General features: G+C 69.5%; 56 protein-coding genes (2 of these 56 only partly in view). 10 read left to right on the top strand and 46 right to left on the bottom strand.

From position 1 onward, the window contains the following. The 5 genes in view from DC434_RS01910 to DC434_RS01890 are tightly spaced (at most 52 nt apart) and all read right to left on the bottom strand, a layout consistent with a single transcriptional unit that may run on beyond the window. Positions 1 to 67, bottom strand: partial view of a dipeptide/oligopeptide/nickel ABC transporter permease/ATP-binding protein gene (locus DC434_RS01910; protein ID WP_116633573.1) — the 5' portion only. 1715 nt of this gene lie to the left of the window's left edge; only the first 67 of its 1782 coding nucleotides appear in the window; the start codon lies at positions 65 to 67; its stop codon lies off the left edge, out of view. 5 nt (positions 68 to 72) lie between these two features. Then, entirely contained in the window at positions 73 to 1116 is a 1044-nt protein-coding gene (locus tag DC434_RS01905; protein ID WP_116633572.1) for an ABC transporter permease, read from the bottom strand. A 4-nt stretch (positions 1117 to 1120) separates the two neighbouring features. Beyond that, positions 1121 to 2701, bottom strand: a complete 1581-nt coding sequence (locus DC434_RS01900) for an ABC transporter substrate-binding protein (RefSeq protein WP_116633571.1) — start codon at positions 2699 to 2701, stop codon at positions 1121 to 1123. Between the two features lie 52 nt (positions 2702 to 2753). After that, positions 2754 to 4328: a hydantoinase/oxoprolinase family protein gene (locus tag DC434_RS01895; RefSeq protein WP_116633570.1), complete on the bottom strand. Its 1575-nt coding sequence runs from the start codon at positions 4326 to 4328 to the stop codon at positions 2754 to 2756. Beyond that, on the bottom strand, positions 4325 to 5428 hold the full coding sequence (locus tag DC434_RS01890; RefSeq protein ID WP_116633569.1) for a DUF917 domain-containing protein: 1104 nt from the start codon (positions 5426 to 5428) through the stop codon (positions 4325 to 4327). The genes DC434_RS01895 and DC434_RS01890 overlap by 4 nt, the downstream gene beginning before the upstream one ends. 73 nt (positions 5429 to 5501) lie before the next feature. Here DC434_RS01890 and DC434_RS01885 point away from each other — a divergent pair, with 73 nt between their 5' ends. Next, positions 5502 to 6980 carry a PucR family transcriptional regulator gene (locus DC434_RS01885; protein WP_165807968.1) on the top strand — a complete coding sequence of 493 codons (1479 nt, stop codon included), beginning with the start codon at positions 5502 to 5504 and terminating at the stop codon, positions 6978 to 6980. A 97-nt stretch (positions 6981 to 7077) separates the two neighbouring features. Here DC434_RS01885 and DC434_RS01880 read toward each other — a convergent pair whose 3' ends face one another. From DC434_RS01880 to DC434_RS01845, 8 genes are read right to left on the bottom strand one after another with little or no spacing between them, the layout of a single operon-like run. Continuing rightward, positions 7078 to 8652 carry an amidohydrolase family protein gene (locus tag DC434_RS01880; RefSeq protein WP_116633568.1) on the bottom strand — a complete coding sequence of 525 codons (1575 nt, stop codon included), beginning with the start codon at positions 8650 to 8652 and terminating at the stop codon, positions 7078 to 7080. 7 nt (positions 8653 to 8659) lie between these two features. Next, on the bottom strand, positions 8660 to 10129 hold the full coding sequence (locus DC434_RS01875; RefSeq protein WP_116633567.1) for an amidohydrolase family protein: 1470 nt from the start codon (positions 10127 to 10129) through the stop codon (positions 8660 to 8662). Between the two features lie 34 nt (positions 10130 to 10163). Then, on the bottom strand, positions 10164 to 11192 hold the full coding sequence (locus DC434_RS01870; protein WP_116633566.1) for an ornithine cyclodeaminase: 1029 nt from the start codon (positions 11190 to 11192) through the stop codon (positions 10164 to 10166). After that, the gene (locus tag DC434_RS01865; RefSeq protein ID WP_116633565.1) at positions 11189 to 11827 is read right to left on the bottom strand and encodes an FMN-binding negative transcriptional regulator; all 639 of its coding nucleotides are present in this window, start codon (positions 11825 to 11827) and stop codon (positions 11189 to 11191) included. The genes DC434_RS01870 and DC434_RS01865 overlap by 4 nt, the downstream gene beginning before the upstream one ends. Continuing rightward, entirely contained in the window at positions 11824 to 12651 is an 828-nt protein-coding gene (locus DC434_RS01860; RefSeq protein ID WP_116633564.1) for a MaoC family dehydratase N-terminal domain-containing protein, read from the bottom strand. The genes DC434_RS01865 and DC434_RS01860 overlap by 4 nt, the downstream gene beginning before the upstream one ends. After that, positions 12648 to 13877, bottom strand: coding sequence for a CoA transferase (locus DC434_RS01855; RefSeq protein ID WP_116633563.1), 1230 nt, complete (start codon positions 13875 to 13877; stop codon positions 12648 to 12650). The genes DC434_RS01860 and DC434_RS01855 overlap by 4 nt, the downstream gene beginning before the upstream one ends. Continuing rightward, positions 13874 to 14881: a hydroxymethylglutaryl-CoA lyase gene (locus DC434_RS01850; RefSeq protein ID WP_116633562.1), complete on the bottom strand. Its 1008-nt coding sequence runs from the start codon at positions 14879 to 14881 to the stop codon at positions 13874 to 13876. The genes DC434_RS01855 and DC434_RS01850 overlap by 4 nt, the downstream gene beginning before the upstream one ends. After that, on the bottom strand, positions 14878 to 16158 hold the full coding sequence (locus tag DC434_RS01845) for a hydroxymethylglutaryl-CoA reductase, degradative (protein WP_116633561.1): 1281 nt from the start codon (positions 16156 to 16158) through the stop codon (positions 14878 to 14880). The genes DC434_RS01850 and DC434_RS01845 overlap by 4 nt, the downstream gene beginning before the upstream one ends. A gap of 211 nt (positions 16159 to 16369) precedes the next feature. Between DC434_RS01845 and DC434_RS01840 the strand changes: the two genes are divergently transcribed. Next, positions 16370 to 17218, top strand: coding sequence for an alpha/beta hydrolase (locus tag DC434_RS01840; RefSeq protein ID WP_116633560.1), 849 nt, complete (start codon positions 16370 to 16372; stop codon positions 17216 to 17218). Positions 17219 to 17250: 32 nt separating this feature from the next. Then, the gene (locus tag DC434_RS01835) at positions 17251 to 19161 is read left to right on the top strand and encodes a GAF domain-containing protein (protein WP_116633997.1); all 1911 of its coding nucleotides are present in this window, start codon (positions 17251 to 17253) and stop codon (positions 19159 to 19161) included. Positions 19162 to 19219: 58 nt separating this feature from the next. Here the strand turns inward: DC434_RS01835 and DC434_RS01830 are convergent, their stop codons facing one another. From DC434_RS01830 to DC434_RS01790, 9 genes are all read right to left on the bottom strand, one after another. Next, positions 19220 to 19645 carry a cupin domain-containing protein gene (locus DC434_RS01830; protein WP_116633559.1) on the bottom strand — a complete coding sequence of 142 codons (426 nt, stop codon included), beginning with the start codon at positions 19643 to 19645 and terminating at the stop codon, positions 19220 to 19222. Between the two features lie 2 nt (positions 19646 to 19647). Continuing rightward, a complete protein-coding gene (locus tag DC434_RS20300; protein WP_116633558.1) occupies positions 19648 to 20421 on the bottom strand; it encodes an ATP-binding cassette domain-containing protein in 774 nt (257 codons plus the stop codon). Continuing rightward, entirely contained in the window at positions 20418 to 21287 is an 870-nt protein-coding gene (locus tag DC434_RS20295) for an ABC transporter ATP-binding protein (protein WP_116633557.1), read from the bottom strand. Before DC434_RS20295 ends, DC434_RS20300 begins: the two co-directional genes overlap by 4 nt. A gap of 88 nt (positions 21288 to 21375) precedes the next feature. Beyond that, complete coding sequence (locus tag DC434_RS01815; protein ID WP_116633556.1) at positions 21376 to 22953, bottom strand: ABC transporter substrate-binding protein; 1578 nt, start codon at positions 22951 to 22953, stop codon at positions 21376 to 21378. Beyond that, the gene (locus DC434_RS01810; protein WP_116633555.1) at positions 22950 to 23936 is read right to left on the bottom strand and encodes an ABC transporter permease; all 987 of its coding nucleotides are present in this window, start codon (positions 23934 to 23936) and stop codon (positions 22950 to 22952) included. Before DC434_RS01810 ends, DC434_RS01815 begins: the two co-directional genes overlap by 4 nt. Then, on the bottom strand, positions 23933 to 24883 hold the full coding sequence (locus DC434_RS01805) for an ABC transporter permease (protein ID WP_165807967.1): 951 nt from the start codon (positions 24881 to 24883) through the stop codon (positions 23933 to 23935). The genes DC434_RS01810 and DC434_RS01805 overlap by 4 nt, the downstream gene beginning before the upstream one ends. A gap of 7 nt (positions 24884 to 24890) precedes the next feature. Next, positions 24891 to 26060, bottom strand: a complete 1170-nt coding sequence (gene solA, locus DC434_RS01800; protein ID WP_116633553.1) for an N-methyl-L-tryptophan oxidase — start codon at positions 26058 to 26060, stop codon at positions 24891 to 24893. 182 nt (positions 26061 to 26242) lie between these two features. Continuing rightward, positions 26243 to 26821 carry an isochorismatase family protein gene (locus DC434_RS01795; RefSeq protein WP_116633552.1) on the bottom strand — a complete coding sequence of 193 codons (579 nt, stop codon included), beginning with the start codon at positions 26819 to 26821 and terminating at the stop codon, positions 26243 to 26245. Positions 26822 to 26902: 81 nt separating this feature from the next. Beyond that, positions 26903 to 27334 carry a MarR family transcriptional regulator gene (locus DC434_RS01790; protein WP_116633551.1) on the bottom strand — a complete coding sequence of 144 codons (432 nt, stop codon included), beginning with the start codon at positions 27332 to 27334 and terminating at the stop codon, positions 26903 to 26905. Positions 27335 to 27404: 70 nt separating this feature from the next. Here DC434_RS01790 and DC434_RS01785 point away from each other — a divergent pair, with 70 nt between their 5' ends. Then, a complete protein-coding gene (locus DC434_RS01785; protein ID WP_116633550.1) occupies positions 27405 to 27800 on the top strand; it encodes a hypothetical protein in 396 nt (131 codons plus the stop codon). On the opposite strand, the gene corA is transcribed toward DC434_RS01785, so the two are convergent. Both corA and DC434_RS01775 read right to left on the bottom strand, forming a co-directional pair. Then, positions 27797 to 28813 (bottom strand): magnesium/cobalt transporter CorA, encoded by a 1017-nt coding sequence (gene corA / locus DC434_RS01780; RefSeq protein ID WP_116633549.1) that lies wholly within the window; start codon positions 28811 to 28813, stop codon positions 27797 to 27799. The two genes, DC434_RS01785 and corA, sit on opposite strands and share 4 nt — an antisense overlap. Before the next feature lie 40 nt (positions 28814 to 28853). Beyond that, positions 28854 to 30137, bottom strand: coding sequence for a serine hydrolase domain-containing protein (locus DC434_RS01775; protein WP_116633548.1), 1284 nt, complete (start codon positions 30135 to 30137; stop codon positions 28854 to 28856). Positions 30138 to 30233: 96 nt separating this feature from the next. On the opposite strand from DC434_RS01775, the gene DC434_RS20290 reads away from it, so the two are divergent. Further along, positions 30234 to 30548: a DUF2470 domain-containing protein gene (locus DC434_RS20290; RefSeq protein ID WP_116633547.1), complete on the top strand. Its 315-nt coding sequence runs from the start codon at positions 30234 to 30236 to the stop codon at positions 30546 to 30548. A 51-nt stretch (positions 30549 to 30599) separates the two neighbouring features. Further along, a complete protein-coding gene (locus DC434_RS01765; protein ID WP_116633546.1) occupies positions 30600 to 31247 on the top strand; it encodes a biliverdin-producing heme oxygenase in 648 nt (215 codons plus the stop codon). Positions 31248 to 31291: 44 nt separating this feature from the next. Here the strand turns inward: DC434_RS01765 and DC434_RS01760 are convergent, their stop codons facing one another. Beyond that, a complete protein-coding gene (locus tag DC434_RS01760; protein WP_165807987.1) occupies positions 31292 to 32713 on the bottom strand; it encodes an AAA family ATPase in 1422 nt (473 codons plus the stop codon). 115 nt (positions 32714 to 32828) lie between these two features. Between DC434_RS01760 and DC434_RS01755 the strand changes: the two genes are divergently transcribed. Continuing rightward, positions 32829 to 33899, top strand: a complete 1071-nt coding sequence (locus DC434_RS01755) for a hypothetical protein (RefSeq protein WP_116633544.1) — start codon at positions 32829 to 32831, stop codon at positions 33897 to 33899. A gap of 6 nt (positions 33900 to 33905) precedes the next feature. Here the strand turns inward: DC434_RS01755 and DC434_RS01750 are convergent, their stop codons facing one another. From DC434_RS01750 to DC434_RS01740, 3 genes are all read right to left on the bottom strand, one after another. After that, a complete protein-coding gene (locus DC434_RS01750; RefSeq protein ID WP_116633543.1) occupies positions 33906 to 35918 on the bottom strand; it encodes a cytochrome c oxidase assembly protein in 2013 nt (670 codons plus the stop codon). A 103-nt stretch (positions 35919 to 36021) separates the two neighbouring features. Continuing rightward, complete coding sequence (locus DC434_RS01745) at positions 36022 to 36309, bottom strand: HU family DNA-binding protein (RefSeq protein ID WP_017203554.1); 288 nt, start codon at positions 36307 to 36309, stop codon at positions 36022 to 36024. Positions 36310 to 36491: 182 nt separating this feature from the next. Next, positions 36492 to 37073: a TetR/AcrR family transcriptional regulator gene (locus tag DC434_RS01740; protein ID WP_116633542.1), complete on the bottom strand. Its 582-nt coding sequence runs from the start codon at positions 37071 to 37073 to the stop codon at positions 36492 to 36494. 162 nt (positions 37074 to 37235) lie between these two features. Between DC434_RS01740 and DC434_RS01735 the strand changes: the two genes are divergently transcribed. After that, complete coding sequence (locus tag DC434_RS01735; RefSeq protein WP_116633541.1) at positions 37236 to 38063, top strand: alpha/beta fold hydrolase; 828 nt, start codon at positions 37236 to 37238, stop codon at positions 38061 to 38063. Positions 38064 to 38198: 135 nt separating this feature from the next. On the opposite strand, the gene DC434_RS01730 is transcribed toward DC434_RS01735, so the two are convergent. From DC434_RS01730 to DC434_RS01690, 9 genes are all read right to left on the bottom strand, one after another. Continuing rightward, entirely contained in the window at positions 38199 to 38915 is a 717-nt protein-coding gene (locus DC434_RS01730) for a DUF559 domain-containing protein (RefSeq protein ID WP_243408756.1), read from the bottom strand. A gap of 425 nt (positions 38916 to 39340) precedes the next feature. After that, positions 39341 to 39646, bottom strand: a complete 306-nt coding sequence (gene rpsN, locus DC434_RS01725) for a 30S ribosomal protein S14 (protein WP_017829734.1) — start codon at positions 39644 to 39646, stop codon at positions 39341 to 39343. A gap of 3 nt (positions 39647 to 39649) precedes the next feature. Continuing rightward, positions 39650 to 39820 carry a 50S ribosomal protein L33 gene (gene rpmG, locus DC434_RS01720; RefSeq protein ID WP_046014935.1) on the bottom strand — a complete coding sequence of 57 codons (171 nt, stop codon included), beginning with the start codon at positions 39818 to 39820 and terminating at the stop codon, positions 39650 to 39652. After that, positions 39820 to 40056, bottom strand: a complete 237-nt coding sequence (rpmB, locus tag DC434_RS01715; RefSeq protein ID WP_017203559.1) for a 50S ribosomal protein L28 — start codon at positions 40054 to 40056, stop codon at positions 39820 to 39822. The genes rpmG and rpmB overlap by 1 nt, the downstream gene beginning before the upstream one ends. Before the next feature lie 154 nt (positions 40057 to 40210). Continuing rightward, a complete protein-coding gene (locus tag DC434_RS01710; RefSeq protein ID WP_116633539.1) occupies positions 40211 to 40924 on the bottom strand; it encodes a DNA-3-methyladenine glycosylase in 714 nt (237 codons plus the stop codon). Positions 40925 to 40944: 20 nt separating this feature from the next. Then, positions 40945 to 42822 (bottom strand): Ig-like domain-containing protein, encoded by a 1878-nt coding sequence (locus DC434_RS01705; RefSeq protein WP_243408755.1) that lies wholly within the window; start codon positions 42820 to 42822, stop codon positions 40945 to 40947. Next, entirely contained in the window at positions 42812 to 43630 is an 819-nt protein-coding gene (locus DC434_RS01700) for a TIGR03943 family protein (RefSeq protein WP_116633538.1), read from the bottom strand. The genes DC434_RS01705 and DC434_RS01700 overlap by 11 nt, the downstream gene beginning before the upstream one ends. Beyond that, positions 43623 to 44669: a permease gene (locus tag DC434_RS01695; protein ID WP_116633537.1), complete on the bottom strand. Its 1047-nt coding sequence runs from the start codon at positions 44667 to 44669 to the stop codon at positions 43623 to 43625. The genes DC434_RS01700 and DC434_RS01695 overlap by 8 nt, the downstream gene beginning before the upstream one ends. After that, the gene (locus tag DC434_RS01690) at positions 44666 to 45082 is read right to left on the bottom strand and encodes a transcriptional repressor (protein WP_116633536.1); all 417 of its coding nucleotides are present in this window, start codon (positions 45080 to 45082) and stop codon (positions 44666 to 44668) included. The genes DC434_RS01695 and DC434_RS01690 overlap by 4 nt, the downstream gene beginning before the upstream one ends. Positions 45083 to 45200: 118 nt before the next feature. Between DC434_RS01690 and DC434_RS01685 the strand changes: the two genes are divergently transcribed. Next, complete coding sequence (locus tag DC434_RS01685; RefSeq protein ID WP_116633535.1) at positions 45201 to 46502, top strand: GNAT family N-acetyltransferase; 1302 nt, start codon at positions 45201 to 45203, stop codon at positions 46500 to 46502. A gap of 35 nt (positions 46503 to 46537) precedes the next feature. Here DC434_RS01685 and DC434_RS01680 read toward each other — a convergent pair whose 3' ends face one another. From DC434_RS01680 to DC434_RS01640, 9 genes are all read right to left on the bottom strand, one after another. Next, positions 46538 to 46900: a DUF5615 family PIN-like protein gene (locus tag DC434_RS01680; protein WP_116633534.1), complete on the bottom strand. Its 363-nt coding sequence runs from the start codon at positions 46898 to 46900 to the stop codon at positions 46538 to 46540. Continuing rightward, entirely contained in the window at positions 46887 to 47309 is a 423-nt protein-coding gene (locus DC434_RS01675; RefSeq protein WP_133192762.1) for a hypothetical protein, read from the bottom strand. Before DC434_RS01675 ends, DC434_RS01680 begins: the two co-directional genes overlap by 14 nt. Before the next feature lie 65 nt (positions 47310 to 47374). Further along, positions 47375 to 48223, bottom strand: coding sequence for a metal ABC transporter permease (locus DC434_RS01670; protein ID WP_116633995.1), 849 nt, complete (start codon positions 48221 to 48223; stop codon positions 47375 to 47377). Between the two features lie 23 nt (positions 48224 to 48246). After that, on the bottom strand, positions 48247 to 49101 hold the full coding sequence (locus DC434_RS01665; RefSeq protein WP_116633532.1) for a metal ABC transporter ATP-binding protein: 855 nt from the start codon (positions 49099 to 49101) through the stop codon (positions 48247 to 48249). Beyond that, positions 49098 to 50081, bottom strand: coding sequence for a zinc ABC transporter substrate-binding protein (locus DC434_RS01660; protein ID WP_116633531.1), 984 nt, complete (start codon positions 50079 to 50081; stop codon positions 49098 to 49100). The genes DC434_RS01665 and DC434_RS01660 overlap by 4 nt, the downstream gene beginning before the upstream one ends. Positions 50082 to 50248: 167 nt before the next feature. Continuing rightward, a complete protein-coding gene (locus tag DC434_RS01655) occupies positions 50249 to 51931 on the bottom strand; it encodes a glycoside hydrolase family 13 protein (protein ID WP_116633530.1) in 1683 nt (560 codons plus the stop codon). Between the two features lie 68 nt (positions 51932 to 51999). Further along, positions 52000 to 52875, bottom strand: coding sequence for a carbohydrate ABC transporter permease (locus DC434_RS01650; RefSeq protein WP_116633529.1), 876 nt, complete (start codon positions 52873 to 52875; stop codon positions 52000 to 52002). After that, positions 52875 to 53846 carry a sugar ABC transporter permease gene (locus DC434_RS01645; RefSeq protein ID WP_243408754.1) on the bottom strand — a complete coding sequence of 324 codons (972 nt, stop codon included), beginning with the start codon at positions 53844 to 53846 and terminating at the stop codon, positions 52875 to 52877. The genes DC434_RS01650 and DC434_RS01645 overlap by 1 nt, the downstream gene beginning before the upstream one ends. Continuing rightward, positions 53843 to 55186 carry an ABC transporter substrate-binding protein gene (locus DC434_RS01640; RefSeq protein WP_243408753.1) on the bottom strand — a complete coding sequence of 448 codons (1344 nt, stop codon included), beginning with the start codon at positions 55184 to 55186 and terminating at the stop codon, positions 53843 to 53845. The genes DC434_RS01645 and DC434_RS01640 overlap by 4 nt, the downstream gene beginning before the upstream one ends. A 103-nt stretch (positions 55187 to 55289) precedes the next feature. Between DC434_RS01640 and DC434_RS01635 the strand changes: the two genes are divergently transcribed. Then, a protein-coding gene (locus DC434_RS01635; protein ID WP_116633527.1) for an ROK family protein crosses the window boundary here: on the top strand, positions 55290 to 56294 show its 5' portion. The gene runs 216 nt beyond the window's last position; only the first 1005 of its 1221 coding nucleotides appear in the window; the start codon lies at positions 55290 to 55292; its stop codon lies beyond the right edge, outside the window.

Raw genomic sequence — 56294 nt, 5'->3', positions numbered from 1 at the left:
ACAGCAGCGCGCTGCCGACGATCGCCGAGATCGCGTTCGGGTGGAGGAGTCTCTTGCGCAGGGACATCAGGGTCAGCCCTCCGTGATCGACGAGCGCGGATCGATGGTGGCCAGGATGACGTCGACCACGAGGTTCACGCCCAGGACGATGAGCGCGTAGACGATGACGACGCCCTGCACCATGGGGTAGTCCTTCGCGCCGACCGATGACACCATGATCGATCCGAGACCGGGGATGGCGAACACGGCTTCGATGAGCACGGTCGCCGCGGTGAGCCCGGCGAGGATCATGCCGCCGACGGTCAGTGTCGCGGTGACGATGTTGGGCAGGGCATGCCGCAGATGGATCAGGCGGCGCGGCAATCGCTTGGCTCGCGCCGTGGTCATGTACGTGGTGTCGAGCACCGCCAACATCTCGACCTGCACGATGCGTACGAGGTAGGCCATCGGCCCGATCGCGAGCGCGATGACGGGCAGCACGACCTCCGCCGGCGCACCCCAACCGGCAGCGGGAAGCCAGCCGAGCCGCACCGCGAAGAGCGAGATCAATCCGACCGCGAGAAGGAAGCTGGGCACCGCGATCAGGATGCCGAGCACGGCCGACACGGCCATCGACAGGCCACGGCGGCGTCCCGAGCGCGCCAGCGCAGCTGCGCCGATGCCGGCCGGGAGCGCGCCGACGACGGCGATCACGAAAGCGAGGACGGCGAGCAGCAGCGTGGTCGGGAACCGCTGGGCGATCACGTCGACGACCGGCCGCTGCAGGCGCACGGATGTTCCGAGATCGCCGGTGAAGAGACCTCCGATGAAGCGGAGGAACTGCTCGGGCATCGACCTGTCGAGTCCCAGCTGGATACGCGTCGCCTCGACGAGCTCTGGTGTCGCGCTCTGGCCCAGAGCCGCGCGCACCGGATCACCGGGCACCAGATACATCAGGAGGAACGATGCCGTGATGACCACGGCCAGGGAGACGACCAGTCGCCCGAGCCGACGGAGCAGGAAGGCGGTGCGCGGGGTGAGACCCCGGCGCAGGCGGCGCCCCTCCGCCCGCGCCGCCAGAGCGGCCGTGGTCGTGTCGACCACGTCGGTGGTCGCGAGCGGAGGAGTCGTCGTCATGATGTCAGCCGAGCATCCGGATCGAGGTGGGCTGGATGAAGTTCGGCAGATCGAACGTCGCCCCCGACTGGTAGGTCGGCAGGATGTTGTCGATCACCGGGAAGACGTCGAATCGCTCGATGAGCTCATCCTCGGCCGCGTTCCAGATGCCGCAGGCGTCTTCCGGTGTCGCGCTGGAAGCCTCGGCCACGAGCGCGGAGTACTCCGGATTGTCGACCCACATGAAGTTCAGGCCGCCCGCATCCGGCGTCGCGCCGTCGAAGAAGACCGACAGCAGCACGGGGCCGCCGGGAGCGATCTGCACCCAACCGGTGTCCCAGTCGAAGGTCGTGTAGAGCTGCTCGGACCAGGCTGCCGCGTCGTTGCCCGAGAGCTCGGTGGTCACCCCGAGGCCGTCCCACGTCTCCTTCACGAGCTCCGCGGCCGCGGCATGCGTCGAGGTGGGGGCGTTGTAGACGAACTTGATCGTGAGAGGCTCGCCGGCCTTGTAGCGCAGGCCGTCGGACTCGAGCAGCCAGCCGGCCTCGTCGAGCAGCTCCGCCGACCGGTCGAGGTCGGTGTCGGGCAGCGTCCACGTCGGCTCGTCCGCCACGCACAGCAGCGGGTTCTTGGTGACGAGCGAGGTGGCCTCCAGACCTTCGCCGTCGGCGATCACCGTTCCGACCTCGTCCCGGTCGATCGCGATCGACAGCGCCTCCCGCACGAGCGGGTCGGAGAACGGACGACCCTCCTTCTCGTTGAACAGCATCATGCCGACCGGATTGCGTACGCCGACGAAGGTGAGACCGGCCGCATCCAGGCGGGCGCGATCGGCACCGGAGATGGTCGCCGCGTTGATCTCGCCGGACACCAGCAGGTTCGCCGCCGTGCTCTCGTCGGAGATGACGCGCGCCTCGATCGTGTCGGGAAGGCCGTCGGTCTCGCTCGTGACGTCGTCGGGGCCCCAGGTGTAGTCGTCGCGCTTGGTGAAGGTGTAGGTGTCCCCCGGCTTGATGTCGCTCAGCGCGAAGAGGCCGGTGCCGTCGGTCGCGTCCGACATCGTGGTCGGGTCGGCCAGGCCGGCGTCGCACACCAGCTGGATGGTGCCGATGTTGACCGCGAGGAACGGGTTGTTCTCTGTGCTCGTCACGGTGACGGTGTTGCCGTCGGCGGTCGCGGAGATCTTCTCGTCGATGACCGAGCCGTACGAGAACGTGGCGTTCTCGGGATCGGCGTTGTAGTTCAGGTTGTCCGCGACGGTCTGACCGGTGAACTCGGACCCGTCGGAGCAGGTGATGCCGTCCTTGAGGGTGAAGACGACCTCGGTGCCGGTCTCTTCCCAGCTCTCGGCGAGCCAGGGCTCGAGATCGCCCTCGGAGGTCACGGCGATCAGCGACTCGTACGCGAGGCTGAGCACCGAGAAGGTGTCGGGCGAGACCGCCTTGAGCGGGTTGAGGTCGCCCGGATCGTCGCCGACGGCGGTGACGAAGGTGCCTCCCGAGACGACCTCGCCTTCAGATGGTCCGGTCGAACCCGCACAGGACGTCAGTGTCAGCGCGAGCGCAGAGAGAACGGCGGCCACGGGTACTGCGGTACTGCGTTTCATTGCGATCTCCTCTTATCGGGTATGGAAGTGCGGGGTACAGAGGTGGTGCGGATCAGCGGACCGGAGTCTCGGCGGAGAGCCGGGCGAGGGGTCCTGCGGCTTTGACGGTCACGTTGACGGTGGGCTGGGCGGTGTACGGCACGTGCGTCTCGAGCACCTCGACGACGGACACCTGGAGCGGGTCGGCGCCCGCTTGGATCGCCCTGGCCACCGCCGCCTCGGATGCCTGTTCGATCGCGGCATCCCGGTCGCCCATCGGGGCCATCTGATCGGCACGCCCGCCGGCGAGCGAGATGGCCGCGCCGACCGCGTTGGCAACCCCGCCGTGGTCCGGACGCAGGATGCGCCCGGCGCTCGCGAGCCGGTCGGGAACGAGGAACCCGCCGCCGCCGACGACCACCAGCGGGATGTCGAGGCGCCCCAGCGAGAGGCGTTCCACGGCCTCGTCCAAGCGGTCGGCCACCATGGCCAGGGCCGCTTCCAAGGCCTCGGAGACGGTCGAGGAGAGCGGCGGCAGCGTGCGCCCGCTGACCGGACTGCCGGCAAGCGCCGCGGCATCCGTCAGCGTCGGAGTGGAACCGCCGAACAGCAGTCCCTCCGGGTCGATGCGGTAGCCGACCGAGTCGGGGCCCACGCGTCCGGAGGCGACATCGACCACGGTCCCCCCGCCGATGCCGACGCTGAGGATGTCCGGCATCCGGAAGTTCGTCCGCACTCCGCCGATCTCGCGGGGCAGCGTGGACTCGCGCGGGAAGCCGCCGACGACGACGCCGAGGTCGGAGGTCGTGCCTCCCACATCGATGACGATCGCGTCGTCGTGGCCCGAGAGGTAGGCGGCACCGCGGATGGAGTTCGCCGGTCCCGATCCGATCGTCAGCACGGGGTACTGCGCGGCGTAGTCCAGTGACATGAGCGTGCCGTCGTTCTGCGCGAAGAAGGTGGTGGCGTCGAGCCCCTCCTCGGCGACGACGGTGACGAGCGCCTCCGTGACCGAGCGCGCGACGCTGTACAGAGCGGCGTTGAGCAGCGTCGCGTTCTCGCGCTCCAGCAGGCCGGTCGGGCCGATGTCCTGGCTGAGGAAGACCCGGGTGTCCTGACCCAGGTGGCCGCGGAGCAACTCGGCGACCTCGAGCTCCTGCTCGGGAGAGGACGGGCTGAAGATTCCGGCGACGGCGATCGCGTCGAAGTCGTCGAGTCCGTCGACGAAGCGCAGGATGCCGTCGCGATCGAGCGGCGAGATCGGCGTGCCGTCGACCATGTGGCCGCCGCCGAGCATCGCGGAGCCGGCGAGCACCATGCGCACCAGGTCGTCCGGCCAGCCCGTGAGGGGCGGATACTCGGTGGCGGCGGGCGCCCCCAGGCGGATCATCGCGACCCGGTCGAGCTGACGACGCTGCACGATCGCGTTCGTCGCATGCGTGGTGCCGAGCATGACGCGCGAGACACGGGAGCGGTCGTCTCCGATCGCAGCGAGCACGTCGCGGATGCCGGCGCGGATGCCGCCCGTGATGTCATCGGTCGTCGCCCGCTTGGTCCAGGCCCGCACGCGGCCGTCGCCGTCGAGCACGACGGCATCGGTGTTCGTCCCGCCGACGTCGACGCCGATGGCCAGGTCGCGCGCGATCATCGGGTTGCTCCTTCGAACGGGACGTACGGCAGGTCGTAGCCGAACGCGCGAGGACCGGCGAGTTCCAGACCGCGCGGCGTCCGCCAGATCGGATCGCACGCCCAGGCCAGCACCGACACACGCTGGCCGAAGCGCAGCATCTCGGTGGTGATCGCATGCCCGGTCTCCGCGTCGATGATCGTGATCAGATCGGGGACGCTGACCAGCACCTCGCCGTCTTCGAGGACGAGCAGGTTCTCGTTCTGCAGCTCAAGGCGCTGGAGGCGGCCGCGGTCCGCACCGGTACCGGAGATCGTCACAGAGCCGCGCACGAAGCCACCGGCCGTGCGGCGGTCGAGGTCGGTGATCTTGCCGGTCATCAGCACACGGGCTTCCAGCTCCTCCGCTACCGCGGCCACGGGATCGGGCGACGACATGAGGGCGTGGCCCACGCGGATCGAGGCGCTCACGGTTCCCTCGATCACGGCGCCGCGCACCTGATCGGCAGTCATCGGGTAGTGCGCGCCGATGCAGATCGAACCGCTCGCGACGGTGAGCGCGCGTGCGTGACGCTCGAGCCAGTGCAGGTCGATGGTCTTCATGACGGAGATGTTGCCGACCACGTCGCTCTGCACAGCCCATTCGCACGGGACTCCGGCGACGTTCATGGCGACCATCGCGGCGTCCGGGAAAGCCCGCCCCATCCCGTCGGCGTCGAGCACCTGGAGTCCGAGGCGAGAGGCCCAGCCGATCGGCTGGACGCCGTTTCCGCCGCCGATCTCTGCCGCCATGAGCGTGGTGACCTTGCGTCCGAGGAGGCGCTCGGCCTCGGCGAGCAGCGCGTGGATCTGCCCCGTCGCCGAGAGCATCTCGATACCCACCGTCGGAGCACCGATGCCGGACATCAGGATGACGACGTCTTCAGGTCCGAGGTCATCGACGGCGACGAGCGGCACCGGGCCGTTGTCGCGCAGTGCGTTCTCGACCATGATCTGGCTGGTGTACACGGCTCCGCCGCCACCGGTGCCGAAGATCGCGGTGCCGATGCCCAGAGCGGCGACGTCGTCGACCGTGATCTCGGTGAGGCGCTCGGTGCGCGCGATCGGGGATGTCTGTGCCATGTGTTCACGCTACGGTCGGGCCGAAGGGGGGACAATGTCTCCACGATCCAGTGTTTCGAGGCATACTGTGCGGATGGCACAGTACACGCTTGAAGACCTGCGAGGAGATGCGAGCCGTCTCGGGTTGCTCCACATCGCCGGACCGGTCGACTCCCGCGTGGTGGCCCGAGTCGACCTCGCCTCGGTGGATCGCCTCGATGCGGTTCCTGCCGGGACGCTCGTCATCATCCCCGGCGACGAGCAGCCGCCGCCGTATCGCATCGATGTCGCGCTGCGGCAGGCCAGTGCCCGCGGACTCGCCGGCATCGTGTTCACCACCGCGCTCGCACTTGCCGAGACCGCCACGGTGCTCGCGACCCGCGGCGGCGTTCCCGTGTTCTCCGCCGCCGGCACGGGCGCCGCTGATCTGGCGAAGACCATCGACCGTGCGATCTCCGGCGGCGCTTCCGAGGCCATGATGCGCGGCGCGCACGCGGTGTCCGCGGCCACCGAGGCGGCCGCGGCATCGGAGAGCACGCCGGAGAGCATTCTCGCCGCCGCAAGCGGCGCATTGGGTATCGAGCTCTCGATGATCGCCGACCCGACCGTGACCTGGGCGTCGTCCGACGCGGTCTGCATCGGCGAGGTGCCGGTCGGACGCCTGGTGGCGGCGAGCACTGACGGCGCCACGGCCGTGTCGGTGCCGGTGATCGCCTCCCTGCTCTCGCGCGTCGTGCAGCGGCAGAGCCGCGACAGGTACGCGCCGACGCAGTCCCGTGCGGATCTGCTGGTCGAGTTGGTGCTCGCCGAGTCGTCGCGCGTGGAGGGCTTCGTGGGCCAGGCCGCACGGCTCGGGCTGCCTCTCCCCCAGTCTCACGTGGTCGCATGGCTCGCACCGACGCACACCGCCGACCCCGAAGCCCGGGCACCCCGCAGCGTGCAGCCGGCGCTCGAGCTGTTCGTGCTGCAGCTCGTCGAGTCGCGGGAGGAGATGTGGCACGCCGCGTTCCTGCAGGACGACCTGATGCTGGTGTGCACCGAGGAGCACGGCGCCGGAGACCACCAGCGCAGAGTGCGCGAGGTGGCGCGACTGATCCAGCAGCAGGCCCGCGAACTCGCCGGTGCCGAGTGGGCGTACACGCTGGGGCTGGGCACACCCAAACTCGGCGCCCTGGGACTGCGGCAGTCGGCCGCCGAGGCCCGGATCGCCGCGGAGTCCGCGATCGCCGCCGGGCGCCTGGGCGGGGTCGAGCTCACCGACGTGACAGGGCTCCGGCGCGTGCTGCTCGACGTTTACGCCTCTCCGATCAGCCGCGACCTGCTGCACGATGTGCTGCGTCCGCTCGACGACCTCGGTCCGGAGCGCGCGCTCAGCGCTGTGCGCACGCTGCTCGTGTACCTCGCGCACGGGCGCTCGCTCGTGCACGCGGGCAGGGAGCTGATGCTGCACCCGAACGGCGTCGGCTACCGCATGCGCCGCATCCGCGAGCGACTCGACATCGACCTCGACGACCCGGACGTGCGCTTCGCGGTCGAACTCGCGTGCCGGGTGCGGCTGCTCGGGGCGGGGTAGTCTCACACCACTCCCCGTCGGGCTGACTTCGCACTGTGGGGAGGAGCATGCCGCGCCGAAGCTCCTCCCCACGGCGCGAAGTCCGCCCATCAGCGCGTCACCGCACGAACACCCGCTCGCCGCGGATCCAGGTCTCTGCGACCCGCACGGCGGCGATCTCGTCGTCGGGCACGGTGAACACGTCGCGGTCGAGCACGGCGAAGCTGCCGTCGTACCCCGGCGCAAGCGTGCCGACACCGGTCAACGGCGACAGCGACTCCGCGCGCGACGTGTAGAGCAGCAGAGCCTGGGCGACCGTGATCGCGGCTTCGGCCCCGAACTCGATGCCGTTGTAGGTGCGCCGACGCACCGCCGCCTCGACCGACAGCATCACGTCGTCCGCACCGCTCCATGCCGTCGCCGGGCGGTCCGACGACAGCGCGAGAGGGCCGAGCCCCGCGTACAGGCGGGCGATCGGGTAGGCATCGGGCACCTGCTCGACGCGCAGCGCCTTCTCGTAGCCGTCGTACTCGGCGAAGAAGAACACCGTGTGCGTGGCGATGCCGAACGACATCCGAGCCGCGGTCAGGCGCGCGAGGTAGGCGTCGCTCACGATCGTCGCGTGCTCGATGCGCACCGAGGGAATGCCGTCGAGCCACGGCTCCGCGTCTTCGAACAGCTCGACGACGCGGTCGAGCGCACGGTCGCCCATGGCGTGCACGGCGAGCTGCACCCCGTTGCGGCGCGCCCACTCGCCCGCAGCGAGCACATCGGCGTCGTCCACCAGCCGCAGGCCGTGGTCGCAGGAGCCGGGGTACGCCTCGTGCACCCAGGCCGTGCGGTTGGAGTACGCGCCGTCGAGGACGACCTTCACCCCGGCCACGCGGATCTGCCCCTCGCGATCCCCGGCCTTCAGGTCGGCGAGCGGCGCGGCCGGATCCCAGCCCGGGTACAGCGCGACCTGAGTGCGCAGCCCCCATTCGACCGCCGCCCGGAAGGTCGCGAGCGGCTGATCGATGCGCGACGACAGCAGGTCGCACACGGCGACGATGCCCCGGGAGGCCAGCTCCTCGCCGATCGACACGATCGCCGCGAGCTGGTCGTCGCGCGTCGGCGCCGGGATGAACCGCGCCACAGCATCGACGGCGGCGATCTCGGTCAGCACGCCGTTCGGCGTGCCGTCGGCGTCGCGCTCGAACCGCGCTCCCTCGGGGTCGACCGAGTCGGCGGTGATGCCCGCGACCTCGAGCGCCTTCGAGTTGCAGACGGCGGAGTGCGCATCGCAGCGCCACACGAGGACCGGTCGTTCCGTGCTCACACGATCGAGATCCGCCGCCGTCGGCATCCGCCGGTCGGGGAACTTCGTGTCGTCGAAGCCGCGGCCGAGCACCCAGGCATCGGATGCGAGCCGGGAAGCGTGCTCCCGCAGCACGGCGACGAGCTCGTCGGGCGAGCCCACGGACGGCGGGAAGCACTCGGCGGCCGCCGCCGTGCCGGCCAGCAGCGCCGGATGCGTGTGGCTGTCGAGCAACCCGGGCAGCACGGTGCGCCCACCCAGGTCGACGGCATCCGGGTCGCTGACCTCGGCAGACTCGCCGACCCAGTCGACGACCCCGTCGGTGATGCGGAACGCCGAGACGAATGCCGTCTCGGATGCGCCGGTGAACACCCGTCCGTTGGTGAAAGTCGTCATGTCGTCCTCACATCGTTCGCCAGGTGAATCGGCCGCCGAGCAGCGTGGCGGCTACGGGCATCTCTCGCAGCTGATCGCGGTCGCTCGCATACGGGTCGCGGTCGGTGATCACGAGGTCGGCCGGCTGCCCGACGGCGAGCGAGGTGCGGACGGATGCCGCGAGCGCGACGTCCAGCGGCAGACGCTGCTCCGGATGCCAGGCGTCGCGGTTCCCCCTGCTGCGAGCGGTCGCCGCGCTCAGCGACACCCACGGGTCGAGCGGAGCCACCGGCGCATCCGACCCGAGCCGCAGCGCAGCGCCGGAGCGGTGCAGCGACCCGAACGCGAACGCCCGCCCGGTGCGACCGGCCCAGTGGTGGTCGGCGACATCGCGGTCGTCCATCGCGTGCTCCGGCTGCACACTCGCGATGAGCCCGAGCTCGGCGAACCGGTCGAAGTCCTCGTCCCGCACGAGTTGCGCGTGCTCGATGATGCCCTTCATGTCGAGCGCCTCGAACGTGTCGAGCACCGCGGTGTTGGCGCGGTCGCCGATCGCGTGCACGGCCGCTTCGATCCCGGCGCCCCGCGCGCGCTCCAGCAGACGTCTCAGCTCGGGGATCGGCACGCTCTCCAGACCGCAGGCATGTGGATGTCCGGGATCCATCCCGGGATACGGATCCCAGCACCACGCGGTACGGGTGTTCAGCGACCCGTCGACGACGACCTTGAGGCGACCGAAGGTGATGAGTCCCTGCTCGTCGACCACGTCGCCCGTGGGGCGACCTGCGGCGATGACCGAATCCAGCAGGTCGGGCCACACCGCGATGTCGGCTCGAAGGCTCGTGAGTCCGCTCGCCGTGCGCTCCGACCACTCCGACACGTTGTCGGTGTTCTCGTACTCGACGATGCCGACCACACCTCGCGCCGCCGCGGCTTCGGCGGCCTCACGGTAGGTGTCGGATGACAGGTCGGACGCCGCGTCGAACGAGTGCAGCAGCGCAATCCACGGCCCCTCGCGCAGCAGCCCGGAGGCGTCGAGCTCGATGCCGAAGCGCGAGGCAGCGGCGCGGTTCATCCACCCGCAGTGCAGGTCGCCGCTCACGAGCACGACCGGGACGTCGGAGACGGTCTCCTCGAGCGCGTCCAGCGACGACGGCACCGGCCAGAGTCCGTCGCGGAAGCCGTAGCCCATCAGCATCCCGTTCGTCAGCGGCGCATCCGCCGCCCGGGCCCACCGCACGATGTCGAGCACGTCGGCCGCGCTCCGCGTCTCGGTCAGGTCGAGCCGGCGGCGCCGGTTCACGTACTGCGTGAAGTGCACGTGGGCGTCCCAGAGACCCGGTCCCACCCAACGCCCCGCGGCCTCGACGACCTCGCCCTCCCGCGCCGCCGCGCCGGCGGGCGCGATCGAGGCGATCGCGCCGTCGCGCAGCACGAGGTCGACGGGCTCGCCGCCGTCGTAGGGCCGTACGCCGGCGAGGGTCACGGACTCGGTCATGGTGCTCCGATCGGAAGGAGGCGCGAAGACGCGTTCAGCGAGCCGGAACGGGCGCGTGCGCGAAGCCGAAGAGGTCCTTCGGGTCCTCGGGCGCGGCGACGAGGTCAATCTCGGTCTCGAACCCGGCGCCGGCGAGGTCGGCGCGCAGGTGCCGCAGCGCCGAGAAGTCCTCGATCGCGAACCCGACGGAGTCGAAGATCGTGACCTGCTCGTCCGAGGTGCGACCCGCCGCGAGCCCCGCGAGCACCTGCCAGAACTCGGTCACCGGGAAGTCGGCCGCGACGTTCTGGATCTCGCCCTCGACGCGTGTCTGCGGCGTGTACTCCACGAACACCGGTCCGCGCTCCAGGATCCGCGGGTCGAGCTCGGTCTTGCCGGGGCAGTCTCCGCCGATCGTGTTGATGTGCATGCCGGACGTGACGTCGGCATCCTTCAGCACCTGCGCCACCGCCTTGTCGGCCGTACAGGTCGTCACGATGTCGGCCCCGGATGCCGCCTCGGCGGCGGAGCCGCAGACGGTGATGTCGAAGCCGCGCGATGCGAGGTTGCGGACGAACTTCTCGGATGCCGCGGGGTCGACGTCGTAGATGCGCAGCCGCGAGATGCCGAGCACGCCGCGGAAGGCCAGCGCCTGGAACTCGGCCTGGCTTCCCGCGCCGATCATCGCCATCGTGCTCGAGTCCGCGCGGGCAAGGCGCCGGGCGACCATCGCCGAGGTCGCTGCGGTGCGCAACGCGGTGAGCAGCGTCATCTCGGCGAGGAATACCGGATACCCGTTGTGCACGTCGGCGAGCACGCCGAACGCGGTCACCGTCTGATACCCGCGACCGGGGTTGAACGGGTGCCCGTTGACGTACTTGAAGGCGTAGAGGTCGGGATCGCTGATCGGCATCAGCTCGATCACGCCGAACGGCGTGTGGTTGGCGACGCGCTCGCTCTTGTCGAACGACTCCCAGCGACGGAAGTCCTCCTCGATCGTGTCGGCCATCTCGGCCATGATCGTCTCCGCGCCGCGGCGCGTGATCCACTCCACCATGTCGGCGACTCCCACGAATGCGGTCATGCCGTCACCTCCAGTCCATTGGTGCTCGCGATGCGATCGGCGAGCGTCGGGTTCTCGTAGGGTCCGGGACGCCGGAGCGCCTCGACGATCTTGGCGATCACCTCGGCCGGCTTGTCCTGACTCATCTTGTCCTTCGCCTCGACCCGGTCGACGCGCAGCCGGAATCCGACCGTGCCGTGCACGATCCGCTCGGCGTAAGCCGTGTTCTCGAGCGTGCGATGCATGAGGAACGGCTCGGGCAGCGGGCCCTCGAACCATGCGACGAGCTGGTCGAGCACCTGCAGGTTCTCGTCGTCGGAGAGGATCTCGGGGATGCCGTGCAGGTGCGCGACCGCGAAGTCCCAGGTCGGCACCGCGGGTGAGACGTCGTACCAGCCGGGCGAGACGTAGCCCTGCGGCCCGTAGACGATGACCATCACCTCGTGCTCGCCGAGTCGGTGCAGCCGCTCATCGGGCCGGCCGACGTGACTGAGCAGCACGATGCCGTCGGCATCCTCGTCGAGGAGCATCGGGTAGTGCGATGCCACGAGCCCCTCACCCGGCACGTGGCTCACGATCGTCGCCCACGGGTTCTCGCGCACGAGGGCGCGGATGGCGTCGACGTCTTCGAGCACGTAGTCGGGGGTGTGCCTCATGAGGCCGTCTCCCAGTCGATGTCGGCGGTCGCGAGCAGGATGTCGTCCGGGTCGACGGCGGTCACGCGAGTGGTGTCGCCGATGGTTCGACCCACGATCCTCAGCGGTCGGTCGACGAGCACCGGGGCGGTCGCCCGCACGTCGAGACGGACAGGCACGCGCCCCGCCAGATGCCGCCGCGCGGCATCCATCAGCAGGATGCGGGTAAGCGGACCGTGCACGAGCAGGTCGGGGAGCCCCTCGACATCGCGTGCCCAGGCACGGTCGTAATGGATGAGGTGCGTGTTGAACGTGAGCGCCGAGAACCGGAACAGTTGCCGGGCGTCGGGTGTGAGCTCCTCGAGCCAGTCCGCCTCCGCCACGACAGCCGGGTCGGGACGTGGTGCGCGCGCCGGGGCTTCCGGATCGGCCGCCTCGAGGAACACGTCGTGCCAGACGCTCCTCACCGCGGTCTCGCCGCCTGTCGTGTACTCGCGCTCCACGTCGACGAAGACCAGGCGCCCCCGCGAGCCGTTCTTGTCGACGACGCTGCCGAGGGCGGTGGTGCGGGTGACCTCGTCGCCCACGCGGATCGGGCGCAGGAACTCCGTCGTCTCTCCCGCGTACATCCGGCGCGGCAGATCGATCTCGGGGATCACCCCGTCGCGAGCAGGCGTGCCGTCCGCGCGGAGGTCGGCGAGTGCCGCGTCGAACGGGAAGAAGACGCCCTCCCAGCCGGCCGGGAGCGCGTCTCCGTCGGCGAGCACCGGGTCGGCGGCCGCGAAGCTGCCCCGGTACGCCTCGACGACGGATGCCCTGATCCGCTCGGTGCGCACCTCGGTCACGGGAGTGCTCCCGCCGCCCGCAGCTCGGCGATGCGCGCGGCGTCGTAGCCGGCGAACTCGGCGAGCACCTGATCGGCGTGCTCGGCGAAGCGGTTCGCGGTGCGGGCCGGGGTGGCCGGGGTGGCCGAGAGTTTGATCGGCTGGCCGAACATCCGCAGCACGCCCAGGTCGCCGTAGTCCGCCTCGACGATCATGTCGCGCTCGGCGGTGCCCGGGTCGTCGACCACCTCGCCGATCGTCTTCACGGCGGTGAGCGGCACGACGTCGCCGGCGAGCTCCTCGAGCTCCTTCTTCGTGCGCGACGCGAGCCAGCCCGCGACGATCGGCTTGACCCGCCGCTCGTACACATCGGTCTCGAAGCGCTTACGCATCGTGTCGATCTCGGAGTCGCTCTTGTGCTCGGGGGTGCCGAAGAGATCGCAGCTCGCGTTCCAGAGCTTGTCGGTGTAGGCGCCGAAGAAGACCTGCCCGTCGGCGCACTCGAACAGCTCGTAGGGGCGCACCCAGGCATGGGCGTTCCCCTGCGGAGACGCGACGGTGCCGTTCACGGTGTAGTCGACCACCGCGGTCTCGGTGAGAGCGACGATGCTGTCGACCTGGGCGACATCCACCACCTGCCCCTCGCCTGTCGCCTCGGCGTGGCGAAGGGCGGCCAGCGTGCCGACGACGGCGAACAGCGTGGCCGAGAGGTCGCCGATCGTGACGCCGACGCGAACGGGCGGATGCTCGGCATAGCCGTTCATCGACCAGATGCCGCCGGCCGCCTGCGCGGTGTTGTCGAATGCGGGACGCCTGCTGCGCGATCCTGTGCGGCCGTAGCCCGAGATGGCGGTGTAGACGAGCCGCGGGTTGATCTCGCGCAGCACCTCGTAACCGACGCCGAGCTTCTCCATCGTGCCGGGACGGAAGTTCTCCACCAGCACGTCGGCGTTGCGGACCAGGTCCTTCAGCACCTCCTTGCCCTCAGGAGTGGCGAGATCGAGGCCCACGCCGAGCTTCCCGCGGTTGTACTGGGCGTAGTAGGCGCTGAACTCCTCGGCGCCGTCGGTCAGGTACGGCGGGAAGCCGCGCGACACGTCGGGGTCCCGCGGGTTCTCGACCTTGATCACGGTCGCCCCGAGGTCGGCGAGCATCTGCGCGGCATAGGGACCGGCGAGCACGCGCGACAGGTCGATCACGGTGACGCCCGCCAATGCACCGGGAGCGGGGAGAGTGGTGTCGATCATGCGGGCGTGACCTCCTGGGCGGGTTGAGGGGCGACGGATTCGGGAGCGTCGATGCCGGTGCCCCCGATACCCGCTGCGGCGAACGCACGGGCGACGTTCGATGCGGGACGCACATTGCGGATGCGTGAGAGCCAGAGGGTGGTCGCGGCCAGGGCGCCGAGATCGAGTCCGGTCTCGATGCCGAGCCCGTGCAGCATCCACACGAGGTCCTCCGTGGCGAGGTTACCGGTCGCGCCCTTCGCGTACGGGCATCGTCCGAGCCCACCGACGGAGGCGTCGAACTCGGCGACGCCGACCTGCAGCGCCGCGTGCACGTTGGCCAGCGACTGTCCGTAGGTGTCATGGAGATGCAGGGCGATCTCCGACACCGGGATGCCGACGGCCAGGGCCTCTTCGATGATCCCGACCGTGTGGCCGGGGGTGGCCACGCCGATCGTGTCGCTGAGCGCGATCGTGCGCGCCCCCGCGTGATGGAGAGCCGCGGCCGCCTCGATCACCGCATCCGGGGAGACGTCGCCCTCCCACGGGTCGCCGAACGCCATCGAGACGTAGCCGCGCACCCGGATGCTCTGCGCGGTGGCGGCGGCGATGACCTCGGCGGCACGGTCGATCGCCCCCGCCCGCGTCGTGTTGAGATTCGCCTGTGCGAACGACTCGGTGGCGCTGACGACGACCGACACCTCGCGGATGCCGGCGTCGATCGCCCTCTGCAGTCCGCGGAGGTTGGGCACGAGTCCGACGGCCCTGGCGCCCTTCGGCGCATCGAGGCCGGCGACGACCTCCTCGGCGTCGGCGAGCTGCGGGATCCAGTTCGGCGGCACGAAGCTCGTGACCTCGAGATCACGGCTGCCCGCGGCATACAGACGTCGGCAGAGCTGCGTCTTGATATCGGCCGGGATGATGTCGGTCTCGGCCTGCAGCCCGTCGCGCGGCCCCACCTCGAACACCGTGACCCGCGTCGGCAGCCCGTCCTGGCGGATCACCCGCGGTGCGGGGACGCTCATGCGCTCGCCCCTGCCGCACGGAGTTCCGCGAGCACCTCGCGGGCATACTCCACGCGGATGCGGCGCTCCGCCACGATACGCGCGGCGACCTCGCCGATCTCATCGACGTCTGCTCCGGCGCTCGCGGCGATCGTGCGCGCGTGCAGGGACATGTGCCCGCGCTGGATGCCCTCCGCCGCCAGCGCGCGGCACGCCGCGAGGTTCTGGGCGAGTCCGACCGCTGCGATGACGGCAGCCAGCTCATGCGCGGTCTGCACGCCGAGGAGCTTCACCGACGCCTGGGCCGTCGGGTGCGCGCGGGTGGCGCCGCCGACGAGGCCGACTGCGAGCGGGACCTCGAGGGTTCCGACCAGGTTGCCGTCGGCATCCTTCTCGAACTGCGACAGGGCCGCGTACCGACCGGCGCGGGCAGCATGCGAATGGCACCCGGATTCGACCGCTCGGGTGTCGTTGCCCGTCGCGAGCACCACGGCCGTGATGCCGTTCATGATGCCCTTGTTGTGCGTCGCCGCGCGATACGGGTCGGCTTCGGCGAAGGCGCTCGCGGCGACGATGTCGTCGACCACCTGCGCCCCGCCGAGCAGCTCGGCATCGAAGACGGCGCGGGCGCGGGTGACGCGTAGCTCCGCCTTGTTGGTCAGGATGCGCAGGAGCGTGCGGGCGCCGGCGACCTCGGCGATGCGAGGCGCGATCGCCTCAGCCATCGTGTTCACCGCATTGGCGCCCATGGCGTCGCGCACGTCGACGTGCAGGTGCAGGATGACCTGCACCCCGGCGCGGGTCGGGAGCACGCGGACTGTGACGTCGAAGGCGCCACCGCCGAGCGAGACGAGCATCGGATCCTGCTCGTTCGCGAGCGCGAGCAGCTCGTCCTTCGCCTCGAGCAGGGCGAAGCATGTGCCATGCGGATCGATCGCGTCGAGCACCTGGATCTGGGCGATCATCACATCGCCGGTGTACGACGTGGTGAATCCGCCGTGCATCCGGGCCATCCGCGCCGCATTGGACGCGGCGGCGACGACGCTCGGCTCCTCCGTCGCCATCGGGATCAAGCGATCCTGACCGTCGATCGTGAAGTTCGTGGCGACGCCGATCGGGATGCCGATCATGCCGACCACGTTCTCGATCATGTGGTCCGCCTGCGCGAGCGAGAGCCCCTGGTCGGGTCGGAGCGCGCCGAGCACGTCCGTGTCGAGTTCCGCGCTCTGCGCAACGAGGGAGAGCCGCTCGTCGGGCGTGTGGTCGCGCAGACCAGAGATTCGGCTGTTGATCGACATCGCCACCTTCTTCCTGACAGCGGCCGGGTCCTCGGCGCTAGGGTCACAGACGACATTAGAAGCGGCACGGGCAGGCGACGATGGATGGAAAGCTCATCGAACGGATCTTCCTATGGGTGGATGACACATCCGCCTGCACGACCGCCCGATTTAGACTCCAACCACATCCCGGGGCGCGGACGCGCCCGTCCGCCGCACGTGAGGAGACCCGATGCCCTACACCGATTCTGCCGACGTGCGTCTCTATTTCGAGGTGTTCGGCGACGAGGAAGCCTCCGTGCTCGTGCTGGTGTCGGGCGGCGGCGCCCAACTGCTCTCCTGGGACGAGCGCTTCATCCGGATGCTGACGGCGGGCGGGCTCCGCGTGGTGCGCTTCGACAACCGCGACACCGGATTGTCCGAGCGTTTCGGTGGTGACGATGACCTCGACGGCGGCTACGACCTGTCCGACATGGCAGACGATGTGCTGCGGGTGCTCGATGACCTCGGGGTCGATGCGGCGCACGTCGCCGGGCACTCGATGGGCGGGATGATGGCGCAGATGCTGGCGATCCGGCATCCGGATCGAGTTCTGAGCCTCGGACTGCTCTCGACCATCCCCGGGCAGTCGCCGCGGTACGTGCTGCACGGCGAGCGCCCCGAGCTGAGCGCGCCACCCGCGCGGGTCACGCGCGGGCAGGCCGTGGAGTTCGCCGGTGCATATGCGGAGTCGACGCGCCTCGGCGCCTATGACCCGCAGGTCGAGTGGCACCGCGCGGCGGCCGGGGAAGCGTACGACCGCGGCTACTTCCCCGAGGGCTTCTCGCGGCAGTGGGCCGCGCTCCGCCGGGCGCCCGAACGGCTGGAGGCGTTGAAGGACGTGACGGTGCCGACGCTCGTGTTCCATGGCCGAGAGGACGACGTGCTGCACTGGGCGTCCGCCGTCGACATCGCCGAGGCCATCCCCGGCGCCGAGCTGCAGGTGCACGCCGACGTGGGGCACCTGATCCCACACGAGCTGTGGCCCGACCTCGCCGCCGCGCTGCTGCGCACGGCACGCAGAGCAGAGCTCGGGCACTGACGCCGACCGACATCGCGCCGTACAGTGATGTGATGCCCGAGCACACCGACGCGATCGCAGCGCTGCTCGACGCCGCGTACGATCCTGATCTGGTCGGACCGACCGCCGTCAGCGACGCCCTGCAGCGGCTGGGAGCATCCGTTGCCGGGGCGACGGCGATCACCGAGAGGGTCGGGCGAGCGCAGCGCGAGCTGTCACGGCTGCGACGGCGCGAGCACGAGCTGACCGCGCTTTTCTCGAGCGCCAGGGAGCTCGCCGAGCTGCGCGACAGCGACGCTGTGCTCGCCCGGCTCGTGCAGCGCGCCCGAGAGATGATGGGGGTCGACCTGGCCTACCTCTCCGAGTTCGATCCCGACACACGTGAGCTCAGGGTGCGCGAGACCAGCGGTTCGGTGAGTGCGTCCTTCCAGACGCTCCGCGTGCCGCCGGGACGCGGACTCGCCAGCGTCGTCGTCGAGTCGCGCACGGCGCACTGGGTCGCCGACTACACCGCGTACGCCGCGGAGCGCCACGACGCGGGCATCGACGACGCGGTCTCGGCCGAGGGCCTGGTCTCCCTCCTGGGCGTGCCGATGCTCACCAGCGACGACGTGCTCGGCGTGCTCTTCGTCGCGAACCGTGAGAAGAAGAGCTTCTCCCCCGACGAGGTCGCCCTTCTGTCGGCAGTCGCCGACCACGCCTCCGTCATCCTGCAGACGACCCAGACGCTGCGCGACCTGCAGCTCTCCGAAGACGCCAGCCGCCGCACCCTCGAGAGCCTGACCGCCCACCTGGTCGAGCGAGACCGCGCCAACACGGTGCATCAGGAACTGGTGCAGGCGGTGCTCGCCGGCGGGGGGTTCGGCCCCGTGGCCGAGACCCTCGCCTCGGCGCTCGGGCGCGCGGTCGCGATCATCGACGCGCAGGAGAACGTGATCGCGGCGGCCGGGCTTCCCCTCGCCCCGGGGATGCTGTCCCTCGACGAGCCGGTGCGCGCGGCGCTCGCCGAGAGCCGCCATCACGGTCATTGCGTGCCGGTGGCGGGTCACGGCATCCGGGCGGTCTCGGCGCTCACGGCGGGCAGCCGGCATTTCGGCGCCCTGCTGCTGGGCGACGGCGATTTCGAGCTCGGCGCCGTCGACCTGCGCACGGTCGAGCGCGCCGCACAGGTCGGAGCCCTGCTGGAACTGCAGCAGGAGGCGGCATCCGGAGCGGATCATCGCGTGCGCAGCGAGCTGGTCGCCGACATCCTCGACGATGTGCCTGAGCGGCGCTCCGACGTCGAGCGTCGCGCCCGGAGGCTCGGCGTCGATCTCAGCGGGCTCGACTCGCTGCTGCTGCTCGCCGTCGCGGGCGACCAGCAGACACCCGCGGCACGGGCGCTCATCCGTCAGCTGGACGACCGGGCGCTGGTCGGGGAGTACCGCGGCTTCGTGGTGGCCGTCTACTCCGGGAGACGCGGCGAGATCGAGCCGGACCGGCTGCGCACGCAGGTCGCCGCCGCCATCCAGGACTCCGTCGCCGTCGTCGTGCCTCCGCCGGCCAAGGCGCCGCTGCCCGCCGCCTTCCTCGCCGCGCGCCGCACCGCCAGGCTGCTCGCCGCGCTCGAGCTGACCGACCTGACGGCGCACGTCGAGGACTTCCTCCCCTACTCTGCCGTGCTCGACACCGATGCGCAGGGCCTGTCGTCCTTCCTGGGCGACACGATCGGCGTGGTGCGTGAATACGATGCCGAGCGCAACGCCGACCTGCTGGGCACGCTCCGAGCGTTCGTGCGCAGCAACGCCAGCCCCACGAAGACCGCGCGGGCCCTCAACTTCCACACGAACACGATCCTCCAGCGGCTGGACCGTCTCGACCACGTGCTGGGAGCGGACTGGCGCGACGACGAGCGGATGTTCCGCCTCGGCATCGCCGTGCGACTCGATGAGCTGCGCGAGCGACTCCAGGGCGGGCAGGGCTGAGGCCGTGGCATCCTTCCGCCCGGCTCCGCACGCGTAGCGCAGGAGAAGCCGCTCGACGCTACCTGTCCGCCTCCGCGTCGAACGCCTCGATCCCGGTCTGGGAGAACGGATGCTTCCCACGCGGGCCGAACACGAGCACGAGTTCGGCCACGGCATCCGATTCGTTGCGCACTCCGTGCTGCATACCCTCGGGGGCGTAGAAGGCGTCGCCGGCGCGGAGCACCCGACGATCCGCGCCCGCGGTGATCACGACCTCGCCCTGCGTGACGATGTACAGCTCGTCGGAGCTGTTCGTCGAGCAGCTGTCCGGATCGCCCTCGAGGTGGTGATGCTGCCCCTCCTCCGCGCCCGGCTTCAGGTGGTAGCGCATCACCGAGATCGGCAGCGCCGAGGTCTCCTTGAAGTACCACTCGATGCCGATCCGGCCCTCGCCGTCGTACAGCGCCCAGTCGTGGGCGTTGTCTCCCGCTCGCTGAATCCTCATGATCAGGTGCGGTACAGCACGGGCATCGATTCGAGCAGCCGCTGGGTGTACGGATGCTCTGGCGCATTCATGACCTGCTCCCCGGTGCCCTCCTCGACGACCTTTCCCTGGTGCATCACCGCGACACGGTGGGCGAGGTGATGAACGACGGCGAGGTTGTGGGTGATGAACAGGTAGGTGACGCCGGTGTCCTTCTGCAGCTGCACGAGCAGGTTCAGCACCTGCGCCTGCACCGAGACGTCGAGGGCCGAGGTCGGCTCGTCGAGCACGACGAACTCCGGCTCGGCCGCCATCGCCCTGGCGATCGCGATGCGCTGGCGCTGCCCGCCGGAGAACTCGTGCGGGTAGCGCTCGGCCGAGTCCATCGGCAGGCCCACGCGATCGAGAGCGTCGGCGAGACGACGGCGACGCTCCTTCGATCCGACGCCGGCGGCCACGAGAGGCTCCGCGATCGAGCGTGCCACCGTGAACCGCGGATCGAGCGAGTCGTTGGGATCCTGGAACACCATCTGGATCCGGCGGCGGTGCGTCCGCAGCGCCCGGCCGCGCAGACCGGTCACGTCCTCGCCGTCGAATTCGATCGTGCCCGCGGAGGGCTTGCGCATGAGCAGGATCGCGCGGGCGAGCGTGCTCTTGCCCGAACCGGATTCGCCGACCAGGCCGAGGGTCTCACCACGGGGAACCGACAGACTCACGTCGTCGAGCGCCACCATGGCGTTTTCGCCGTGACCGAATCGCTGGGTGATGCTCCCCACCCGGAGCACGTCGTCGCTCATGATGCCTCCTCGAGTTCGGCGGGCGCCTCGGCGAAGTCGTTGAGTGCGGGGATCACGGCGAGCGGCGACCTGACCGGCACCGACGGACGCGGAATGCTCTCCAGGAGGGCCCGCGTGTACGGATGCCGAGGGTCCTCCAGCACCCGTCGCGCCGAGCCCGATTCGACGACCCGGCCGCGGTACATTACGGCGACCCGTTCGCAGAGCTGGCCGATCACGCCGAGGTCATGGCTGATGAACAGCACGCCCATGCCCGTCTCGTCGCGGAGGCTCTTGATCAGGTCGAGGATCTGCGCCTGCACCGTGACGTCGAGCGCGGTCGTCGGCTCATCGGCCACCAGCAGATCGGGACCAGCCGCGACCGCGATGGCGATCACGACTCGCTGGCGCTGACCGCCCGAGAGCTGATGCGGGTAATAGCCGAGGCGCTTCTCGGCATCCGGCATCTGCACCAGCTTCAGGATCTCGAGCGCCCGCGCCCTGGCCTGCCTCTTGTCGGCCTTGCCGTGGATCTGCAGCACCTCGGCGATCTGGGCGCCGATGCGCATGCAGGGGTTGAGCGCGGCCATGGGCTCCTGGAAGACCATCGATGCCTTGACGCCGCGCACCTCTCCCCAGTCGCGCTCGGTCGCATCCTGCATGTCGGCACCGGCGACCGTCATGCGGGCGGCCGTCACGCGGGCCGAGTCGGGCAGCAGGCCCATCATCGCCAGGGCGATGCTGGACTTGCCGCTGCCCGATTCGCCGATCACGCCGACGATCTCGCCGCGGCGTACGCGCAACGAGACTCCGGACACCGACGGCGGGGCGGTGCCGTAGGCGATGCTGAGGTCTTCGACGCGGAGGGCGTCGAGGTCGTCGGTCATGCGCGACTCGGCTTTCTCTCTGGTACGGAAGTGGAGGGGAACGCCCGGGCGCCGCCGCGTTCGCTCACGACGACACCCGGGCCCGGTGTCACTGCGAGAGCCAGGCGTGATCGAGAGCCGAGCGCGAGTAGAACGCGTCGTTCTCGTAATCGTGCAGCTTGCTGCTGTCCCAGACCTCGAAGTAGACCGGCACTGCGGCGGGCACGAACTCGAGCGCCTTGTCGGCGGTCTCGGTCGCGAGCTGCGCGACGAGGTCGTTGTACTCCTCCGGAGTTGCTGCGGACTTCGCCGCGGCCAGCAGCTCCCGGGCCTTGTCGGCGTCGGGGTTGCCGTCCCAGTGGTTGTAGTAGCCGCCCTCGAGGAGGACCGGCTCGAGGTAGTACGCAGCCGAAGCACGCGGGCTGCCCGGGATGGCGACGAGGTCGGTCCACGATTCACCCGTGGTGAAGATCGGGGCGATCTCGGCGAGCGGCGTCGACTTGAGGTTCAGCGTGATACCCGCCTCGGCGAGCTGCTGCTGCATCATCTCGTATGCCGGATGGTGGGCCGCGGCCACGTCGCCCATGTAGCTCAACGTGATCTCGGGGTTCGGCTGGCCGGCCTCTTCGAGCAGGCGCTTCGCCTCCTCGACGTCGCGCTCGTGGTACGGCAGCGTCTTCGCGTCGGTCGCACCGGGGTCTCCGGCGGGCGGGACGAACGAGACACCGGCATTCCCGAGCAGCGCGGTGTCGACGATGGCCTGCCGGTCGAGCGCGAGCGAGAACGCGCGGCGCACGTTCACGTCGGAGAGCGGACCCGATTCCGGGTTCACGTAGACGGCGAGGTTCTGGCGGAAAGCCGCGTCGCCGAGAGTGAAGCCCGAGGATTCCGCCTGCTGGGCGAGGCTGCCGTCGATGAACGATGCGGCCTGGACGCTCCCCTGCTGCACGGCGGCCAGGAGCGTGTTCTCGTCGGGATAGAGCTCGAAGACGATCTCGTCGAGGTAGGGCTCGTCGCCCCAGTAGTCCTCGTTCTTCTCCATCGTCACCGAGACGCCCTGGTTCCACTCGGTCACCTGGAAGGCGCCGGTGCCGAAGGTAGTCGTCTGACGCTCCTCCTCCGTGGCGTTGCCGTATCCCTCTTCGCTGACGATGAGGAAGGTCTGGCGTGCCGAGACCGCGTCGAGGAACGTGCCGTCCGGTGCGCTGAAGTGGAAGGTCACCTCGTGGTCGCCGGTGGCCTCCACGCTCTCCATGAGGCTGAGGTAGGTGGCGTTCGTGCCGCCGTCCTTGCGCGTCTCGAAGGAGTAGACCACGTCGCCGGCGTCGAACGGCGAGCCGTCGGCGAAGGTGACGTCGTCGCGCAGCTGGAACACCCAGGTGAGCTCGTCGACCTGCTCGTACTCGGTCGCGAGGGCCGGCTCGATCTTGTTGTCGTCGTCGCGGGTGAGGAGCGTGTCGTATGCCATCGAGTCGATCACCTCGGCGGCGATGGCCGAGGCGACCATCGGGTCGATGCCACCGGCCGAGGGTTCTGCGGGGACGCCCCAGGTGAGGGTGCCGCCCGCGACCGGGTCGCCCGCAGGCTCACCGGTTCCGGTACCGCCACCACCGGACGTGCATCCGGCGATCGTCAGGGTCACGACGGCGAGTGCTGCCGCCGTCCCTGCCCAGTGTCGTCTGTTCATGAGGGCCTCTTCTCGGTTCGGGACTGCTGTTTCTGGGGTCGGGTGTCGTGCACGGAAGGAAGGGGGCTGTCGGATGCCACGGGCTTGGAGCGGCGCGTCGAGCGGCCGCCGAGCGAGAACGCCGGCTCGCGGCGCGGTGCGAGGTAGTCCTGCATCCCGTCGGCGAGGAGGTTCCAGGCGGCCGAGAGCAGGATGATCACGATGGAGGGAAGGATGATGAGCAGCGGCTGCACCTGCATGAAGCGGGTGAACTCGCTGATCATGCGGCCGGCCGACGGCTCCGGCGCCTGCACGCCCTGACCGAGGTAGCTGAGGGCGGCCTCGATCAGGACCACCTGCGAGGCGACCGACGCGAACTGCACGAAGAGCGGCGTGAGCACGTTCGGCAGCAGGTGCTCGGCGATCACGCGATGAGAGCGCACCCCGCTGAGCGTCGCCGCGAGCACGAAGTCACGTTCCCGCAGCGCGATGACGGGGGCCCGCATGACGCGCGCGAATCCGGGCGCGAACACCAGCCCCAGCGCGAGGATCAGCGGCCAGGGGCCGTTGCCGATCACGACGCCGACGACGAGGGCGACGAGGATGGCCGGAAGTGCGAGCACGGCGTCGACCACACGCATGATGACCGCATCGACCCAACCGCCGACGTACCCGGCGACGAGTCCGAAGAAGGTGCCGATCACCGCCCCGAGCAGAGCAGCGGCACCCGAGATGAGCAGGCTCGTCCTGGCCGCGAGAGCGAGACGGGTGAAGGTGTCCCGTCCGAGGTTGTCGGTGCCGAGGATGTGCTCGCCGGAAGGCGCGGCGAGAGGCGCACCTGACGCGGCGAACGGGTCGTACGGCGGCCAGAGGCTCATCCAGGCGGCGAGGATCAGGATGGCGCCGAGGATGCCGGCGCCGCCCCAGAACGCCGGGCCGAAGCGGCGACGTGCCGGGCGCTTGCCCGCGACCTTGGCGAGGGCGAGTTCTCGTGTGACGGTCATCGCGTGTGCACCCTCACTCTGGGGTCGATCAGCGGATACAGCAGGTCGACGGCGAAGTTGATCACGACGTACACGACGCCGATGAGGAGGACGGTCGCCTGGATGATCGGGTAGTCGGAGGAGCGGATGCCGGTGAGCAGCAGCGAGCCCATGCCGGGGAGCGAGAACACCGCTTCGATGACGACGGTGCCGCCGACGAGGGCCGCGAGCTCGATGCCGATCACGGTGGTCACCGGGATCAGGGCGTTGCGCAGCGCGTGCCGGGTGACGAGTCGCCCCGGTGAGGCGCCCTTCGCCCTGGCCGTGCGCACGAAGTCCTGCCCGAGAGTGTCGAGGAGTGTCCCCCGGGTATACCGCGCGATGATCGCCGCCAGCACGATCCCGATCAGGAACGACGGGAGGAGCAGCACCCCGAAGGCGCGCAGCGGATCGCCGGCCGCGCCGGCGTAGCCGACCAGGGGCAGGCGGAGGGTCAGGGAGTTGACGAGGATCAGCACCGTGCCGAGGACGAACGGCGGTGTGGCGAGGAGCACGAAGGAGAGTCCGCGCACCACGGTGTCGGGCAGTCGGCGCCAGCGCGTCGCGGCGAGCACACCGGCGGGGATGCCGAGGGCCGTGCCTATCAGCGTCGCCATCACGGCGAGCGCGATGCTCAGCGGCAGCCGCGTGGCGATCAGGTCGGAGACGGCACCCGGGATCGTGATCGCACGGCCGAAGTCGCCCTGGACGACGCCGAGCAGCCAGACGAAGTACTGCGTGATCCACGGCTGGTCGAGACCGAGCTGGGTGCGCAGGGCGTCGAGCTTCGCCGGGTCGGGGTTCGCCGGATCGGCGAACGCGGCCAACGGGTCGCCGGGGATGATCCGGACCATCGAGAAGACCAGGATCGACAGGACGAACAGGACGAACAGCGATGAGAAGAGACGCGAGATGATGTATCGGGTCATCGAGAGCTCACCTCTCTGTGAGGAACGGACTGTCGGCGCCTCCCGCAAGCTGGCCGACCATGGCATCCGCGGCGCCGAACTCCGTCAGGTCGTCGGTCGACTCGCCGTCCAGCGCCAGCTCCGCCAGCACCCGTCCGAGCGTGGGCGTGAACTTGAAGCCATGCCCTGCGGCGAGACCGACGATGATGTCGGGATGCTGCGGCAGGGAGCTGAGCACGAACCGGCGGTCCGTGGTGAGGGCGTACTGGCAGGTCACCGTGCGCAGCTCCTCACCCTTTCCCGGGATCAGCCTGTCCATGAAGTCGGACAGCTCCGCGGTGAGATCTGGCGAGGGAGCGAACGACCGTCGTTCCGGGATCATGCGGTTCTCCGACACGTCACGAGCGGCCTTGATGCTCGGTTCGCCGAAGGTCGGGAATCCGTAGTAGCACTCGTCGTCCTCCCAGATCCACACGGGAAAGCGCGCCCGGTCGTAGTCGTCGGGTTCGGCGGGGCGGAAGTAGGTGACCTGCTCCTGCATGATGTCGAGCGGGATCGCAGCGCCGAGGGGCTCGAGCAGAGTGTTCGTCCAGGCGTCGGCCGCGATGACCACCTTGCCGGCGCGGATGTCGCCGCTCGCGGTGTGCACGACGACACCGTCGGCATCGGGGCTGAGCGAGAGGACTGCTGTGCGGTCGCGGATGTCGGCGCCGAGCATCCGCGCGCGCATCTGCAGCGTCGCGACCGTCCGCGACGCATGGGCGATCCCGGTATCGGCGGTGTAGACGGTCTCGACGTTCTCCGGCACCCGGAACTGCGGCCAGCGCGCCTGCACCTCTGCCGGTGACAGCAGCTCATGCTCGACACCGCACTCGGTGAGCGCGACGGTGAAGTCGGCGGCCGAGTACGGTCCGTCGGTCGGGATCAGGATCACCCCGCCCGTGATGGTCAGCAGACGCTCGCCCGACTCCTGTTCGAGGTCCGCCCAATCGCGGTAGGCGGACTGGGCGAGACGCACGTAGGCCGATGAGCCGTACGACGTGCGGACGATCCGCGAGGTGTCGTGCGAAGCGCCGCGCACGTGTCCGAGCTCGTACTGCTCCAGCGCGACCACCCTGGCGCCGCGGCGAGCCAGGTGGTACGCGGTCGCGCTGCCGATCGCCCCCATTCCCACGACGGCCACCTCGAAGGACTCCATGGATGCTCCGCTTCTCTCGCGGCGTCCGGTGCATGCCACCGGCTCGCTGCTGTCAGTGTGCGGGCGGCGGCGAAGTCTCGACTATGGGGTGATCGTCCACAGTGACGCGAACGGAATGTGCGAACGTTCCACGACTCTGGGGCCCACGGAGGCCCAGGGCGACGCGAACGGAGCCGCTCCGCTCAGGCGGCAGCGCTCGCTCCGATCCTCGTCTTCGTGTCGGTGATCGTGGCGAATCCGCGGGCCGAGAGGATGCTCTCGGTGCGGCGCATGATGTCGTCGCCCGACACCGCGGCGAGCGCACCCCGGCTCGGGATGGCCGAGGTCGTCGTCGCGTCGGTGACGAACTCGACATCGAATCCGAGGTCGGCGGCCACGCGCGCCGTCGTCTCGCAGCACTGCTCGGTGCGGATGCCGCAGATCACGACCCGACGGATGCCGGTGCCCTCGAGCCGCTCCTGGAGATCGGTCGACGTGAAGGCATTGATCGTGGTCTTCGTGACCGCTGCCTCCTCGTCTCTCGGGCCGAGCTCCGAGATCACGCGCACGAACCCGAACGCGGGATCGAAGACTCCCCCGGTCCCTGGTTCGGAGTGGGTGATCCACACGACCGGGTCGCCGACGGTCCTGGCGTGCTCGACGAGGTGGGCGATGTTGTTGAGCACCTCCGGGTTCGCGGTGGCCGCCCAATCGTCGGCTCTCTGGCGGAAGGACTCCTGGGCGTCGATGACGAGAAGGGCGGTGTCGGAGGATGCGGTCATCCGTTCAGCCTCGGTCCGCCCGCTGCATCCGGCAAGACGCGGAACGGTCAACGAAGGGAGGGATCCCGCCAGTCCTCGCGCTCAGACCCCGGTACCGGGCCCACGCCCGAGACGGGTGATCATGTCGAGGAACACGTCGCGCTCCTCCTCGGCCAGAGGCGCCATAAACAGGGCCTGCGCCCGTTCGACGACGGCGTCGAGCCGCGCGAGCTCGTCGCGCCCTCGCGCGGTGAGGGAGACGAGATTCCGGCGCCGGTCGGTGGGGTGCGCGGCGCGCACGATGAGCGCGCCCTCTCCCAGCGCACTCAACGCGACCGAGACATCGCTGCGATCGAGACCGGTCACGCGCCCGAGCTCGGCTTGACTCACGGCGCCTGCCTCTTCGAGCGCTGCGAGCAGGCGGTAGTGATACGCCCGCGCTCCCGCATCGGCGAACAGCTCCTGCAGAAGGGAGTGTGCACGAAGGTGCGCGCGGCTCACCTGCCACGTCGCCCGACCGTCGAGACGTCCCATGCCACCACCCTACTCGTTGGTTCTACCTACGATCTGATATCGTTGGCGTCACCAACTATTAGGAGGAATCATGCTTCCTTTCGGCTCACAGCTCATCGGACAGACGGAGAAGGCCCTGAACGCCCTCCTGCGCACGGTGCTGGTCGACCGGCAGCTCTCCGAGCGCGAGTGGGTCGCCCTGCGCCTCACCTCGCAGTTCGACGGACCTGACGCTCTTGCCGAGACGATCAGGGACAGAGCGCAGTTCGCGGACGCGGCCGACCTCCTGTCGGGCCTCGAGAGGCGCGGCCTGATCGTCGACGACGCGCTCAGCGTCGCCGGAGCGGACCTGGTCGACGAGATCGGCCGCGAGATCAGAGCCCTGACCGAGCCGATCTGGGCGGGCATCGACGCGGCCGATGCCGAGGCCGCCGCGCGAGCACTCCGCAGTGTGCTGGCGCAGACGACGATGCTCCTGCGCGGCTAGAGCCACCCCTTGCGCTTGAAGGCCGCGTACAGCCCGATCCCCATGGCGAGCATCAGGCCGATCGCCATCGGATAGCCGAGCACCCAGTGCAGCTCGGGCATGTGGTCGAAGTTCATGCCGTAGATCGTGCCGACCAGCGTCGGCGCGAACAGGATCGCTGCCCATCCGGAGATCTTCTTGACCTCGTCGTTCTGACGGATGCTCAGCTCGGTCATCCGCCGCATCTCCTCGTTCTGCCGGCGTGCGACGATGGTCGACTCGACCGTGAGCGCGTTGTCCAGCACCGTGCGGAACGTGGTCGCGCGATCCGTGACGCGCAGCGTGTGGTCGAGGACGTCACGCAGGTACTTCTGGAGCTCCTCGCTCACCCGGTACTTGTCGGATCCGCGCAGCAGCGCCTCCAGCATCCCCGACAGCGGCTGCGTCGCACGCTGGAAGTCGATGACCTCCCTGCCGAGGTCGTAGATGCGCTGGGTCGCGTCGACATCCTCCTCGAACAGCTGGCTCTCGATCTCGTCGATGTCGTTCTCGAGCCCCGCCAGCACCGGCGTGTACTCGTCGACGACCTCGTCGAGGATGGCGTAGAGCACCGCCTCGGGCCCGTGGCCGAGCAGCGTCGGATCGCTCTCCAGGCGCCTGCGCACCCTCCCGAGATCGGGAGACTCGGCGTGCCGGATGGTCACCACGAAATCAGGGCCGACGAGCACGTGCACCTCGCCGAACTCGACCTCCTCCGAGGCATCGAGATAGCGCGCCGGTCGCAGCACCATGAACAGCACGTCACCGTAGCGCTCCAGCTTCGAGCGCTGATGGCCCGCGAGCGCGTCCTCGACCACGAGGGCATGGATGCCGAACTCGTCGGCGACCTCGCGGATCTCCTCCTCGCTGGGACGGTACAGGCCGATCCAGCTCATCCCGCCGCGCTCGCGCATCCGCTCGAACGTCTCGCTGAGGCTCTGCGGATTCTCGGTGCGGACGCCGTTCACATAGATCGCGTTGTCGATGATCGCCATCGTCGCCGCCCCTCGCTCGCTCTGCCGGATGCGCCGCAGATCACTCCACGGGCGGGTCGACGCAGACGAGCGCGGCGTCGATGATGGCCTGGTGGTACTGACCGGCCGTGAACGGCAGGCCGAACTCCGGAGCGGTCTCCCCGGAGGCCGCCGGCGCCTTGGACGCGATCGCCGCGAGCTCCCACGAGAGGTACTGCGCGAAGAGCGGGCCCGCCGTGGAGTCGTTGAGCACAACCGCCACCGTGAAGCCGGTCGCCGGGTCGGAGTACGCCGCCGTCGCGTAGCCGGGGGTCCAGCCGTGCTGGCCGACCAGCGATCCCACGAGGTAGGCGCCCCCCGTCGCCTGGTACCAGGACGGGGCGTCCGCGGCGACCGGGAGCGGTGCACCGAAGCGCGCCGGCTTGTCCTTCGTGCGGAGCACCTGAGCCGCTTCCGCCTGTGCGTAGCGGCCGAGGTCGGTGATCGTCGAGACGACACCGGAGTCGGTGAAGCCCGAGCTCGACGAGAGCTCGGTGATGTCGACCGGTGCGGCGCAGCCGTATCCGCCTTCGACGACGTTGATGAAGTGCCCGTTCATCGACGGCCCCCCGGACGGCGGAGCGGCGGTGGGGCCGGGAAGCGACGTGTTCGGGAGGCCGAGGGGCTCGGTGACGTACTCGGCGATCAGCTCGGATGCCGTCATGCCCGAGGCGCGTTCGAGCGCCAGGCCGAGCAGCAGGTAGCCCGAGTCCGAGTCGCGGTAGGTGGTGTGCGCAGCGACTCGCGGACGCCCCAGCCCGAACCCGGCGAGCTCCAGGGGAGCCCAGACGCGGTCGGGGGTGTTCAGCCAGGCGTTCTTCACGGTGGCCTCGGACGATCCGGCGCCGCTGGTGCCGTTGCAGAGGTCGAGCAGGGTGATGTCCTGCATGTCGGCGACGCCCGACACATACTTCGGGACCTTCGCGTCGAGCTTGACCGTCCCCTCGTCGGCGAGGGCGTAGAGCACGTCGCAGGTCATCAGCCGCGTCACGTCGGCGATGCGGAAGGACATCTCGGTATCGAGCGGCGTCTCACCGCTGCGCTCCTGCGTGCCGCTCGCCGTGACCCAGCTGCCGCTCCAGGGCACCCACACCCCGACGATGGCGCCGGAGGCGCCCGAGGCCGCGATCGCGCTGTCGACCGCTTCCTGCATCGCGGCGACCGTGTCGTCGGGCAGTGCGCCGTCGACCTGCGCGGGTGGCGTGTAGGTGAAGGTCTCACCGGAGGAACAGCCGGTGAGGACAAGACCGAGCACGGCCGCAGTGGCCGCGACGGCGCGCCACCGGCGCGACGAGAGATGCTGCATGGAAAGTACCCCCGAAGACGTGTCTCCCGAGTCTAGAACGCGGATGCTGAAATTCTGCACCGGCGGCCCCTCCGGCGGGCGTCCTAAGGTGTGAATGTGCCCCATGCCTTCGATGCCGATGTGCTCTCCGCCGTCCTCCGACACATGAACGGAGACCACACCGACGACAATCTCCTCATCGCCCGCGCATTCGCCGAACCGGCCGATGCGACGATCACGGATGCCGTGATGGTCGGCTTCGACGGAGACGGCGGGGTGTGGGAGATCACCCGTGACGCCGCGGTGTCCGAGCTCCGCGTGCCGTGGCCGGGCGGCCCGATCGATGACCGGCCCGCCGTGCGCCGCGAGGTCGTCGCGCTCTACGACGCCGCGTGCGCACGCCTCGGGCTCGAGCCGCGTCCGCACGCCTGATGCCGCATATCTGACTTCCGCAGGAGGTTAGGTAAGCCTTACACTGATCCCATGTCCGAGATCCTCTCCTTCTCCGCCGCCCTGCGCGAACGATCCTCCGGGTCGCATTCCCGCAGCGAGGGCGCCGGCTTCATGTCCGACCTGCTGAAGGGCGAGGGCTCGCGCGAGGACTACATCTCGCTGGTCTCGCAGCACTACTTCATCTACGAGGCGCTCGAGGGCGCCGGCGAGCGGATGCGGCAGGACCCCGTGGCATCCGTCTTCCTCAGCGACAAGCTGACCCGCCTGCCCGCGCTCGAGGCCGATCTCGAGTTCCTGCTCGGGGCCGACTGGCGCGAGCGCATCACGCCGCTTCCCACCACCGAGCGCTACGTCGAGCGCATCCGTCAGGTCGGCGCGACCTGGGCCGGCGGATTCGTCGCCCACCACTACACGCGCTACCTCGGCGATCTCTCCGGCGGCATCTTCATCGGCCGCGTGATGGCGCGGCGCTTCGGGTTCGAGACGAACGGCATCGGCTTCTACCTGTTCGACGACATCGCCGACCCGGCGGCCTTCAAGGACGTCTACCGCGAGCAGCTCGATGCCGCCCCCTGGGATGACGCCGAGCGGGAGCGCGTGATCGACGAGGTCCTGCTCGCCTACCGCTTCAACACCGAGCTGTTCGAAGACCTCGACCGCGCGCGCGTCGCCGCCTGACCATCCACGGTCGTTGAGCGAGCGCGGCGAGACGAAACGCCGCGTCAGCTCGTCGGCAGCTCCGGCGTCGACTTCGCGAGCCATGCCTCGCGCATGAACCGCCGCACGTCCTCGTCGACCCGGATGTCGGTGGGGCGCAGCGCCCGCGAAAGGTACAGGCCGTCCAGCGACGTCAGACGACTGAGCGCGACATAGGTCTGGCCGGGAGCGAACGCTCCAGAACCCAGGTCGATGATCGCGCGCTCGTAGGTCTTCCCCTGCGACTTGTGGATCGTGACGGCCCACGCGAGGCGCAGCGGGAACTGCGTGAACTCGGCCACCACGTCACGGGAGAGCTTCTTGGTGCTCTGGTCGTACGCGTAGCGGAATCGCTCCCAGACCGCGGGCTCGACGTCGACCTCCTCGCCGTCGATGTCGACGCGCACGGCACCGCCGAGGATGCGGATCACCGTGCCGATCGTGCCGTTCACCCACCGCGGGGGCTCGCCGGACATCGCCGTGTCGTTGCGGAGGAACATCACCTGCGCGCCGACCTTGAGCTTCAGCTCCGACTCCGCCGGCAGCGAGGCCTCGCCCCGGCCGAAGTCGCCGCTGACCTCGGCCCGCGCCGTCTGCTCCTTCCCGGGCAGGGCGTTCAGGTGCTGACTGTTGATCTTGTTCACGATGTCGTTGCGGGTCGCGAGCGTGATCATCGGCACCTCGCCGGGCTCGGGATCCGGCGGTGTGCGGGCCCCCTGGGCGTTGAGCACTCCGGCGATCTCGGCCGTCACCCGCCCGTACCGCACCGCGTTGAGCATCGCCTTGAATCCGTCATCGGACTGCCGATGGATCTGCACCAGCTCGCGCACGTGCAGCTCGGCTCTGGTGTCGACCTCGAACAGGCCGGCCTGGTCCGACGAACCGTAGCCGTGCGCCTCGGCCCGCGTGCCCGAAGCGGTCCACGGCCCCGCCCAGACCTTCGCGTCGAAGAACCAGAACGAACGGTAGTGATCCTGCACGTAGCGGGCCTCGTCACCGCGGGGCGGCACCGGAGCCAGCTGGTACGGGTCGCCGAACATCACCACCTGCACGCCGCCGAAGGGCTCACCGCGCCGACCCCGAGCCTGACGCAGCGAACGGTCGATCGCATCCATCAGATCGGCGTTGACCATCGAGATCTCATCGATCACCAGGGTCTCGATGGCGTTGAGGATGCGGCGCGTGGCATCGTTCTGGTCGATGTCGGCGTCGCCGATGAGCCCGATCGGCAGGCGGAAGAGGGAGTGGATCGTCTGCCCCTCCACGTTCAGCGCGGCGACGCCGGTCGGGGCGCAGATCGCGATCTGCTTCTTCGTGTTCCAGGCGAAGTGCTGCAGGAGCGTCGACTTCCCGGTGCCGGCGCGGCCGGTGATGAAGACGTGCTCGCCGGTGTCCTCGATGAGCCGGAACAGCTCTTGCTGCTCCTCGGACAGGGCGGGAAGGGACACGGTTCTCACAGGGGCAGCGGACGGACACGGGGCGCCCACCCATGCTACGTCCCGGCATCCGCCCGGAGTCGCCGACGCTCGGCGTCGTCCCAGGACGCCCTTCTAGACTGACGCCATGCAGCAGGTCGACACCGCGGTGCCCCGGCGCGCCCGTCTCGGTGCCGATCTGACGATGCTCGCGCTCGTCGGCGTGCTTCTCCTCGCCGCCCTCGGCGCCGGCGGCGCGACGCTCTACCAGCAGTTCTACGGCCCCTCGGCGTTCGTGACCCGCTACCTCGACCTCCTCGCCGCCGGTCGCGCCGCGGACGCCCTGCGCATCCCCGGCGTCGCCGTCGACCGCGAGACGCTCGATGCGGCGGGCATCGACGCCGCGGCATCCGAGGCGATGCTCCGTCATGCCGCGCTCGCACCGCTGACCGATGTCGAGATCGAGTCGGAGGAGCCCGCCGACGGCAAGACGGCCGTGACCGTCAGCTACAAGGCCGGCGGCCATGCGGGCACCACCACGTTCCTCGTCGAGCAGGACGGCTGGGCAGGAGTCACCCCCGACTGGCGCTTCACCACCAGCCCGCTGGCTGTCGTGGACCTCACGGTCCTGGGAGCCGACCGCTTCGCGGTGAACGGCTTCGAGGTCGATCGCCGTCAGGTGTCGGCCGCCGGAGCGGAAGCGACCGCGATCGACCCGCTGCCCCTCCTGGTCTTCACGCCCGGCCTGTACTCGGTCACGGTCGACACCCCCATCGCGCAGGCCTCCGGCACCGGGGTGCTGGCCGACACGCCTCTGGCGATCACGCCGCTCGACGTGCAGACGACGCCGACCGAGGAGTTCGTCGGCGTCGTGCAGCAGCGCGTCGAGGAGTTCCTGACACAGTGCACGACGCAGCAGGTGCTGATGCCGGCCGCGTGCCCGTTCGGCCTGGAGGTCCGCGACCGCATCGCCTCCCCGCCGCAGTGGTCGATCAGCGCCCAGCCGCAGGTCACGGTCGCACCGGACGGCGGCAACTGGCAGATCCCGACGACGGATGCCGTGGCTCACGTCGAGGTCGAGATCCAGTCGCTGTTCGACGGCTCGATCGAGCCGGTGTCCGAGGACGTGCCCTTCCAGGTCAACGGCACGATCACGATCCTGCCGGACGGGTCCGCGTCGATCCGGGTCGGCTCCCCGGGCGAACCCATCGCCGACTGAGCGGGCCTAGCGGCGCTCTCGCTGCGCGTCCCGCAGGTCGCGCTCGGCGAGGGCGGCGAGCTTGGCGTTGTACTCCTCGAGCTCGGCGTCGCCGGTGCGGTCGGCATGCCGATCGTTCCGGCGCTGCAGCTTCGTGTCGCTGCGGCTCCACTGGATCGCGACCGTGATGGCGAGGATCAGCGTGGGGATCTCGCCGATGGACCAGGCGATGCCGCCGCCGACGTACTGATCGGCCAGCGGGTCGACCCCCCAGTCGCGGCCCATCGAACCGAACCAGTCCGCGACCATGAGCCCCTCCTGCATCATGATCGCGATGCCGAAGAACGCGTGCATGGCCATGACGGCGATGAGCGTGATGAGGCGTCCGGGGTACGGCAGCCGGTACGGCACGGGATCGGCGCCGATCAGGCTCATCACGAAGAGGTAGCCGGACAGGAGGAAGTGGATGACCATCCACTCGTGTCCGAGATGCTCGTACATCGACCAGCGCACGAGGTCGGTGAAGTAGAACGCCCACAGCGACAGGATGAAGATCGCCGCCGCGACGAACGGATGGGTGACCACCCGGGCGAAGGGCGAATGCACGGCCCACATGATCCACTCGCGGCCGCCGCGGGTGCCGTCGTCGCGCTTGCGGACGGCACGCAGCGCCAGCGTGATCGGGGCGCCGGAGACGAGCAGCAGGGGGATCGCCATCGACAGCATCATGTGCCCGAGCATGTGCACGCTGAAGAGGTACTCCTGGTAGGCGTTGATCGGTCCGCCCGTGACCCAGACGAGCATCAGCATGCCGAGCACCCAGAACACGGTCCGGTAGATCGGCCAGCGATCGCCGCGGCGGTGCAGGCGGATCACACCCGCGAGGTAGAGGAACAGGCCGAATCCTGCGGCGACCAGCCAGAGCACGTCGATGTTCCACGCGGTGAACCAGCGCTCGAGGGTGAGCTCCGGCGGGAGCTTGGCGCCTGTCAGGATCTCGGCCGGCGTCTGGGCGAACGCGGCGGTCTCCCCGGTCGGCGGCGGCGTGCGCGCGAGCGCGGCTGCGGCACCGGAGGCCAGCCCCATCAGCGCGACCTCGCCGAGCACCAGCATCCAGAACCAGCGCGTGGCGCGCTCCCCCTCGAGCTTCGGGATGAGGCGCGTGCGATACCAGGCGCCGAGCAGCCCCATGCCGACGAGCAACGCGACCTTCGCGAGCACGATCGCCCCGTAGGGAGTGGCCCACAGGGCGTCCCAGCTGCCGACGGCGACGATCGAGCGGGTGACACCCGACACGGCGACGACGGCGAACGCGGCGATCGCGAGCGAGGAGTACCGCGCCACCAGCCGTGGGGTGTCGACGTCGGTGCGGCCGCGCAGCAGCACGAGCAGCAGCAGCCCGCCGAGCCAGACCGCCGCCGCGATCATGTGCAGCAGGATCGAGTTCACCGCGACGTTGTGGCCGGCGAGATCTCCCGCGTGGCCCTGCGTCGCGAGCGGCAGGAAGGATGCCGCGGCGAGGAGCGCCGTGATGAGCGTCGGCGTCCAGGTGCGCCAGGCGAACGCGAGCACCGTGATGACCGCGCCGAAGATCGTGGTGATCAGCCATGACTGCCCGAGCGGCAGGTCGAGAAGGAACCGGCCGAGCTGCGCGCCGAACTCGCGTTCGATGCTGAGCTTGGGGTTGAACGCCGCCATGAACGCGAGGAATCCGGCCAGCCCCGATGCGACAGTGAAGACCGCGGCGCCGACCGAGGCGATGTTCAGCGCGGCGTCGAAGGCCCGCTCCCCCGCCCGCAGCGCGAAGAGCGCGAGCACCAGCGACCCGAGCATCGCGGCACCGGCGATGTTCATCACGAGCTTCGCGATCGGCGTGCCCCAGAGCACGAAGGGCCCGGGGTCCTGCAGCAGCGGAGGTTTCGCTCCGCCGCCGAGCGCGAGGGCGATCACCGTGGCGATGACGGCTGCGACGAGGAGGATCGCGATCCCGGCGAGTCGATACGCCGAGGACCGGGTGGTCGTCTCGGTGCCGGAAGTCACCCCTCCAGCCTAAGCCGCGGCATCCGTCCTGGCTGACCGCCGTCGGCAGACGCAGAAGGCCGCCACCCGAGTGGGGCGGCGGCCTTCGTGAAGGTGCGTCGAATTACTTGACGGCAGCCTTGAGCTTGGAGCCAGCGGTCACCTTGACGCGCTTGCCGGCCGGGATCTTGATCTCGGCGCCGGTCTGCGGGTTGCGGCCCGTGCGTGCGGCCGTGTCGACCTGCTCGAACGAGATCCAGCCCGGGATCGAGACCTTGCTGCCCTTGGCAACGGCGTCGGAGACCGTGGCGAACAGCGAGTCGAGGACACCGGAGACGGTGGCCTGGCTCTGGCCCGTGGCGCTTGCGATGCTCGCGACGAGCTCGGTCTTGGTGATGGACTTGTCAGCCATGTCACTCCTCCAGCGACGAGATCCCGTCGCATCGTTGTGGGTTCGGAGCGGATGCTCCTGGTCTTGCGACCGCCTCGAATGTATCAACGACCGCCCACATTTCCGCGTCATTTCGCGGGTTTTGGGCAATTACTGGGCGTGTCGCACCACTTTGGTCACTCCAGTCACACGTTTCAGGCCGTTCACGCCCGCCGGTGCGCGTCGATCACCGACCGCGCGGTGCGCTCGAACGCCGGCGTCACGCGGTCGTCGCCGTCGAGATAGCCGCCGACGAGGGCGGCATCCCGCAGCAGGACGAGCGATGCGGCGACGTCGGCCGGACGCGTGAGACCCGCCCCCTCGGCCACGGCCTGGAGGGTCGCCCGGAACCACTCCCGATGCTCGCCGATGAGCCGGCGCACGGCGCCCGCGGCATCGGGGTACTCGGCTGCCGCGTTGATGAACGGGCATCCGCGCGTGTGGCGGTGGCTGATGTCGGCGGCGATGCCGTCGATCACGGCGGTCAGCAGGTCATCGGGATCGGCGACGGCGGCTCCGGCATCCGCGAACATGCTTCGGAGCGCCTCGTCCTCGCCCGCGAGGTACGCGAGCACGAGATTCTCCTTGCCGCCGAACTGCTTGTAGAGGGTGGCGCGCGTCACCGCGGCCTCCTCGATCACGCGATCGACACCCACCGCATGGATGCCCTCCTCGTAGAAGAGGCGGGTGGCGGCGTCGATCAATCGGGCGCGGGCGGGACTGGGGCGCTTCGTGGTGGTGTTCATGATCTCTCTCCTCTCATCGTCGCATCCGATCCCCCGCATCCGCCCCTCGAATCCGATCGCGGAAAAGAAGTTTGTCGAAGGGGTTGCGGTAGATAGAACGGTCGGTCTACTATCACTGTACAGCCACCGCAGAGGGCGGGGCCGCAGACAGGAGAAGAAATCATGAACAGCACCGACAAGACCCCGATCGTCCTGATCCACGGACTGTGGATGACGCCGAAGAGCTGGGACACCTGGGCAGAGCGCTTCCGCGCGAAGGGCCACGAGGTCATCGTTCCCGGGTGGCCCGGCATCGACGACCGCACGGTCGAGGACATCCGTCGCAACCCGGCAGCTCTCAAGGGCATCGGCCTGAAGCAGATCGCCGACCACTACGAGCGCATCATCCGCGCCCTCCCGGCCAAGCCGATCATCATGGGCCACTCGTTCGGCGGAGTGATCACCCAGATGCTCGCCGATCGCGGACTCGGCGTCGCGTACGTCGGCGTCGCACCGGGGCAGACGGCCGGCGTCACGGCGCTCCCCCTCTCCACTCTGTGGACCGGCACGCCGATCCTCTCGAACCCCTTCGGACGCAACGGCGCGAAGCCGCTGTCGAAGCGCCACTTCCACTTCACGTTCGGCAACGACCTGCCCCGCGCGGCATCCGACGCCCTGTGGGAGGAGTACGCGGTGAACTCGTACAACCGCGTCTTCTTCGAGGGCGTCACCTCGGTGCTCAACGAGAAGGGCGGCGTGACCCACGTCGACTACAGCCGCGCCGACCGCGCCCCGCTGCTTCTGATCGCGGGCGAGATCGACCACGTCGTGCCGCCGGCCATCGTGCGGGCGATCGAGAAGAAGTACCTCTCCACCGGCAGCCCCGCGATCGTCGAGCGCAAGGAGTACTCCGGCCGCACGCACCGGCTCGTCAGCCAGGACGGCTGGGAGCAGATCGCCGACGAGGCCCTCGCCTGGGCCGAGGCGCACGCGACGGCATCCGTCGCCTGATGCCCGGGCGCTGCGCGCCGCGCGCTTCCCGCACCTTGTCGGGCGGAGATCTCATCGATGGGCGGAGGTTTGCGAATGCATCCTCCGCCCATCGGCGAGATCTCCGCCCGACTCGATGTGAGGCTCGCGAACGCATCAGGCTGCACGATGAAGCCGCTGCCCGATGGCGGCGAGGATGGTCCGCTGCACCCACAGCCATTGATTCATGAGCTGGTCGTAGCCGATGCGGATCACGTGATAACCATGCAGCGTCAACAGAGCATCGTGCGCGATGTCACTGGAGCGCTGCGCGCCGACGTGATGACCTCCGTCGACCTGGACTATGAGGCGCTCGCCGATCAGGAAGTCCACCCGGTGTCCCAGAATCCACACCTGCGGGGTGATCGCCAGGTCGAGCCAGGCGAGCCGCGTGAGGAAGATCGTCTCGGTGCCCGAGTCGGCGAACGGTCGCGCTTCCTCGACCAGCCGACGGGCGATGGGCGGCAACGGGGCTCGCTCGAGCTCCGCTGGATCGACCAGCCTCTGCCTGAAGGCCGACTCCCATGTCGCCAAGGCGCTCTCGTACGGTTGGCACCGGGCAAGGATCACCAACGCGTTCTCGAGCGAGTCCTCGCAGGAATCCGGATCGCGAGGGAAGGTCGGCGTGTTCCAATGGATGACTCCGCGCGCAGCCGACGCGTGGCCTGACCGCGGTGGCGCCGCGAGATGGGGCCGCGAATCGTCGAGCACCCACAGCCCCTTGCGAGCGGCGAGCGTCACGCAGCTGAGCACGACCCCCCGTCGTGCCGCGGCCACCAGCATCCCATCGGCTCCGCGCAACGCGACCCAGCCCCGGCACACCGAGAAGATCACCCCTCGTTCTCGCGCTCGACGCAGATCGTGATCGCTGACGCCGACTCGCCGAAGCGTTCTGACTCTCGCTACCCCATCGCGCGCTCGCAGCGCAGATACCGGATCCATGGGTGCCGATATTGCCCGGCGTGCGCATTTCCTGCGGAGCTTCGCCCGTCGCTCCGCGGAGCATGTGCAGAGCTGAGTGACAGCGCCCACTGTGGACGAGAAGTCGGAGGCTCACCGTCGGGAGGAAGACACCGCGTCAGGCGGAACCTGCCGCCTCGATCTTCAGCCCGAGGTTGCGAAGTCAGCCCGACACCGCGCCGCTGCGCGCGGGATGCGGATGCGGATGCCGATGCGGATGCGGATGCCGCAGGTGCCTGACCCAGGAAACGCGAAAAGGGGCGAGGATCCGAAGATCCTCGCCCCTTTTCAGCGGGTGCTTACCAGCTCGACTTGGTCACGCCGGGCAGCTCGCCACGGTGTGCCATGTCACGGAAGCGGACACGCGAGATGCCGAACTTCGTGAGGACACCGCGGGGGCGGCCGTCGATGACGTCGCGCGAACGCACGCGAGCAGGCGACGCGTTGCGCGGCAGCTTCTGCAGGCCGACGCGTGCGGCCTCGCGGGCCTCGTCGGTGGCGTTCGGGTCGACCAGGGTCTTCTTCAGCTCGGCGCGACGCTCGGCGTAACGCTCCACGATGACCTTGCGCTGCTCGTTGCGAGCGATCTTGCTCTTCTTAGCCATTGATCAACGCTCCTCTCGGAATTCGACGTGCTTGCGGACGACCGGGTCGTACTTCTTCAGCACGAGGCGGTCGGGGGTGTTGCGGCGGTTCTTCTTGGTCACGTACGTGTAACCCGTACCCGCCGTCGAACGCAGCTTGATGATCGGACGGACGTCCTGAGCCTTCTTGGCCATTAGAGCTTCACACCCTTCGCCTGGAGGTCCTTGACCACGTTCTCGATGCCGCGGACGTCGATCACCTTGATGCCCTTGGCGGACACGTTGAGCGTGATCTTACGGCCGAGCGACGGCACGAAATAGGTCTTCTTCTGCACGTTCGGGTCGAAGCGGCGCTTCGTCCGGCGGTGCGAGTGCGAGACGTTGTGACCGAAACCGGGAACAGCTCCGGTCACCTGGCACACTGCTGCCATGATGGTGACTCCTTCTCTACCGTGGGGCCGGACGGCTCCACCCAAGATCCCTTGTCTGCACGCCGCGGGCCCTTCGACTCCTTCGACAAGCTCAGGAACCGAGAAAACCCAACCGGCACGCGAACTGCGCACAGGAGTGTGCGCAGACAAAGAGTCAGTCTAGCACGCCGGAAGAGGCCGCCTGCGCCCCGCGTCCCCAGCGGAACGGCGACACCGTCGGATCCCCGTCGAGCCAGAACCGCCACGGGAAGGCGTCCGTTCCGGCGACGCCGGCCACGCCGACACGAGGGCCGGTGGCGATGTCGGTGCGGCGCTCCGCGAGCCACAGCTCCGCCCGCGCGCCGTGCTGTTCCTCGCCGGTGATCGCGTCGATCCCGTCATGCAGCGGATGCTGAAGGCCCACGGCCTGCCCGAGCCGACCGGGTCCTCTCGCGAGATCGCGCAGCGCCGTGCGTCCGAGCGGCAGTGTCGCGCCACGGCGCCGGGCTGCGGCATCCGTCCCGAAGACGACCTCGCCGGCGCGGAGCAGCACCCCGTCGCCCTGCCCCTCGGGACCGGCGACGACGTTGACGCAGGAATGGATGCCGTGGCTCAGGTACACGTACAGATGCCCGGGTTCGCCCCACATCGTGGCGTTGCGCGCCGTCCGCCCCATCCGGGCATGGGATCCCGGGTCCGCGAAGTCGCCCGTGCCCTGCCCGTGATAGGCCTCGACCTCGGTGATGCGCAGACGCACCTCGACGGGGTCGGCACCGGGTGCCGTGAGCACCGTGCGCAGCTCCGCGTCGAGCAGACGAGGCGCGACATCGACCGCCGAGCCGCTCAGCTCCGCGCGCGTGGCGCGACGCCGCGCATCGTGGTCGGTCATCTCAGAGCCGCGAGCCCATCTCAGAACCGCGGAGCCGTCTGGCACCAGGAGGCGTCGAAGCCCGTGAGAGCGACGAGCTCCTTGCCGGAATCCATGTCGATGAGGTGCGTCTCGACGTTCTCGGGCAGCGGCAGGAGCATCCCGTCGTACGGGTTGTTCGCCATGTCGGCGGCGAGGGCCACCGCGGCGTACTGTCCGCTCGGCGATGCGCAGGCCTGGAGGATCCGGTCGGACGAGCCGACCTCGACCAGCGGCGTCGCCGTTCCGTCCTCGTCCACGCGGATGACCGCCTGCCCCACCGGGATGCCGTTCGCGTCGCGCTGCACGACATGGCGGAGAGTGCCGCCGGGGAAGGGGGTGATCGACGTCGCCGTGCCGTAGTCGGGATCGGATGCCGCGAGCGGCGCCTCCGACCCGTCGGCGAGGTTGATCTCCACCACGGAGCCGTCGACGCGCTCCACGATCGCGGTGTACGTTCCGCGGGAGATCCCCTGGATCGTGGATGCGAGTCCCAGCGACTGCACTCCCGCATCGGTCGAACGGTCGACGAGCGACAGCGCACCGTCGAAGTCGATGAACAGCACGGCGGCGCTGTCGGGGACGAACTGCCAGACGAAGACGCTCGCCTCGGCGTCGCCGACCTCGATGATCTGCGGATCGTCGTCCCCGCTCAGCGACTGGGTGACGAGCACGCTGGCACGGCCCTCGGTGTCGCTGAGCTCGCGGTCCGAGTAGCTGTAGCCGACGAGCCCGCCGCGCTCGGAGACCTGGATCGCCCCGACGAATCCCACGCCGGGGAGTTTCAGCTCGCGCTCGTCCGTGCCGTCGCGGTCCATCACGAGCAGCCGGGAGCCGTCGTCTTCCGCGACGGAGACGACCAGCTGGGTCGACGTCGCCCGGAAGTCGTTGATCTCCTCGTGCGAGAACACGGGCACGGCGTTCTCGCCGCTGAGGTCGGTGCGGAAGATGGTGTCATCGCCGGAGGCGTCTCGCCGGAGCAGGAAGATGTTCGAGGCCGGGGTCGTGAACGTCGTGCGGAGGTCGGTCGACGGCCCGCCGCCCCTTCCCGCGACATCGGCGACGCGCACCGTGTACTTCGTCGACTCGTCGAGCGGCACGGTGAAGCGGATGCCGACTCCGCGGCCGGACGCGTCGACCGTGAACGGCACCGCGGGCTCGACCGTGACCTGTTCGGGGTCGATGTCGGCGAGCGCCTGGTTCGCGGTGATGATGACTCGGCTGCCCGAGGACTCGATCGCCTGCGCCGGATCGACCTGCACCTCGGAGATGCGCGGTCCCTGCAGGAGGCTGACGATGCCGAGGCCGGTTCCGACCAGCACCAGCACGCCGAGGACGGCGCCGAGGGCGATGAGGAAGCGGCGCGGGTTCCGCACCGGCCCGCGAGGGACCGATGTCGCGGTGTCGGTCCCCGGGACGGGTCGTGGGGCAGCGTCCGGGGCGACCGGCGTCAGCCCGGCCAGCACCGACTCGGGGGCGACGGGAACCGCGGAAACCGCGTCCCTCTCGAGCCCTTCACCGAGGTCGGCCGCGACAGCCGCCTCGACATCCTCCTGAGCAGTCGCCTCGACATCCTCCCGAGCCGCGGCTTCGAAGGCGGCCATCTTCCGGGCAGCGGCTTCCTGCTCGGCGATCTCGCGCTCACCGGCCAGGCGAACAGCCTCACGGGCAGCCGCCTCCCGGGCAGCCGCTTCTCGAACAGCCGCCTCGTCCGCGCCGGCATCCGGCTGTTCGGCGCTCCGTTCGGTCTGCTCCGCGGGCGCGGCCGCGCGAGTGATCCGCTCCGCCTCCGCGGCCTCTGCGGCCTCACGGGCGGCGCGCATCTCCGCGCGCGTGCGCGGGACGGCGGGGATCTCCGGCCGCTCGTCCTCAGTACTCATACGGATCCCCCGGCTCATCGATCGCGACGACGTCGGTCGGCTCGATGTGGAGGTCGCCGTCGGCATCCGCTCTGACGGTTCCGGTGATCTCGACCCACTGGCCGGTGGGGTACTCGTCGGGATCGACCGAGACCGGCAGGGTGGCGGTCTGCGCGTCGATCACGCAGTGCGTGATGACCAGACGGGTGAGGTTCACGCCGTCGTCGCCCGAAGCACCGGGCGTGACGAAGCCGGTGAGGGTGACCGCGGCCCCGTCGTACGCGGTCGTGTTCGTCGCGGTGGCGAAGACGCTCGCCCAGTCGCCGATGCCGAAGGTCGTGGTGTCCGCGACGCCGAGAGCGACGGTGTCGGCCCCGGCGAAGAGTGCGGTCTGCTCCCCCGCGCGCGACATCGCCAGTTCCACCGACAGCGACGCCGGCGGCAGCACGAGGGCGGCGGCGACCACGCCCGTGGCGACGACTCCGCCGGTGACCGCGCCGACGGCGGCGAGGGTTCGCCGGGGCGAGGCCGCCGGTCGCGGCGCGTCATGCGCGTCGTCTGCGGCATCCGCTCCGTGCCCGTGATCGTGGCCGTGCCCGTGATCGTGGTCGCCCTCCTCGCCGAGGGGAAGCGCGAACGACCAGATCGCTCCGGCCAGGGTCACGACGGCCGCGGCGCACGCGAACCACACCGATTCGGGGCTGATGTAGAGGGTCAGCCGTCCGGTGATGCCGAGACCGAGCGTGACGACGGCGATGACCGCGGCAAGGCCGACGCCGAGCCAGCGCGTGCCGAGGGCCCGCGCTCGCGATGTCGTCTGCTCAGACAAGGACGTTCACCCCGATCCCGATCGCGAAGGCCGCCGCCACCACGACGCCGACGATGCCGGCCAGTGTGCGTCCGGTGAACGTGGTGCGCATGAGCGCGAGCATCTTGATGTCGACGAGCGGCCCGACCAGCAGGAACGCGACCAGCGCGCCGGACGAGAACGTCGACGCGAAGGACAGGGCGAAGAACGCGTCGACGTTCGAGCAGATGGCGACGGTCATCGCGAGCACCATCATGGCGACGATCGAGAGCACCGGATTCGATCCGATCGCGAGGAGCATGTCACGCGGGATGAGCACCTGCACGGCTCCGGCGAGCGCGGATCCGATCACGAGCGCGGGCATGACGGCACGCAGCTCGACGAGGAACTGCGTGAGGCTGCGGCGCACCGGCGTGCCCGGCTCGTGCGTGACACGGTCGCACGTGTCGACGAAGCGCTGCGTCAGCAGGGAGTCGGGCGACGGATGCCGGCTATAGATCCAGCCGATGAGGTTGGCGATCAGGTACCCGCCGACGAGGCGGGCGATGAGGATGCCGCCGTCCCACCCGAATGCCGCATGGGTGGTGAGGATCACGATCGGATTGACGATCGGCGCGGCGATGAGGAACGTCAGCGCCTCGGCCGGAGCGAGCCCGCGCATCATGAGGCCGCGCGCGAACGGCACGTTGCCGCACTCGCAGACCGGGATCAGCATCCCGAGCAGCGACAGCACCGCACGACGTGCCCAGGCGCGCTTCGGCAGCCACCGGTGGATGACGTCGGCCGGGAGCCAGACCTGCACCACGATCGAGAGCAGAACGCCGAGGACCACGAACGGCAGAGCCTCGATGAGCACGCTGAGGGCGAGCGTGAGCCCGTCCTGCGCGCGGGTCGGCAGCGACGCGGGGAAGAGGGACGGCAGGAATCGGTCGACGAGGAAGAGCGCCGCGATGATCGCGACGCCGAGGCCGAGGCCGACCCACGCGGAACGCGGCGAGCGTGTCGGGCGGTGCGCGTGCGTATGCCCCGGGCGGGTCGCCGTGCCTGCCGAGGGGCTCACGCGTTCGCTGCCCGTTCGGCGTCGCGCTTGTTCGTGCAGGGCGTGCACAGTCCGAAGATGTCGACCACGTGCGCGGCTTCGGTGAACCCGTGGAGAGCGGCGGTGCGGTGCGCCCACTGCTCGACGTCCTTCGCCTCGATCTCGACCGTCAGACCGCAGGAACGGCAGATGAGGTGGTGGTGGTGGGCCTGGGTGGTGCAGGCGCGATAGAGCGCCTCGCCCTCCGGACTCTGCAGCGAGTCGGCGTCGCCGGATGCGGCGAGTCCGGCGAGCGCGCGGTACACGGTCGCGAGTCCGATCCCGGTGTTGTCGTCACGCAGCGCGGCGTGCAGGTTCTGCGCGCTCACGAAACCACGCGCGTCGGCGAGCGCTTCGCGCACGCGTTCGCGCTGCCAGGTGTTCCGTTGAGCCATGGGACAAGTCTAGGCGGCGGGGGTTGGCGAGGGCTGGGAGCGTCTCGTATTACGCACCCGTCTGGGTGATGGCGCACCGCGCCGGTATCGTGGCGGCATCCGAGACGAGGGAGTCCCGATGACCGGCTGGCGACTGCGCGAGTTCCACAACGACGATCTGGGCGGCATCCTCCATCTCTGGGAGGAGCTGAAGCGCTCGGGCTCCGAGCCGGTGTACGACCTCAGCGAGGTCGTCGCCTCCTGCCAGAAGGATCACGCGATCGTCGCGGTCCACGGCGACGAGGTGATCGCGGCCGTGGTGGGACGTGCGGCCCACGATCAGGGCTGGGTGGTGTTCTTCGCCATCGACGACGCCTGGCGCGATCGCGGGATCGGATCGGCGCTGCTCGCCGCGCTCGAGAAGAGCATGGCCCCGTACGGCCTGACCAAGCTGTCTGCGCTGATGCCCGAGGTCGAGACGCGTCTGGCGGCGTTCGACGCCCGGGGATTCGAGCAGAAGCATCACCTCCGCTACTTCGAGCGCCGCATCCCCGTGCAGCGGCAGGAGCTCACCTCGCTCGCCGAGCTGGGCGGCCGGCAGATGCCGCGCGACCTGTGGGAGTCGGTGTCGGGTATGCGTCGCGAGAAGGACATCCTCGAGCAGAGACTCGTGCTGCCGCTGGCCGAGCAGGATCTCGCCGAGAGCTTCGGCGTCGTGCCCCCGCGCGCGGTGGTGCTGTTCGGCCCTCCCGGCACCGGCAAGACCACGTTCGCCAAGGCCATCGCCTCGCGGCTCGAATGGTCGTTCGTCGAGGTGTTCCCCTCGCGCCTCGCGGCCGACCCGAAGGGGCTGGCGGGGGCGCTGCGCGAGACCTTCACCAAGATCTCGGAGCTCGAGCACGCGGTGGTCTTCATCGACGAGGTCGAGGAGATCGCGGCCCAGCGCTCCGGGGAGCCGCCGTCGCCGCTGCAAGGCGTGACGAACGAGCTGCTGAAGATCATCCCGGCGTTCCGCGAGCAGCCCGGCCGCCTGCTGGTGTGCGCGACGAACTTCATCCGCGCCCTCGACAGCGCGTTCCTGCGCCACGGCCGGTTCGACTACGTGATCCCGATCGGGCTGCCCGACCGTGCCGCGCGTGCCGCCATCTGGAGCCGCTACATCCCCGACATCACCCGCGATGCCGTCGACATCGACGTGCTCGTCCAGCGCACCGACGGATTCTCGCCGGCCGACATCGAGTTCGCCGCCCGCAGCGCCTCGCAGCGGGCATTCGAGGCGGCTGTCGGGTCACGGACGCCGGGCATCGCGGACGCGGCAGCGGATGCCGTCGGCCCGAGCACGCAGGACTACCTCGACGCGATCGCCGGCACGCGCACGACGGTGTCGCCGGAGACCGCCGCCCAGTTCCTCGAGGACATCGAGGCGCTCGCCCGGGTGTGAGTCGCGGCATCCGCCCCCGACCCGACGATTCGCTTTCACAACCACCACACGAAGGACGGCTCACCGCTCGACGAAGGCGGCGTCGCCGCAAAGGCGATCAGGGCCAGCCTCAGACCTTCGAGCCCATGCCGGTTCCGAGGGAAGCGCCTGTGGTGGCTGAAGACGACTCCGCCGTGCTCAGGGATGCGATGCATGGCGAGCGCAAAGGTATTCACATCCTCGGTGATCACGAGCCGATGCTCATCGGTGGCGACCTGGAGGACGGTCGTGTCGGGGGCGCCGACAAGGTCCTCCCGCTCGACGACGGCTTCTGCGTCGATGCCTCCGTCGCGAAGCGCGTCGGCCAGCCACGCCGGGTAATGCTCGTCGAGGAGAAATCGGACGTCAGGCGGCGTCAATCGCGCGGCGCCTCTCCCAGGCCGCGAGCGCCTCGTCTTGGGCAGCGCGATGCCGCTCGATCACGCCGTCGATCTCAGCGCGAAAGTCCGCCCAGTAGCTCAGAGCAGCCTCGATCGACCGCTCCGGCAACCCGAGAAGGTCCACCAGCTCCGGAACCCTGCGCCTCTCCGGTTCGTGCGCCAGCCATGCTTCCGCGATGGTCCATACCTCGGGTCCGTCAACAAGTCGCGCGCGCCTCTCACCGGTCTCGATCGTGACGAACCGGATGCCGGTGTGCACCTGCATCCTCAACCACTCTTCGACGGCACTGTTGATGACCCCGGACTTCGTCTGACCGGTGAGGTGCACGTATCGGGTCAGGGCCTCATGGACAGGCTCACTGAAGCGAACGTTCGTGGGAGCTACCATGCACTACAGTGTAGCAACCCGCCACACGCGTAGCGATATTCCCACCATGCGCATGCCCGCAGCGGTCAGGCCACGCGGCGCACGCGGGCCCGGACGCGCTGCACGATCCAGCACACGACGTAGATCGTGAACGACAGGGTCGTGATGTACGGGCTCACGGGGAGTGTGCCGGCGAGGGCGAGCAGGATGCCGCCGACGGCCGAGACGAAGCCGAACAGCGCGGCGAGCAGCGGCACCGCGACGGGCCCCGCCGTGATGCGCATCGCGGCAGCGGCCGGTGTCACGAGCAGCGCCATGACGAGCAGCGCGCCGATGATGTGCACGCTGACTGCGACGATGAGTCCGAGCAGCACCATGAAGATCAGGCTGACGGCACGGGTGGGCACTCCTCGCGCGGCGGCCGACTCCGGGTCGAGCGAGTCGAAGCGCAGCGGGTTCCACATCACGAGCAGCCCGAGCAGCACGACGATGCTGATGCCGATCAGCCAGCCGAGGTCCGGGCTCGAGACCGAGACGATCTGTCCGGTCAACAGGCTGAAGCGGTTGGCGCTGCGCCCGTCGTACAGCGAGAGGAACAGGATGCCGAGGCCGAGGCCGAACGGCATGAGCACGCCGACGATCGAGTTGCGGTCTCTCGCCTTCGCCCCGAGCACGCCGATGAAGATCGCTGCCACGAGTGCTCCGCCGAGCGACCCGGCGACGACGCTGCCGCCGAACAGGAGGGCGGCGGCTGCACCCGCGAACGACAGCTCGCTCACCCCGTGCACCGCGAACGCGAGGTCCCGCTGCATGACGAAGACGCCGATGAGACCGCCGACGATGCCGAGCACGGCGCCGGCGATGATCGAGTTGGCGAGAAGGGCCACGAGCTCGCCGTAGTCCTGGAAGGAGAAGACGTCGCTCCAGTCGACCATCGGCACGAGGCCCGCCGACGCGATCATGCGTCTGCTCCGTGCTCGTGGTCGCCGTGGTCGTGGTGCGGCTCGGCATCCGGTACTCCGACGACGACCAGGCGATCCCCGGCGCGGAGCACGAAGACGGGTGTCCCGTAGAGGTCCGTGAGCACGCGCGTCTGCAGCACCTCTTCCGGGGTGCCGAGGAGGAAGCGCCCGCCCGCGATGTACAGGATCCGGTCGACGCGGTTGAGGATCGGGTTGATGTCGTGCGTGACGAAGAGCACCGCGGCGCCGCGCTCGCGGCGCTGCCGATCGATGATGTCGGTCACGCCGAGCTGGTTCGCCAGGTCGAGGTTCGACAGCGGCTCGTCGCACAGGAGCAGCGACGGCTCGTCCGCGAGCGCCTGGCCGACGCGCAGCCGCTGCTGCTCGCCGCCGGAGAGCAGGCCGACGCGACGATCGGCGAAGTGCGCGGCGCCCACCGCCTCGAGGAGGCCATCGACTTTGGCCCGGTCGCCGCGGTGCGGGATCGGGAATCCGAAGCGGCTCCCCTGCACGCCGAGCGCCACCAGGTCGCGCGCCCGCATGCTCGTGTCGGGCGCGAGCGAGCGCTGCTGCGGGATGTAGCCGATGCGCGCGTTGCCGCGGTGCACGGGCTGACCCGCGACGGTGATCGTCCCCGACGACAGAGGCTGGAGACCCAGGATGCTGCGCAGCAGCGTGGTCTTGCCGGATCCCGACGGGCCGAGCACGGCGATGAACTCGCCCGGCTCCACCCTCAGGTCGAGCCCCGACCACAGCTCACGGTCCCCGCGGTGGAGGGCGGCGCCGGAGATCTCCAGCACCGGGCGGTCGCCCGAGTCGGGTCCCTGACCCTCTCGACCGGGCGCCGTCACGGCTGGACGGCGGCGGCGAGGCTCTTGATCGCGTCACGCATCCACTCAGAGTACGACGATCCGTCCTCCAGGAGCTCGGTGAAGGCCACGACCGGGATACCGGCGTCGTTCGCGGCCGTCTCCACGCGGTCCGTCTCGGCACCGCCGGTCTGCGCGTTGGTGAGCAGCGCGGTGACCTCGCCGCTGTCGATCACGTTCAGCGCCTCCAGCAGCACGGCAGGGGCGACATCCGTGCCCTCCTCGACGGCCTCGGCGAAGCCCTCGGGGGTGACGTCGGTCAGTCCGGCGGCTGCGGCGATGTAGCCGGGGAGCGGCTCGGGCATGAAGACCTTCGCGCCGGCGACCTCCGTCTTGATCGTCTCGAGGTCGGTCTCGAACCCCTCCAGCTCGGCGACGATCGCGTCGGCCGCGGCGGTGAAGTCGGCCTTGCCCTCGGGGTCGAGCTCCGCCAGGTCGGCCGCGATGTCCTCCACGACGTGGATCATCGTGTGCGGGTCGAACCACACGTGCTCGTTGAAGCCCTCGATGTGGTTGTGGCCCTCGTGACCCTCTTCGCCCTCGGCGTGATCGTGGTCGTGCTCCTCCGCGTCGGCGTCGCCCTCCTCATGGCCTTCGTTGCCGGGGAAGTCGTGCGAGAACTCGACGGCCGTGAGCACCTCGGCATCCGATCCGTCGAGCAGGTCGTCGATGAACGCGTCGTAGCCGCCGCCGTTCTCGATCACGAGGTCGGCCTTCTGCACGGTCAGGCGATCGCGGGCGGTCGCCTCGTAGGAGTGCGGGTCCTGCGTCACGGAGGTGATGATCGAGGTCACGTCGACGCGGTCGCCGCCGATCTGCGCGGCGAGCGAGCCGTAGACGTTGGTGCTCGCCACGACCTGGACCTTGCCGTCTTCGCTCCCGCCCGCAGCGGGGGTGGAACATCCGGCGAGCGCGAGAGCGGCGACGGATGCGAGGGCGAGAGCGTGGACGGGCTTCTTCATGCCCTCACTCTAAACGCTAATGAGAACCATTATCAAATCAGCATGGGTGGGTGCTGACGGTTTGCAGGTCGAAAAGACAATTGCAGGTCGAAAACCGGGTTTTCGACCTGCAATTGTCTTCACCGCCTACGGAACAACCGGAACCGGAAAGCCCCGTTCACCAGGCCTCAGCCGACGAGACCCGCCGGCGCGATCCAGACCGTCGTCTCTCCCGGAACGGCCCCGTCGACGACCTCACCCAGCACGACGTCAGCGGCATCCGCCCCGAGGTCGAACGGCTCGACGCCGAAGTTCGTCACGACCTGCCACCCGTTGGGGCGGGCGAAGCGCAGCACGTCATCGCGTCCGGTCTCGATCCACTCCAGACGCTCCTCGGCCTGCAGCACATGCCGCAGGCGCAGCGCCTCTCGGTAGAGGGAGAGCGTCGATGTCGGGTCGGCCGCCTCGACGTCGACCGCGTACTCCGCGAACCAGGAGGGCTGCGGGAGGTGCGCGTCACCCGAGCCGAAACCGAAGGAAGAGCCGGATGCCGTCCACGGCAGCGGCACGCGGCATCCGTCTCGCCCGAGTCCGTCGAACGCCTCCTCGCGCAGGAACGCCGGGTCCTGGCGCTGCTCGGGCGCGATCTGAGCGACCTCGTGCAGCCCGAGCTCCTCGCCCTGGTAGAGGTAGGTGCTGCCGGGAAGGCCGAGCAGCATCAGGGTCGCGGCGTGCGCACGGCGCAGCCCGCCCTCGCGGTCGAGCTGGTCCGACGGGCCGCCCGCGGCGACCCACTCCGTGCCCTGCTTGACCGCGCGGCCGCGCAGCGACGGCAGCCCATAGCGGGTGGCGTGCCGGGTCACGTCGTGGTTCGACAGAACCCAGGTCGTCGACGAACCGCTCGCCTGCGCCTGCTCGAGGTTCTCGGTGATGACGTCGCGGAAGTCCTCGGCGACGAACTCGGCGACGAGCAGGTCGAAGTTGAACGCCTGCCCGAGCCCTTCGGCCGAGGCGTAGCGGGCGCGGCGCTCCGGGGTCTCGACCCAGGCCTCGGCGACCGCGGTGCGCGGCGGATCGTACTCGTCGAACACCGCACGCCACTCGGCGTAGATCTCGTGCACCTCGTCGCGATCGAGGAGCGGATGCCGGCCCGACGTGCGATCCATCGCATCGAGCTCCGCCTGACTCGGCAGCGGCTCGGTGAGGTCCTTCGTGAGCATGTGGGCGACGTCGATGCGGAAGCCGTCGACTCCGCGGTCCGACCAGAAGCGCAGCGTCTCGAGGAAGTCGGCGCGCACCTCCGGGTGATCCCAGTTCAGATCGGGCTGCTCCACCGCGAAGCTGTGCAGGTACCACTGCCCGTCCTCGACACGCTCCCAGGCGCTGCCGCCGAACGCCGCGCCCCAGTCCGTCGGGGGCTCGGATCCCTCGGGACCTGCCCCCTCGCGGAAGATGTAGCGCTCGCGCGCCGCCGAACCGCGGCCCGCGGCGAGCGCCTCCTGGAACCACACGTGCAGATCGGAGCTGTGGTTCGGCACGATGTCGACCACGACCCGGATGCCGCGGGCATGCAGCGCCTCGACCATCGCGTCGAAGTCGTCGAGCGTTCCGAGGCGGGGATCGACGTTCCGGTAGTCGGCCACGTCGTAGCCGCCGTCGGCGAGCGCCGAGGGGTAGAACGGGCTCAGCCACACCGCGTCGATGCCGAGGTCTCTGAGGTAGTCGGCGCGGGAGACGATGCCGGGGATGTCACCCAGCCCGTCGCCGTTCGCGTCGGCGAAGCTCCGCGGATAGATCTGGTACACGGCGGCCTGCCGCCACCAGGCGGCGGAATCGGCCTTGCGGGTCTCGACGAGAAGCGCGTCGGTCATGAGGGGAGAACTCCTTCTTTCTTGTTGCGGTCGGTGGCCCTTCGACGGGCTCAGGGACCCATGGGTCGTCAGCCCTTGACGGCGCCCTGCGTGACGCCCTCCATGACGAAGCGCTGCGTGAACAGGTACGCCAGGATCGCGGGGGCCATCGCCATCAGGTACGAGGCGAAGGCGACGTTGTAGTTGTTGCTGAACTGGTTCTGGAACAGGTTCTGCCGCACCGGGAGCGTCTGCATCGCGGGATCCGAGATGATCAGCGACGGCATCATGAAGTCGTTCCAGGCGTAGAGGAACGCGAAGATGCCGACCGTCGCGCTCATCGGAGCCAGCAGCGGGAAGATCAGCCGCCAGAACGTCTGCCAGGTCGTGGCGCCGTCGATCCGCGCGCTCTCCTCGAGCTCGATCGGGATCGACCGCAGGAACGCGGTGAACAGCAGCACGCTGAAGCTCAGCTGGAACATCGTGGCCAGGATGATCACGCCGAACGGATTGTCGAGCCCGACGCGTCCCGTGAGCTGGATCTGCGGCAGTGCCACGACCGGGAACGGGATGAACATCGCCGCGAGCAGGTAGAAGAACGACCAGCGGAACAGCCTGCGGTCCCAGTTGCGCACGATCGCATAGGACGCGAACGCCGCGAGGATGATGGTCGCCGCGACCGTGCCCGCGGTGACCAGCAGCGAGATGCCGGCGCCGACCGGGAACCTCGTCAGGTTCCACGCCTCGACGAACCCGTCGATGCTGAACGGCGCGGGGAGCGAGAAGGCGTTGCCGTCGACGGCCTGCCCTGTCGTCTTGAACGCCATCGAGATGGTGACGTAGAGCGGGAGGAGAACGGTGACCGTGCACAGGATCAGGATGATCGTGCCCGACCAGTTGGGCCGCTCCATCTTGATGCGGGGCTTCTTGCCCGCGGTCTGGGTGGTGATCGTCTGCGTCGACATCAGAGTGCGTTCCTTCCGCGCGTCAGCGACAGCTGGAGGAGGGAGATGAGCACGGCGACGATGAAGAAGATGGTCGCGTTGGCCATCTGGTAGGCGTAGTCGCCGCCGTTGAAGCCCGCGATGATCGTCATGGCGACGCTGCGGGTCGAGGTGCCGGGGCCGCCGTTGGTGAGCCCGACGATGATGTCGTAGGCGTTGAGGAAGCCCTTGAAGCCGAGGATCACGTTGATCACCACGTAGCCGGCGACGAGCGGGAGCGTGATGCGCAGAAGCTGCTGCCTCTTGTTCGCGCCGTCGATGCTCGCGGCCTCGTACACCTCGCCGGGCACCGACAGGAGTCCGGCGATGTAGATCAGCAGCGTGCCGGGAACCGCCTGCCAGGCGGTCACGATCACGATCGCGATCCAGGCGAGATCCGGGTTCGCGAGCAGGCTGGTCTGCAGCCACGGGATGCCGGTGACGGCACCTGCGGCCGGGATCGAGTTCGAGAACAGGAAGTTGAAGACGTAGGCGATGATGATGCCCGAGATCACCATCGGGATCACGAAGATCGTCCGCAGGCCGGTCTTGAAGCGGATGCGCGAGGTCAGGCCGACCGCGAGCAGGAAGGCGACCACGTTGACCACGATCACGGTGGCGATCGAGAAGCCGAAGGTGAACAGATAGCTCTGCAGGATCGCCGGGTCGCTGAACATCGCGATGTAGTTGGTGAGCCCGTTGAAGCTCCACTCGCCGATGCCGATCGAGTCGGTGAAGCTGAAGAAGATGCCCACCACGCCCGGCACGGTGATCGCGAGCGTGAAGAGCACCAGGGTCGGAAGCAGGAACAGGTAGTAGATCGGCTCGACGCGCTTGGTGCGGCGACGCAGCCCGCGCGCGCCGCCGGTGATGACCGACGTCGTGTCGGTCGACGGCGCCGGAGGCTTAGTGATGCTCGGGACTGCCGGGTTCGGCAGAGCGGTGTTCGTCATGGCGTCGACTCCTCTGTCTCGCCGGATGAGGATGTCTCGCCGGATGCGGAATCCTGAGTGGTGGGTATCGGTGCGCGGAAGGCGATCCGCGCCCAGTCGGCGTCCATCGTGCGCAGCGTCGACTCGGGCGATGCGCCGAGGACCATGGCCTGCGCGTAGTTGAACATCGGGAGCGTCTTGGGCACGAGCACCGACGGCCCCTGGTAGATCTGGCCGTTGTCGTAGTACTCGATCATCCCCTCGACCCGCGGATCGTCCGGCGCCGGTGCACCGGTCGTCGGCGTGAATCCGAGCTGCGAGGCGTTGTAGGCCTCGATGTTCTCGGGGAGGTAGAGGTACTCGAGGAAGTCCCGCGCGGCTTCCTGGTGACGAGACTCCTCGGGGATCATCGCGGCGAGGTCCATGTTGACCCGCACGCCCAGGTCCGCGGGGTCGTCGGTCATCGGCAGCGGGAAGGTGCCGAGGTCGAGGTCCGGCGCGGTCTTCTCGATCTCGCTGAAGGCCCATGGGCCCTGCAGATACATCGCCGCCTCGCCCTTGCCGAACGCGAGGTTGCCGTCGCCATAGCCGCGGCTCTCGGCATCCGTGTTCGTGTACTCGCTCGCGAGCTGCATCATCCGGTCCATGGGCTCGGCGAAGTCCTGCTGGAAGGACACCGGGGAGTCGGGGCCGACGTCCGTGCCCTCTTCGGCGAGCGCGTCGAAGAAGTCGATCACGTCGACCGACCCGCCGGCCGTGTAGTCGTACCAGCCCTGCGCGACGGTCCAGTCGTCCTTGAAGGTGGCGTAGAACGGGTCGATGCCCGCCTGCTTCAGCTGGTCGCACACGGCGAGCAGCTCGTCCCAGGTCTGCGGGACGTCGAGACCCTGCGCGTCGAAGATCTCCTTGTTGTAGATGACGGATGCCGCCATCACGGAGTACGGGAGTGCGCTGGTGCGGCCCTCGCAGGAGCCGTACTGGTCCATCAGAGGCTGCAGGTCGTCGCGGATGCCGGCGGCGGCATCGGTGTCGGAGAGATCGGTGAGGGCGCAGCGCTGCACGAACCGGGCGATCTCGTAGTTGTAGTTGGCGAGCATGATGTCGGGCGGGTTGCCCCGCACGAAGCTGGCGGAGACGACGTCGACACCCGAGGTGTCGATCTCGACCTTCACGTCGTCCTGCGAGGAGTTGTACTCCGCGACGAGCTCGGTCATGAACTCGATGGCCTCGCGCTTGCTGAAGGTGAAGCGGATGGTCTCCGCCCCCGAGCCGGCCGCACAGCTCGTGAGTGCGGCTCCGACCAGGGTGAGCCCGAGGGCTCCCGCGATCGTCCGCAGTGCGCGTGTTCGTTTCTCAGACACCATCGTCCTCTCGGTCCCCGTATATCCGCGTACTAAATCTAGTGAGCGAATTTACTCTGTCGAGAGGTACTCTCTCATTGGCACGACAGAAAGGTCAAGGGGCGTGACAGAAGTCTCGGCGGATCTCGGCACCGGGCGCGCAAGCGTCGGAGCGGTGCTCGACTTCGCCTGGGCAGCGGGCGAGTTCACGGCGACCGAGGTCATGGCGGGCACGTCGTTGACCCGCTCCACCGCGATCGACGCGATGGACACGCTGCTCGACGCCGAGGTGCTGCGCGAGCTCCCCAACGCCCGCGCGGTCGGCAGCTACCGCTCCGGCCGCCCCGCTCGCCGCTTCTCCCTCTCCCCCGACCTCGGCGTCGTCGTCGGCATCGACGCGGGCGACACGCATCTCGCGGTGACCGTCGCCGATCCGCTCGAGACGACGCTCGTGCACCATCGCATCGAGGTCGACCCGACCCACTCCGCCGAAGAGCGGCGCGCGACGATCATCGAGAGTCTGCGCGCGGCGCTCGCGGAAGCCGGAGTGACCCGCGAGCAGGTCCTGGCCCTGTGCGTCGGGGTCGCCGCTCCCGTCGACCGCAACGGCATCTCACCGCCGCACCCTGACGGCTTCTGGGAGCGCACCAACCCGGGACTCGCCGATGCCCTGCGCGACTGGGCGCCGGTCGTCGAGATCAAGAACGACGCCCAGCTCGCCGCGATCGCCGAGGGCGCGGTCGGAGCCGCGATCGGATGCCGGGACTACGTCGCTCTGCTCGCCAGCGAGCGCTTCGGCGGCGGAGTCGTCGTCGACGGCCACGTCCTGCACGGGGCGCACGGCGGTGTCGGCGAGGGTGTCGTGTTCGACCACATCATCGGCGTCGGCTCGGCGTTCGGGCTCTCGTACGCCGTGCGCAACCACGCGCAGGCGGCCGTCGACGCCGGTGAGATCGATCGTGACAGCGCGGTCGGGCGCCTCGTCGCGGCGGAGCGCATCGACCCCCGACTGGTCCTGACCCTCGCCGCGTCAGGCGACGAGGACGCGATGCTCGTCACCGACCGCGTCGGCGGCACGGTCGCCCGCGTCGTGGGTGTGCTCGGCAGCATGTACGACCCGGCGCGCGTC

Origin of the sequence: Microbacterium sp. TPD7012, assembly GCF_003075395.1 — a bacterium.
Classification (GTDB): Bacteria; Actinomycetota; Actinomycetes; order Actinomycetales; family Microbacteriaceae; genus Microbacterium.
The sequence above is the reverse complement of the archived record's forward strand: the minus strand, read 5'-3'. Positions and strand labels throughout refer to the sequence as shown.

Coding starts and splice junctions, on each gene's coding strand:
- DC434_RS01790 (WP_116633551.1), bottom strand. CDS start 27,334: ATGGGACGTCTCGACGGTCGGGCGACGTGGCAGGTGAGCCGCGCGCAC.
- DC434_RS20300 (WP_116633558.1), bottom strand. CDS start 20,421: ATGAGCGACGACGTGCTCCGGGTGGGGAGCATCACCCAGCGATTCGGT.
- DC434_RS01745 (WP_017203554.1), bottom strand. CDS start 36,309: ATGGCTGACAAGTCCATCACCAAGACCGAGCTCGTCGCGAGCATCGCA.
- DC434_RS01755 (WP_116633544.1), top strand. CDS start 32,829: ATGCAGCAGGTCGACACCGCGGTGCCCCGGCGCGCCCGTCTCGGTGCC.
- DC434_RS01835 (WP_116633997.1), top strand. CDS start 17,251: ATGCCCGAGCACACCGACGCGATCGCAGCGCTGCTCGACGCCGCGTAC.
- DC434_RS01795 (WP_116633552.1), bottom strand. CDS start 26,821: ATGACCGCATCCTCCGACACCGCCCTTCTCGTCATCGACGCCCAGGAG.
- DC434_RS01675 (WP_133192762.1), bottom strand. CDS start 47,309: ATGGTAGCTCCCACGAACGTTCGCTTCAGTGAGCCTGTCCATGAGGCC.
- DC434_RS01845 (WP_116633561.1), bottom strand. CDS start 16,158: ATGTCGATCAACAGCCGAATCTCTGGTCTGCGCGACCACACGCCCGAC.
- DC434_RS01660 (WP_116633531.1), bottom strand. CDS start 50,081: ATGAAGAAGCCCGTCCACGCTCTCGCCCTCGCATCCGTCGCCGCTCTC.
- rpsN (WP_017829734.1), bottom strand. CDS start 39,646: ATGGCTAAGAAGAGCAAGATCGCTCGCAACGAGCAGCGCAAGGTCATC.
- DC434_RS01875 (WP_116633567.1), bottom strand. CDS start 10,129: ATGACCGAGTCCGTGACCCTCGCCGGCGTACGGCCCTACGACGGCGGC.
- solA (WP_116633553.1), bottom strand. CDS start 26,060: ATGGAGTCCTTCGAGGTGGCCGTCGTGGGAATGGGGGCGATCGGCAGC.
- DC434_RS01650 (WP_116633529.1), bottom strand. CDS start 52,875: ATGTCGACGCAGACGATCACCACCCAGACCGCGGGCAAGAAGCCCCGC.
- DC434_RS20295 (WP_116633557.1), bottom strand. CDS start 21,287: ATGACCGACGACCTCGACGCCCTCCGCGTCGAAGACCTCAGCATCGCC.
- DC434_RS01865 (WP_116633565.1), bottom strand. CDS start 11,827: ATGAGGCACACCCCCGACTACGTGCTCGAAGACGTCGACGCCATCCGC.
- DC434_RS01815 (WP_116633556.1), bottom strand. CDS start 22,953: ATGAACAGACGACACTGGGCAGGGACGGCGGCAGCACTCGCCGTCGTG.
- DC434_RS01905 (WP_116633572.1), bottom strand. CDS start 1,116: ATGACGACGACTCCTCCGCTCGCGACCACCGACGTGGTCGACACGACC.
- DC434_RS01690 (WP_116633536.1), bottom strand. CDS start 45,082: ATGGCTCAACGGAACACCTGGCAGCGCGAACGCGTGCGCGAAGCGCTC.
- DC434_RS01805 (WP_165807967.1), bottom strand. CDS start 24,883: ATGACCCGATACATCATCTCGCGTCTCTTCTCATCGCTGTTCGTCCTG.
- DC434_RS01890 (WP_116633569.1), bottom strand. CDS start 5,428: ATGGCACAGACATCCCCGATCGCGCGCACCGAGCGCCTCACCGAGATC.
- DC434_RS01850 (WP_116633562.1), bottom strand. CDS start 14,881: ATGAGCGTCCCCGCACCGCGGGTGATCCGCCAGGACGGGCTGCCGACG.
- corA (WP_116633549.1), bottom strand. CDS start 28,813: ATGGCGATCATCGACAACGCGATCTATGTGAACGGCGTCCGCACCGAG.
- DC434_RS01645 (WP_243408754.1), bottom strand. CDS start 53,846: ATGACGAACACCGCTCTGCCGAACCCGGCAGTCCCGAGCATCACTAAG.
- DC434_RS01655 (WP_116633530.1), bottom strand. CDS start 51,931: ATGACCGACGCGCTTCTCGTCGAGACCCGCAAGGCCGATTCCGCCGCC.
- DC434_RS01670 (WP_116633995.1), bottom strand. CDS start 48,223: ATGGTCGACTGGAGCGACGTCTTCTCCTTCCAGGACTACGGCGAGCTC.
- DC434_RS01735 (WP_116633541.1), top strand. CDS start 37,236: ATGAACAGCACCGACAAGACCCCGATCGTCCTGATCCACGGACTGTGG.
- DC434_RS01885 (WP_165807968.1), top strand. CDS start 5,502: ATGGCACAGTACACGCTTGAAGACCTGCGAGGAGATGCGAGCCGTCTC.
- DC434_RS01740 (WP_116633542.1), bottom strand. CDS start 37,073: ATGAACACCACCACGAAGCGCCCCAGTCCCGCCCGCGCCCGATTGATC.
- DC434_RS01710 (WP_116633539.1), bottom strand. CDS start 40,924: ATGACCGACCACGATGCGCGGCGTCGCGCCACGCGCGCGGAGCTGAGC.
- DC434_RS01895 (WP_116633570.1), bottom strand. CDS start 4,328: ATGATCGCGCGCGACCTGGCCATCGGCGTCGACGTCGGCGGGACGAAC.
- DC434_RS01810 (WP_116633555.1), bottom strand. CDS start 23,936: ATGACCGTCACACGAGAACTCGCCCTCGCCAAGGTCGCGGGCAAGCGC.
- DC434_RS01900 (WP_116633571.1), bottom strand. CDS start 2,701: ATGAAACGCAGTACCGCAGTACCCGTGGCCGCCGTTCTCTCTGCGCTC.
- DC434_RS01685 (WP_116633535.1), top strand. CDS start 45,201: ATGACCGGCTGGCGACTGCGCGAGTTCCACAACGACGATCTGGGCGGC.
- DC434_RS01840 (WP_116633560.1), top strand. CDS start 16,370: ATGCCCTACACCGATTCTGCCGACGTGCGTCTCTATTTCGAGGTGTTC.
- DC434_RS01705 (WP_243408755.1), bottom strand. CDS start 42,822: ATGAGTACTGAGGACGAGCGGCCGGAGATCCCCGCCGTCCCGCGCACG.
- DC434_RS01880 (WP_116633568.1), bottom strand. CDS start 8,652: ATGACGACTTTCACCAACGGACGGGTGTTCACCGGCGCATCCGAGACG.
- DC434_RS01775 (WP_116633548.1), bottom strand. CDS start 30,137: ATGCAGCATCTCTCGTCGCGCCGGTGGCGCGCCGTCGCGGCCACTGCG.
- rpmB (WP_017203559.1), bottom strand. CDS start 40,056: ATGGCAGCAGTGTGCCAGGTGACCGGAGCTGTTCCCGGTTTCGGTCAC.
- DC434_RS01830 (WP_116633559.1), bottom strand. CDS start 19,645: ATGAGGATTCAGCGAGCGGGAGACAACGCCCACGACTGGGCGCTGTAC.
- DC434_RS01785 (WP_116633550.1), top strand. CDS start 27,405: ATGCTTCCTTTCGGCTCACAGCTCATCGGACAGACGGAGAAGGCCCTG.
- DC434_RS01765 (WP_116633546.1), top strand. CDS start 30,600: ATGTCCGAGATCCTCTCCTTCTCCGCCGCCCTGCGCGAACGATCCTCC.
- DC434_RS01870 (WP_116633566.1), bottom strand. CDS start 11,192: ATGACCGCATTCGTGGGAGTCGCCGACATGGTGGAGTGGATCACGCGC.
- DC434_RS01855 (WP_116633563.1), bottom strand. CDS start 13,877: ATGATCGACACCACTCTCCCCGCTCCCGGTGCATTGGCGGGCGTCACC.
- rpmG (WP_046014935.1), bottom strand. CDS start 39,820: ATGGCCAAGAAGGCTCAGGACGTCCGTCCGATCATCAAGCTGCGTTCG.